Origin of the sequence: Acidovorax sp. BLS4 (assembly GCF_032929295.1) — a bacterium.
Lineage (GTDB): Bacteria > Pseudomonadota > Gammaproteobacteria > Burkholderiales > Burkholderiaceae_C > Paracidovorax.
On record NZ_CP136797.1, the window covers coordinates 2,968,700 to 3,022,217 of the forward strand.

56 protein-coding genes, 1 tRNA gene and 1 pseudogene (1 of these 58 only partly in view) are annotated in these 53,518 nt (G+C 69.1%); 34 read left to right on the plus strand and 24 right to left on the minus strand.

Annotated features, from left to right (window positions below; translation table 11 throughout):
- The 8 genes from pbpC to R1Z03_RS13780 form a co-directional block, all read left to right on the plus strand.
- Positions 1–655 carry the 3' end of a penicillin-binding protein 1C gene (gene pbpC / locus R1Z03_RS13745; protein ID WP_317360369.1) on the plus strand. The gene continues 1,655 nt to the left of window position 1, outside the view, so only the last 655 of its 2,310 coding nucleotides appear in the window; its start codon lies off the left edge, out of view; its stop codon occupies positions 653–655.
- Between the two features lie 94 nt (positions 656–749).
- On the plus strand, positions 750–1,610 hold the full coding sequence (locus R1Z03_RS13750; protein WP_317360370.1) for a DMT family transporter: 861 nt from the start codon (positions 750–752) through the stop codon (positions 1,608–1,610).
- 190 nt (positions 1,611–1,800) lie between these two features.
- Complete coding sequence (locus R1Z03_RS13755) at positions 1,801–2,961, plus strand: alpha-hydroxy acid oxidase (RefSeq protein WP_284405867.1); 1,161 nt, start codon at positions 1,801–1,803, stop codon at positions 2,959–2,961.
- 256 nt (positions 2,962–3,217) lie between these two features.
- On the plus strand, positions 3,218–4,051 hold the full coding sequence (locus R1Z03_RS13760; protein ID WP_317351768.1) for a MipA/OmpV family protein: 834 nt from the start codon (positions 3,218–3,220) through the stop codon (positions 4,049–4,051).
- Between the two features lies 1 nt (position 4,052).
- Positions 4,053–4,562, plus strand: coding sequence for a hypothetical protein (locus R1Z03_RS13765; protein ID WP_317351771.1), 510 nt, complete (start codon positions 4,053–4,055; stop codon positions 4,560–4,562).
- Between the two features lie 55 nt (positions 4,563–4,617).
- Entirely contained in the window at positions 4,618–5,304 is a 687-nt protein-coding gene (locus R1Z03_RS13770) for a response regulator transcription factor (protein ID WP_317351774.1), read from the plus strand.
- Entirely contained in the window at positions 5,273–6,679 is a 1,407-nt protein-coding gene (locus tag R1Z03_RS13775; protein WP_317351776.1) for an ATP-binding protein, read from the plus strand. Before R1Z03_RS13770 ends, R1Z03_RS13775 begins: the two co-directional genes overlap by 32 nt.
- 97 nt (positions 6,680–6,776) lie before the next feature.
- Entirely contained in the window at positions 6,777–7,553 is a 777-nt protein-coding gene (locus tag R1Z03_RS13780) for a VacJ family lipoprotein (protein ID WP_317351779.1), read from the plus strand.
- Positions 7,554–7,581: 28 nt separating this feature from the next.
- Here the strand turns inward: R1Z03_RS13780 and R1Z03_RS13785 are convergent, their stop codons facing one another.
- The gene (locus R1Z03_RS13785; RefSeq protein ID WP_284426043.1) at positions 7,582–7,758 is read right to left on the minus strand and encodes a hypothetical protein; all 177 of its coding nucleotides are present in this window, start codon (positions 7,756–7,758) and stop codon (positions 7,582–7,584) included.
- A gap of 176 nt (positions 7,759–7,934) precedes the next feature.
- Between R1Z03_RS13785 and R1Z03_RS13790 the strand changes: the two genes are divergently transcribed.
- The 6 genes from R1Z03_RS13790 to R1Z03_RS13815 all read left to right on the plus strand — a co-directional run bounded on the left by R1Z03_RS13790 (position 7,935) and on the right by R1Z03_RS13815 (position 14,486).
- A complete protein-coding gene (locus tag R1Z03_RS13790; protein WP_272564487.1) occupies positions 7,935–8,510 on the plus strand; it encodes an RNA polymerase sigma factor in 576 nt (191 codons plus the stop codon).
- Positions 8,511–8,519: 9 nt separating this feature from the next.
- Entirely contained in the window at positions 8,520–9,338 is an 819-nt protein-coding gene (locus R1Z03_RS13795; protein WP_317351786.1) for an anti-sigma factor domain-containing protein, read from the plus strand.
- Between the two features lie 106 nt (positions 9,339–9,444).
- Positions 9,445–10,395 (plus strand): DUF3034 family protein, encoded by a 951-nt coding sequence (locus R1Z03_RS13800; RefSeq protein WP_284429011.1) that lies wholly within the window; start codon positions 9,445–9,447, stop codon positions 10,393–10,395.
- A gap of 30 nt (positions 10,396–10,425) precedes the next feature.
- Positions 10,426–10,968: a group 1 truncated hemoglobin gene (locus R1Z03_RS13805; protein WP_317351789.1), complete on the plus strand. Its 543-nt coding sequence runs from the start codon at positions 10,426–10,428 to the stop codon at positions 10,966–10,968.
- Positions 10,969–11,230: 262 nt separating this feature from the next.
- Entirely contained in the window at positions 11,231–13,183 is a 1,953-nt protein-coding gene (locus R1Z03_RS13810; protein ID WP_317351791.1) for a methyl-accepting chemotaxis protein, read from the plus strand.
- Positions 13,184–13,253: 70 nt separating this feature from the next.
- Complete coding sequence (locus R1Z03_RS13815; protein ID WP_317351795.1) at positions 13,254–14,486, plus strand: DNA polymerase IV; 1,233 nt, start codon at positions 13,254–13,256, stop codon at positions 14,484–14,486.
- A 61-nt stretch (positions 14,487–14,547) separates the two neighbouring features.
- On the opposite strand, the gene R1Z03_RS13820 is transcribed toward R1Z03_RS13815, so the two are convergent.
- Together R1Z03_RS13820 and R1Z03_RS13825 are read right to left on the minus strand one after the other, a co-directional pair.
- The gene (locus R1Z03_RS13820; protein ID WP_317351798.1) at positions 14,548–14,994 is read right to left on the minus strand and encodes a DUF2809 domain-containing protein; all 447 of its coding nucleotides are present in this window, start codon (positions 14,992–14,994) and stop codon (positions 14,548–14,550) included.
- A 161-nt stretch (positions 14,995–15,155) separates the two neighbouring features.
- Positions 15,156–16,046 (minus strand): LysR family transcriptional regulator, encoded by an 891-nt coding sequence (locus tag R1Z03_RS13825; RefSeq protein ID WP_284429006.1) that lies wholly within the window; start codon positions 16,044–16,046, stop codon positions 15,156–15,158.
- Positions 16,047–16,128: 82 nt separating this feature from the next.
- On the opposite strand from R1Z03_RS13825, the gene argC reads away from it, so the two are divergent.
- Complete coding sequence (gene argC / locus R1Z03_RS13830) at positions 16,129–17,049, plus strand: N-acetyl-gamma-glutamyl-phosphate reductase (protein ID WP_317351803.1); 921 nt, start codon at positions 16,129–16,131, stop codon at positions 17,047–17,049.
- Between the two features lie 230 nt (positions 17,050–17,279).
- Here the strand turns inward: argC and R1Z03_RS13835 are convergent, their stop codons facing one another.
- From R1Z03_RS13835 to R1Z03_RS13855, 5 genes are all read right to left on the minus strand, one after another.
- A complete protein-coding gene (locus R1Z03_RS13835; protein ID WP_317351806.1) occupies positions 17,280–17,666 on the minus strand; it encodes a hypothetical protein in 387 nt (128 codons plus the stop codon).
- On the minus strand, positions 17,663–18,616 hold the full coding sequence (locus tag R1Z03_RS13840; protein ID WP_317351808.1) for an ADP-ribosylglycohydrolase family protein: 954 nt from the start codon (positions 18,614–18,616) through the stop codon (positions 17,663–17,665). Before R1Z03_RS13840 ends, R1Z03_RS13835 begins: the two co-directional genes overlap by 4 nt.
- A 192-nt stretch (positions 18,617–18,808) precedes the next feature.
- Positions 18,809–19,825, minus strand: a complete 1,017-nt coding sequence (locus R1Z03_RS13845; protein WP_317351810.1) for a helix-turn-helix domain-containing protein — start codon at positions 19,823–19,825, stop codon at positions 18,809–18,811.
- On the minus strand, positions 19,822–20,130 hold the full coding sequence (locus tag R1Z03_RS13850; RefSeq protein WP_284405881.1) for a DUF1272 domain-containing protein: 309 nt from the start codon (positions 20,128–20,130) through the stop codon (positions 19,822–19,824). The genes R1Z03_RS13845 and R1Z03_RS13850 overlap by 4 nt, the downstream gene beginning before the upstream one ends.
- A gap of 67 nt (positions 20,131–20,197) precedes the next feature.
- Positions 20,198–20,764, minus strand: coding sequence for an isochorismatase family protein (locus R1Z03_RS13855; RefSeq protein ID WP_317351815.1), 567 nt, complete (start codon positions 20,762–20,764; stop codon positions 20,198–20,200).
- Positions 20,765–20,996: 232 nt separating this feature from the next.
- On the opposite strand from R1Z03_RS13855, the gene R1Z03_RS13860 reads away from it, so the two are divergent.
- Positions 20,997–22,076, plus strand: a complete 1,080-nt coding sequence (locus R1Z03_RS13860; RefSeq protein ID WP_272548580.1) for a PHB depolymerase family esterase — start codon at positions 20,997–20,999, stop codon at positions 22,074–22,076.
- 125 nt (positions 22,077–22,201) lie between these two features.
- Here R1Z03_RS13860 and R1Z03_RS13865 read toward each other — a convergent pair whose 3' ends face one another.
- The 4 genes and pseudogenes from R1Z03_RS13865 to purM all read right to left on the minus strand — a co-directional run bounded on the left by R1Z03_RS13865 (position 22,202) and on the right by purM (position 26,772).
- A complete protein-coding gene (locus R1Z03_RS13865) occupies positions 22,202–23,827 on the minus strand; it encodes a methyl-accepting chemotaxis protein (protein ID WP_317351820.1) in 1,626 nt (541 codons plus the stop codon).
- 296 nt (positions 23,828–24,123) lie between these two features.
- A pseudogene (locus tag R1Z03_RS13870) lies at positions 24,124–24,447 on the minus strand (transposase); the annotation flags it as partial.
- Between the two features lie 53 nt (positions 24,448–24,500).
- Complete coding sequence (locus tag R1Z03_RS13875) at positions 24,501–25,487, minus strand: AI-2E family transporter (protein WP_372588278.1); 987 nt, start codon at positions 25,485–25,487, stop codon at positions 24,501–24,503.
- A gap of 211 nt (positions 25,488–25,698) precedes the next feature.
- A complete protein-coding gene (gene purM / locus R1Z03_RS13880; protein ID WP_317351825.1) occupies positions 25,699–26,772 on the minus strand; it encodes a phosphoribosylformylglycinamidine cyclo-ligase in 1,074 nt (357 codons plus the stop codon).
- A gap of 322 nt (positions 26,773–27,094) precedes the next feature.
- Between purM and hda the strand changes: the two genes are divergently transcribed.
- Genes hda through folK form a run of 4 tightly spaced genes read left to right on the plus strand, consistent with a single transcriptional unit; the run spans position 27,095 to position 30,743 of the window.
- Complete coding sequence (hda, locus tag R1Z03_RS13885) at positions 27,095–27,793, plus strand: DnaA regulatory inactivator Hda (RefSeq protein ID WP_272548576.1); 699 nt, start codon at positions 27,095–27,097, stop codon at positions 27,791–27,793.
- Positions 27,794–27,853: 60 nt separating this feature from the next.
- Positions 27,854–28,555 (plus strand): HAD family phosphatase, encoded by a 702-nt coding sequence (locus R1Z03_RS13890; RefSeq protein WP_272564467.1) that lies wholly within the window; start codon positions 27,854–27,856, stop codon positions 28,553–28,555.
- Entirely contained in the window at positions 28,552–30,216 is a 1,665-nt protein-coding gene (gene pcnB / locus R1Z03_RS13895; protein ID WP_317351830.1) for a polynucleotide adenylyltransferase PcnB, read from the plus strand. The genes R1Z03_RS13890 and pcnB overlap by 4 nt, the downstream gene beginning before the upstream one ends.
- A 17-nt stretch (positions 30,217–30,233) precedes the next feature.
- Positions 30,234–30,743 carry a 2-amino-4-hydroxy-6-hydroxymethyldihydropteridine diphosphokinase gene (folK, locus tag R1Z03_RS13900; RefSeq protein ID WP_317351833.1) on the plus strand — a complete coding sequence of 170 codons (510 nt, stop codon included), beginning with the start codon at positions 30,234–30,236 and terminating at the stop codon, positions 30,741–30,743.
- 64 nt (positions 30,744–30,807) lie between these two features.
- Here folK and R1Z03_RS13905 read toward each other — a convergent pair whose 3' ends face one another.
- Positions 30,808–31,446 (minus strand): cysteine hydrolase family protein, encoded by a 639-nt coding sequence (locus tag R1Z03_RS13905; RefSeq protein ID WP_317351836.1) that lies wholly within the window; start codon positions 31,444–31,446, stop codon positions 30,808–30,810.
- A 122-nt stretch (positions 31,447–31,568) separates the two neighbouring features.
- On the opposite strand from R1Z03_RS13905, the gene R1Z03_RS13910 reads away from it, so the two are divergent.
- Positions 31,569–32,546 carry a helix-turn-helix domain-containing protein gene (locus tag R1Z03_RS13910; protein WP_317351839.1) on the plus strand — a complete coding sequence of 326 codons (978 nt, stop codon included), beginning with the start codon at positions 31,569–31,571 and terminating at the stop codon, positions 32,544–32,546.
- 93 nt (positions 32,547–32,639) lie between these two features.
- On the opposite strand, the gene R1Z03_RS13915 is transcribed toward R1Z03_RS13910, so the two are convergent.
- Positions 32,640–33,611, minus strand: coding sequence for a tripartite tricarboxylate transporter substrate binding protein (locus tag R1Z03_RS13915; protein ID WP_272564462.1), 972 nt, complete (start codon positions 33,609–33,611; stop codon positions 32,640–32,642).
- 156 nt (positions 33,612–33,767) lie between these two features.
- Between R1Z03_RS13915 and R1Z03_RS13920 the strand changes: the two genes are divergently transcribed.
- Positions 33,768–34,124: a four-helix bundle copper-binding protein gene (locus tag R1Z03_RS13920; protein WP_317351843.1), complete on the plus strand. Its 357-nt coding sequence runs from the start codon at positions 33,768–33,770 to the stop codon at positions 34,122–34,124.
- Between the two features lie 124 nt (positions 34,125–34,248).
- Entirely contained in the window at positions 34,249–34,503 is a 255-nt protein-coding gene (locus R1Z03_RS13925) for a hypothetical protein (RefSeq protein WP_317351846.1), read from the plus strand.
- A 52-nt stretch (positions 34,504–34,555) separates the two neighbouring features.
- Here the strand turns inward: R1Z03_RS13925 and R1Z03_RS13930 are convergent, their stop codons facing one another.
- Complete coding sequence (locus R1Z03_RS13930; protein WP_317351849.1) at positions 34,556–35,656, minus strand: CDP-6-deoxy-delta-3,4-glucoseen reductase; 1,101 nt, start codon at positions 35,654–35,656, stop codon at positions 34,556–34,558.
- A 45-nt stretch (positions 35,657–35,701) separates the two neighbouring features.
- Between R1Z03_RS13930 and R1Z03_RS13935 the strand changes: the two genes are divergently transcribed.
- Complete coding sequence (locus R1Z03_RS13935) at positions 35,702–36,649, plus strand: NAD-dependent epimerase/dehydratase family protein (protein ID WP_317351853.1); 948 nt, start codon at positions 35,702–35,704, stop codon at positions 36,647–36,649.
- 18 nt (positions 36,650–36,667) lie between these two features.
- On the opposite strand, the gene R1Z03_RS13940 is transcribed toward R1Z03_RS13935, so the two are convergent.
- Together R1Z03_RS13940 and R1Z03_RS13945 are read right to left on the minus strand one after the other, a co-directional pair.
- Positions 36,668–37,351, minus strand: coding sequence for a DUF4124 domain-containing protein (locus tag R1Z03_RS13940; RefSeq protein WP_317351856.1), 684 nt, complete (start codon positions 37,349–37,351; stop codon positions 36,668–36,670).
- A gap of 50 nt (positions 37,352–37,401) precedes the next feature.
- On the minus strand, positions 37,402–37,968 hold the full coding sequence (locus R1Z03_RS13945; RefSeq protein WP_284428990.1) for a hypothetical protein: 567 nt from the start codon (positions 37,966–37,968) through the stop codon (positions 37,402–37,404).
- Positions 37,969–38,268: 300 nt separating this feature from the next.
- Here R1Z03_RS13945 and R1Z03_RS13950 point away from each other — a divergent pair, with 300 nt between their 5' ends.
- On the plus strand, positions 38,269–38,751 hold the full coding sequence (locus R1Z03_RS13950; protein WP_317351863.1) for a hypothetical protein: 483 nt from the start codon (positions 38,269–38,271) through the stop codon (positions 38,749–38,751).
- A gap of 51 nt (positions 38,752–38,802) precedes the next feature.
- On the opposite strand, the gene R1Z03_RS13955 is transcribed toward R1Z03_RS13950, so the two are convergent.
- From R1Z03_RS13955 to R1Z03_RS13970, 4 genes are all read right to left on the minus strand, one after another.
- Entirely contained in the window at positions 38,803–39,762 is a 960-nt protein-coding gene (locus tag R1Z03_RS13955; protein ID WP_284428988.1) for a chemotaxis protein, read from the minus strand.
- 194 nt (positions 39,763–39,956) lie between these two features.
- Positions 39,957–41,531: a methyl-accepting chemotaxis protein gene (locus R1Z03_RS13960; protein WP_317351865.1), complete on the minus strand. Its 1,575-nt coding sequence runs from the start codon at positions 41,529–41,531 to the stop codon at positions 39,957–39,959.
- A 201-nt stretch (positions 41,532–41,732) separates the two neighbouring features.
- Complete coding sequence (locus R1Z03_RS13965) at positions 41,733–42,995, minus strand: CaiB/BaiF CoA-transferase family protein (RefSeq protein WP_284426016.1); 1,263 nt, start codon at positions 42,993–42,995, stop codon at positions 41,733–41,735.
- A 136-nt stretch (positions 42,996–43,131) separates the two neighbouring features.
- On the minus strand, positions 43,132–44,328 hold the full coding sequence (locus tag R1Z03_RS13970) for an acyl-CoA dehydrogenase (RefSeq protein ID WP_317351870.1): 1,197 nt from the start codon (positions 44,326–44,328) through the stop codon (positions 43,132–43,134).
- A 184-nt stretch (positions 44,329–44,512) separates the two neighbouring features.
- Here R1Z03_RS13970 and R1Z03_RS13975 point away from each other — a divergent pair, with 184 nt between their 5' ends.
- From R1Z03_RS13975 to R1Z03_RS14000, 6 genes are all read left to right on the plus strand, one after another.
- Positions 44,513–45,409, plus strand: coding sequence for a LysR substrate-binding domain-containing protein (locus R1Z03_RS13975; protein WP_284405899.1), 897 nt, complete (start codon positions 44,513–44,515; stop codon positions 45,407–45,409).
- A gap of 139 nt (positions 45,410–45,548) precedes the next feature.
- Positions 45,549–45,767: a hypothetical protein gene (locus tag R1Z03_RS13980; protein ID WP_272548552.1), complete on the plus strand. Its 219-nt coding sequence runs from the start codon at positions 45,549–45,551 to the stop codon at positions 45,765–45,767.
- Between the two features lie 239 nt (positions 45,768–46,006).
- Entirely contained in the window at positions 46,007–46,192 is a 186-nt protein-coding gene (locus R1Z03_RS13985; protein ID WP_317351876.1) for a hypothetical protein, read from the plus strand.
- A 288-nt stretch (positions 46,193–46,480) separates the two neighbouring features.
- A complete protein-coding gene (locus tag R1Z03_RS13990; RefSeq protein ID WP_272564448.1) occupies positions 46,481–46,618 on the plus strand; it encodes a hypothetical protein in 138 nt (45 codons plus the stop codon).
- The gene (locus R1Z03_RS13995; protein ID WP_317351879.1) at positions 46,615–46,827 is read left to right on the plus strand and encodes a hypothetical protein; all 213 of its coding nucleotides are present in this window, start codon (positions 46,615–46,617) and stop codon (positions 46,825–46,827) included. The genes R1Z03_RS13990 and R1Z03_RS13995 overlap by 4 nt, the downstream gene beginning before the upstream one ends.
- 244 nt (positions 46,828–47,071) lie before the next feature.
- The gene (locus R1Z03_RS14000) at positions 47,072–47,251 is read left to right on the plus strand and encodes a CsbD family protein (RefSeq protein WP_284405902.1); all 180 of its coding nucleotides are present in this window, start codon (positions 47,072–47,074) and stop codon (positions 47,249–47,251) included.
- A 237-nt stretch (positions 47,252–47,488) separates the two neighbouring features.
- Here R1Z03_RS14000 and R1Z03_RS14005 read toward each other — a convergent pair.
- Positions 47,489–47,573 (minus strand) — tRNA-Leu (locus R1Z03_RS14005).
- A gap of 43 nt (positions 47,574–47,616) precedes the next feature.
- On the opposite strand from R1Z03_RS14005, the gene cysM reads away from it, so the two are divergent.
- The 3 genes from cysM (at position 47,617) to R1Z03_RS14020 (ending at position 49,434) form a co-directional block, all read left to right on the plus strand.
- Positions 47,617–48,522 carry a cysteine synthase CysM gene (gene cysM / locus R1Z03_RS14010; protein WP_284428975.1) on the plus strand — a complete coding sequence of 302 codons (906 nt, stop codon included), beginning with the start codon at positions 47,617–47,619 and terminating at the stop codon, positions 48,520–48,522.
- Positions 48,523–48,630: 108 nt separating this feature from the next.
- The gene (locus R1Z03_RS14015; protein WP_284405904.1) at positions 48,631–49,176 is read left to right on the plus strand and encodes an NUDIX hydrolase; all 546 of its coding nucleotides are present in this window, start codon (positions 48,631–48,633) and stop codon (positions 49,174–49,176) included.
- A 30-nt stretch (positions 49,177–49,206) separates the two neighbouring features.
- The gene (locus R1Z03_RS14020; protein ID WP_272548545.1) at positions 49,207–49,434 is read left to right on the plus strand and encodes a sulfurtransferase TusA family protein; all 228 of its coding nucleotides are present in this window, start codon (positions 49,207–49,209) and stop codon (positions 49,432–49,434) included.
- A 129-nt stretch (positions 49,435–49,563) separates the two neighbouring features.
- Here the strand turns inward: R1Z03_RS14020 and galU are convergent, their stop codons facing one another.
- Both galU and R1Z03_RS14030 read right to left on the minus strand, forming a co-directional pair.
- On the minus strand, positions 49,564–50,454 hold the full coding sequence (galU, locus tag R1Z03_RS14025) for a UTP--glucose-1-phosphate uridylyltransferase GalU (RefSeq protein WP_284425092.1): 891 nt from the start codon (positions 50,452–50,454) through the stop codon (positions 49,564–49,566).
- A 68-nt stretch (positions 50,455–50,522) separates the two neighbouring features.
- Positions 50,523–53,417: a valine--tRNA ligase gene (locus R1Z03_RS14030; RefSeq protein ID WP_317351887.1), complete on the minus strand. Its 2,895-nt coding sequence runs from the start codon at positions 53,415–53,417 to the stop codon at positions 50,523–50,525.
- Positions 53,418–53,518: the final 101 nt, after the last annotated feature.

Genomic DNA, 53,518 nt, shown 5'->3' on the forward strand with positions numbered 1-53,518 from the left:
GGGCTGGTCGCGCCGCTACACGGTGGGCGTGTGGGTGGGCAACGCGAGCGGCGCGCCCATGCACGACGTGAGCGGCACCAGCGGCGCCGCGCCCGTGTGGGCCGAGATCATGGGCTGGCTGCACCGCGCCGGCGCGGGCGTGCGCAGCCGCCCGCCCGCACCGCCCGAGGGGCTGGTGCAGGCGGCCGTGCGCTTCGGCCCCGAGCCCGGCGGCGCGCGCCTGATCGAAAGCGCGCGGCAGGAGTGGTTCATCGCCGGCACGCAGCAGCCCCTTTTTGCTATCGATAACGTAGCAGAACAGCCAATGAAAACCCTGGCGTCCGGCCCAAATCGCTCCAACCCGGCCGCCAGCGCACCCGAAGACGGCTTGCAGGCGCCGTCGCCGCGCATCCTCTCGCCCGCGCCCGGCACCATCGTGGCGCTGGACCCGGACATTCCGCCCGACCGCCAGCGGCTGCAGTTCGCGGCGACCCCGGCGCAGCCCCAGGCGCACGCCGGCCTGCGCTGGCGCATCGACGGCCGGGTGCAGGGCCGGGGCGCGCAGTGGGCGTGGCTCCCGTGGCCCGGGCGGCACCGGGTGGAGCTGCTGGACGGCGGCGGGCAGGTGCTGGACACGATCAGCCTCGAAGTGCGGGGCGCAGGACTCAAGAAATGACACCATGCTTTGCGTTCGGCGCCTGTGCGGCGCTCCCCGGCGGCCGGTGCGCGCGGCGCTGCCGGGCGCCGGCCGCGGCGTGCGGGAGGGCGGCATGACCGCCATCGCGCCGCTGCTCTTCGTCGTCATCTGGTCCACGGGCTTCCTGGTGGGGCGGGGCGTGTCGGCGCATGCCGATCCGTTCTGGTTCCTGGCCGTGCGCTTCATCGGCGTGGCCGTGCTCTTCGGCGCGGCCGCCCTGTGGGCGCGCGTGCCGTGGCCGCGCGGGCCGCGCCGCATCGCGCTGCACCTGGTGGCCGGGGCGCTCATGAGCGGCCTGTACGTGGGGCCGAGCTGGTGGGCCATGGCGCAGGGCCTGCCCTCGGGCGTGATGGCGCTGATCGGTGCGCTGCAGCCGCTGTTCACCGCGCTCATCGCCGTCACCTTGCTGGGTGGGCGCCTGCGGGCCGCCACCTGGGCGGGCCTCGCGCTGGGCTTCAGCGGCGTGGCGATGGTGCTGTGGCCGCGGCTGGCGGTCAGTGCCGGGGCGGCCGGGCTGACGCTGCCGGTGCTGCTCGCGGCGGCCGGGAGCATCCTGGCGCTCACGGTGGGATCGATGGTGCAGAAGTCGCCGCTGGCCGCTGGCGACCTGCGCAGTGCCAGCGCGGTGCAGAACGTGGGGGCCGTCACGGTGCTGGTGTTCATGGCGCTGGTCTTTGGCGAGCCGCGCTGGGACGGCTCGCTGCTGCTGTGGGGCTACCTGGCCTATGCCGTGCTGGTGCTGTCCATCGGCGGCGCAACGCTGCTGATCTGGCTCATGCGCCACGGCGAGGCCACGCGCACCGCGGCGCTGGTGCTGGCCGTGCCGCCGCTGTCGGCGCTGCAGGCGTGGTGGATCTTCGGCGAGACGCTCACCGGCCTGCAGGTCGTGGGCTTCGTTGTCGCCATTCTGGGCGTGGCGCTGGCGCGCCGTTAGGCCACCCGGCGGGGCAGGGGCCGGGCAGGGCCCGCGCGTGCGGCCCGTCAAAAAATCTCAGGGGCCGGGGAAAAGTCTTCAGCACCCGTCCGGCGGGGCCGCCGCTACGATGCCCGTGCGCCGCGCTATCCCTTCGCCGTGGAGGGGCGTGGCTTTCCCCATCCCATAAAAACACCCAGGAGCGTTTCCCTTGGCCGACCTGTCCAAAATCACCTGCATCGAAGACCTGCGCGTTGTCGCCAAGCGCCGCGTGCCGCGCATGTTCTACGACTACGCCGATTCGGGTTCCTACACCGAGAGCACCTACCGCGCCAACAGCGAAGACTTCCAGCGCATCAAGCTGCGCCAGCGCGTGGCGGTCAACATGGAAGGCCGCACCACGCGCACGCGGATGGTCGGGCAGGAGACGGCCATGCCCGTGGCGATCGCGCCCACGGGGCTCACGGGCATGCAGCATGCCGACGGCGAGATCCTGGGCGCGCGAGCAGCCAAGGCGTTCGGCGTGCCGTTCACGCTGTCCACCATGAGCATCTGCTCGCTGGAGGACGTCTCCACGCACGCCGGGCCGGGATTCTGGTTCCAGGTGTACGTGATGCGCGACCGCGATTTCATCGAGCGCCTGATCGACCGCGCCAAGGCGGCGGGCGTGTCGGCGCTGCAGCTCACGCTGGACCTGCAGATCCTCGGCCAGCGGCACAAGGACATCAAGAACGGCCTGTCCACGCCGCCCAAGCCCACGGTGGCGAACCTGCTCAACCTGGCGACCAAGCCGCGCTGGTGCCTGGGCATGCTGGGCACGCAGCGGCGCAGCTTCGGCAACATCGTGGGCCATGCCAAGGGCGTGGGCGATCTGTCGTCGCTGTCGTCGTGGACGGCCGAGCAGTTCGATCCGCAGCTCAACTGGCGCGACGTGGAGTGGATCAAGAAGCGCTGGGGCGGCAAGCTCATCCTCAAAGGAATCATGGACGCCGAGGACGCCCGCCTGGCCGTCGCCAGCGGTGCCGATGCGCTGATCGTCAGCAACCACGGCGGCCGCCAGCTCGACGGCGCGCCCTCGTCGATCCACGCGCTGCCGGCCATCGTCGAGGCGGTGGGCCAGGAGATCGAGGTGTGGATGGACGGCGGCATCCGCGGCGGGCAGGACGTGCTGAAAGCCTGGGCGCTGGGCGCGCGCGGCACGCTCATCGGTCGCAGCTTCCTGTACGGGCTGGGTGCGTTCGGCGAGGCCGGGGTGACCCGCGCGCTGCAGATCATCCAGAAGGAACTGGACGTGACCATGGCCTTTTGCGGCCACACGGACATCCACCGCGTGGACCGCTCGATCCTGCTGCCGGGCACCTATCCGGTGTGAGGCGCGCGGCGGGCCGCTGCCTGCCGCTGGGGCTCGCCAGTGGCGTTTGGAGCGAAAAAGGGCTCCAGCGCATGTTTCACTAGGGCATATTGCTATAAAAAATATAGCTGTATGCCCCCTGCGCCGGCGGGCGCTCGCCGGCCTCTCTGGTTTTGTGCCGGCACACCGGCGTTTTCGCGGCGGGAAGGGCGCCCAGTAAGTCGCCGGTAATGCGGGCGCGCCGAACATCGGTTTTTCAGCAACCCTGTTCCCGCCCATGACCCTCGCCCTCACGCCCCTCAAGAAATGCCCGCGCGCCTGCCTGGGCGCCGCCACCGCCACCCTGTGCCTCCTGGCCGCGGCGCAAGCCGCCGCACAGGAGCGGTCCACCGACGCCGCATCCGCCGCCGGTGCGCCGGGCGCTGCGTCCAGCTGGGGCATCGGCATCGGTGCCTCGGCCGTGCGGCGCCCCTACGCGGGGGCGGAGAGCAAGAACATCGCCGTGCCGCTGCTGTTCTACGAGAGCCGCTGGCTTCGCGTCAGCGGCGCCACGGCCGACGTCAAGCTGCTGCAAAAGGAGTTCGGCCCCCAGAGCAGCATTGGCCTGACGGGGCGTCTCAAGTACGAGGATGGCGGTTACGAGGCCGGCGATTCGCCCCGGCTCGCCGGCATGGCCGACCGCGATGGCAGTGTGTGGGGCGGCGCGGCCGTCACCTGGAACACCGGTTTCGCCCGCGTTTCGGGCGAATGGCTGTCCGACCTGTCCAGCAAAAGCAAGGGCCAGAAACTGCAGCTGCAGGTGGACCGGCGGTTCGGATTCGGCAGCTTCGGGCTGACGCCCCGGGTGCAGGCGCAGTGGCTCGACGAAAAATACGTGGACTACTACTTCGGCGTGCGGGCCAACGAGGCGCAGCCCGGCCGCGCGCAGTACACCGGCAAGGCAGCCACCACGATGGAGGTGGGGCTGCGGCTGGACTACGCGATCCGGCCCCGGCAGACGGTGTTCCTGGACGTCAGCGCGACGAGCCTGCCCGACGAGATCAAGAACAGTCCCATCGTGGGGCGCTCGAGCATGTCGCGCGCCACCGTCGGCTACATCCACCGGTTCTGAGATGCGTGGCGCTGCGCGCATTCCCGGCGGGCCTGTGCCGGGCGGGCCGGCCTTCGGGCCGGGCAGCGGCCTGCCCTGGGGGCGATCCCCTGGCCGGGCGTGCGCGCGTCGGGGCCGGCGCGGCGGGCCGAAGGGCTTTTCCGAGGAGGTCTTCGACGACTACGTGGCAGACTTTCGCCGCTTCCTGGACGACGCCCTGGCCGCCGAGCCCTGTGGCCCGGCGCGGCATCTGCGGGCCTACCTGCGCGCCATGGGGGCGAGCCTGGCGGCCCTGCGAAGCCACCAGCGCCGGGCGGTGGCCGCCGTGCTCGGCGATCCGCGGTATCCGGCGATCTGGTCGGATTTCGTCGAGGAGATGTGCGCCACGGATTCGGTGGACCTCGCCACGCACAGGGTGTGCCGGTATGCCATCGAAGGCCTGCGGCTCGATCTCGTGCAGGGGCGGGGGTCCGGCGATGGCAGCAGCATCGGGACCCTGGTGGACCGGCTGCTGTCGCTGACGGTCCGCTGATTTTCGAGGCCTGCGCCGCGCGCAGGCCGCCAGGCTTTTTTGGATGGACCCGAGGATGAACCGCATCGCACTGGTAGAAGACCACGAACGGCTGGCCGATCTCATCCGCCAGGCCATGGCGGGGGCCGGCATCGCCGTGGATGCCTTCACCGACATCGAATCGGCCTGGCTCGCAATGCGCGACATTCCCTACGGCGCCTTGGTGATCGACCGGGGGCTGCCGGACGGCGACGGCCTGCAGCTGGTGCGGCGGCTGCGCGCACGCGACCAGGCCGTGCCCTGCCTGATGCTGACGGCCAGGGACGCGCTGCACGACCGGGTCAACGGCCTCGAATCCGGCGCGGACGACTACCTGACCAAGCCGTTTCCCATGGAGGAGCTGATCGCCCGGGTGCGGGCGCTGCTGCGGCGGCCCACCCACCTGAAGGCGCTGGACCCGGTGTACGGCGACCTGCGCCTGGACGCGGGCCGGGGATGCCTGGTGTGCGGCGGGGAAACCGTGGCGCTGCCGCTCACCGAAGTGCAGATCATGCTGTGCCTGCTGCGCAAGGCTGGCCAGGTGGTGCGCCGGTCGGAGCTGGAGGCCGCCGCCTGGGGTATCGCCGAGGCCGTCACGCCGAACGCGCTGGACGTGGCGCTGCACCGGCTGCGACGCAAGCTCGTGGCCGTGGGGTCGAGCGTTCAGATCGCCAACATCAGGACCCATGGATATGCCGTCCGCGAAAAGCCACTGGCCCCGTAGCTTTCGCGGGCGCCTGCTGCTGGTGTACGTGGCCGGCATGCTGCTGAGCGGCGGGCTGGTCATGGCCGTCGTCATGGTGCTGCTCGAACCGCTGGAGCGGTACATGCTGCAGCACAGCGTGATCGAGCGGGCCGAGTCGATCGCCAGGATCATCCGCTTCGACGGCGCCGGCCTGCCCCTGGGACCCGACCGGTCCCACATCGACGAATGGCCCTTCGCCAGCCTGAGCGAAGAGGTGGTGCTGCGCATCGTCGATCCGCACGGCGCGGTGTTCTACACCACCGACGGAAAGACATTTCCGCTGGCGCCCGAGGGTGTGGGGTTCGATCCGCAGCGAAAGGGCTTCGCGCTGCAGCGCGATGGCGTGGCGATGCATGCCGCCACGGTGCCCCTGCAGCGGCCCGACCGGCTGTGGTATGTGCAGTTCGCCATCAGCGACCGCATCGTTTTGCTGCTGCAGCACAGCATCGGGTTGCCTGCGCTGCGCAAGGGCATCGTGGCCACCTGCCTCACGTTCCTCGTGATTTTCGTGATCGCCATGCACCTGACGCTGCGCCGGGTGCTCAAGCCGCTGCGCATCGCATCGCTGCAGGCGCAGCGCATCACGCCGCAGTCCCTGGGCGACCGGCTGGCGCTGGGCGATCTGCCCAGCGAACTGGTGCCGCTGGTCGACGCCTTCAACCGGGCGCTGGACCGCGTGCAGCTGGGGTTTCAGACGCAGCAGGAGTTCCTGGCGAATGCCGCGCATGAATTGAAGACCCCGCTTTCGCTGATCCGCGCGCAGGTGGAACTGGGCGGCCACAGCGGTGGCAAGGACGGCGGCAGCGGGCACAGCCGCTACCTGCTCCAGGACATCGACCGCATGGCGCGCCAGGTGCAGCAGCTGCTCCACCTGGCCGAGGCCAGCGAGCAGCGCAACTACCGGATCGAGCGGTGCGACCCGCGCTCCGCGATCCTGGAGGCCAGCGATTTCATGGACCGCGTGGCCGAGCGCAGCCAGGTGCAGATCGCGCTGCTCTTTGACGAGGGCGTGGGGCCCTGGGATGCCGACCGGGGCGCGCTGTTCACCCTGCTCAAGAACCTGCTGGAAAACGCCATCCAGCACAGCCCGCCGCACCGCGTGGTGCGGCTGCAGGTGCATGGCCGCGGATTTGTGGTGTCCGACGAAGGACCGGGGGTGGCGCCGGAGCACCTGGGCAAACTCTTCGAGCGCTTTTGGCGGGGTGCGTCCCGGCGCGACGAAGGGGCCGGGCTGGGCCTGTCGATCTGCCAGGAGATCGTCGCCGCCCATGGCTGGACCATCGAAGCGCGCAACGGCGCGGTGGGGCTGGAAGTGCGCGTGACGCACGCATCGGCGCCCGGCCCCGGCGAGTAAGGATTCAGCAATGCAGGCGCGGTGACGATGGCGGCCCGTGGGATGCGATGCATTCCATCCCTTGGGTCCCCATCACCCACTCTCACCGGAGGTACGAATGCCCTCTCGCCTGCACCCCGCAGCACCTTGGAACCACCGCATGCCGAATGTCCGGTATGCCCTCTGCGCCTTGGCCATTCTCAGCACCGGATGCGCCTCCCTCGCGCAGCCGGATCCGCTGGAGCCCGTCAACCGCAAGATCTTTTCCTTGAACGAAGGCGTGGACCAGGTCGTCCTGCAGCCGGCCGCCAAGGCCTACAAAACCGTGGTTCCTGAAGTGGCCCAGACGGGCGTGAGCAACTTCTTTTCCAATTGGCAGAACCCGTGGTCGTCGGTCAACCTCATGCTGCAGGGGCGGGTGGGCGAGGGCATGACGACCCTGGCGCGCTTCGGCACCAACACCACGGTGGGCGCCCTCGGCTTCGTGGACGTGGCCAGCGGATGGGGCATGCCCCACCGCAAGGAGGATTTCGGGCTGACCCTGGACACCTGGGGCGTGGGCACGGGGCCGTATCTGGTGATGCCGCTGTTCGGTCCGTCCAATGCGAGGGACGTGTTCGCGTCGCAGGTGGATGGCCTGGGCAACCCGAAGAACCAGATCTCCAGCGTCTCTGTGAAGAACAGCCTGACTGCCGTCCAGGTGGTCAGCCAGCGCGCCCACCATCTGGGGGCCAGCGAACTGGTGGACCAGGCGGCCCTGGACAAGTATCTGCTGATGCGAGACGCCCATCTGAAAAAGCGCAACCGCGCCGCCCAGGCGAAGGATGCCGTCACCCAGGTGGCGATGGAAGAGTCCAGCGACTCCTGGCAGGGCGGGGCTGCGGCTGACCGCTAGCGAGGCAACCCCTGCGGGCGCCGGGCGATCAGCCGGTCACCGCCTGCACGGCCGCGCCCGCGGCCGGCAGTTCCTGCGCCACCGCGCTCTTGCCGGCGTAGAACGCGCCGGCCGCCAGCAGCAGCACGCCGGCAGCGAAGGTGGCGCGGCGCTTCATGGAACGCAGGTCGCCGAGGGGAAGGGCCTTGGATCGGTTGTCTCGCATGCTGTCTCCTGGTGGGTAGGGAAAGAGGGCTGCGCGCCGCAGGTGTCCTTCATACGCCGGCCGTGGCCGATCGGATTCAGAGTCCTTGTCCGAAAGAGGGCTTTGTATCCGCCAACCCACACCCACCGTATTCCGCTGCATGGCTGAGACCGCACTTTTTCTCACACAATGCGTGCATGAGCACCTCCCTCACGGACACCCAGCTGATGGCCCTCATTGACCAGGTCGCGGGACGCGACGATGCCGCCCTCAAGCGCTTGTACGACCACACGTCGTCGCGCCTGTTCGGCGTGGCCCTGCGCGTGCTGCGCAACCGCGAGTGGGCGGAGGACGTGCTGCAGGAGGCCTACCTCACCATCTGGCGCGTGGCGGGCAGCTACCGCGAAACCCTGAGCCCGCCGATGGCGTGGATGGGCCTGATCGTGCGCAGCCGGGCGCTGGACTTTCTGCGCCGGCGCACGGCCGACCGGGCGCAGCTCACGCAGGAGTTCGATGACGAGCTGGCGCAGACATTGCAGGCGGATCAGCCCTCCCCAGCGGACATCGCGCAGGCCAGCGAACAGGCGACCGCGCTGCACCAATGCCTGGGCCGCCTGGAGCACCGCCACCGCGAAGTGGTCAGCCTGGCGTACCTGCGCGACCTGAGCCACGGCGAGCTGGCCGAGCAGCTGAAGCTGCCGCTGGGCACGGTCAAGACGTGGATCCGCCGGGGGCTGGGCCAGCTGCGTGACTGCCTGTCGCGCTATGCGTGAGGTGCTGCCATGAATCTTTCGCAATCCCCTGAACTGCTGGACCGCCTGGCGGCCGCCTATGCGCTGGGCACGCTGCGCGGCGGTGCGCGGCGCCGCTTCGAGACCCTGGCGCGCGAGCATGCCGGCGTGCGGGCGGCGGCGCTGGTGTGGCAATCGCGCTGGTCCGGCCTGACCGAGCTGCAGGCCGAGCAGGCCCCGCCGCCCGAGGTGTGGCTGCGCATCCACAACCTGGTGCAGGCCGAAAAGGAACGCGAGGCCATGCGGGCGGCGCGGCAAGGGGCCGTGCCAGCGCGGGCCGAGGGCGACGGCCACCATTCGGGCCCTGGCGGGTGGCTGCGCAGCGTGCGGCTGTGGCGCGGCGCTGCGGCGCTGGGCGCGCTGGCCACGGTGGCTGCCGTGGTCGTCGGGCTGCAGATGCACCAGCGGCTCCAGCAGGACAGCGGGGCGCAGATCGCCCAGCTGCGCCAGCAACTGGCGGCCACGCCGCAGGTGCGCTACGTGGCAGTGCTGGCCGATGCGAAGGCCGCGCCGTCCATGCTCGTCACATTCGATGCGCAAAAGAACGCGCTGGTGCTGCAGCGCGTGGGCGGTTTCCAGGAAGGCAGCGACCATTCGCTGCAGCTGTGGGCGCTGCCACCCGGCAGTGGCCCGCGCTCGCTCGGCGTGCTGGGGCCGCAGGCGCTGCTCACGCTGGCCACGCCGGAGAGCGCGGTGAAGAACGTGCCCACGCTGGCCATCAGCCTGGAGCCGCAGGGCGGCGTGCCGGGCGACAAGGGGCCGACGGGACCGGTGCTGTTCACGGGCGCGCTGATCGAACGCATGCTGTAGGAGACGGTTTCACATTCTGCTTTGTGGAATGGGGGTTTCGTCGGTCGTCGATTTGGGTAACACTCTGCTACAGCGCAGGTTGGCGCTCCTTTGCGGACGAACCCCCATGCACCCCATTCACTGGATCTCCACGGTGGCCTGCACCACCGGACTTTGCGCACTGCTGGCCGCCGCCGGCACCGCGCGGGCTGAAACCGGCAAGCTGCTGCTGACGGGCGGCGTGAGCAGCATCTCCGGCTCGGCCGGCGGCGGGCTCACCCCCTGGGCGGTGGTGGGCTCGAATGCCACCGAGGGCGAGATCGGCATGAGCGCCTTCACCACCCGCACCCGCACGCGCGATTACGGCCTCACGAGCTACGGCGCGGCGATGGGCTGGAACGAGCGGGTGGAGGTGTCGGTGGCGAAGCAGGATTTTGATGCCGCCCCCGCCGTCGCGCTGAACGGCATCGCGGCATTCGGCGTCGAGCCCGATCTGCACCTCAAGATGGACATCGTCGGGGTCAAGGTCCGCCTGCTCGGCGATGCGGTGCTCGAGGCCGACAGCGCCATGCCGCAGGTGGCGGTGGGCGTGGAGCACAAGCGGCTGCACCCTGCTTCGGCCAGCAGGGTCATCGAGTTCCTGGGGGCCGATACGAGCGGCACCGATGTCTACGTGACCGCCACCAAGCTGCTGCTGGACCGCAACCTGGTGCTGAGCGCCACGCTGCGCTCCACCAACGCCAATCAGAACGGCCTGCTGGGCTTCGGCGGCTCGGCCCCGGGGCGCAGCCGCCGCAGCCTGCAGCCCGAATTTTCCGTGGCCTACCTGCTGCGCCGCGACCTGGCGATCGGCGCCGAATACCGCTTCAAGCCCAACAACCTGCAGGCGATCGGCGCTTCGGCGGGCCTGGGCGCCGCGCTGCGCGAGGACGACTGGCGCGACCTTTTCATCGCCTGGGCGCCCAACAAGCACATGTCGATCACCCTGGCCTACGTCAACCTGGGCCTTATCGTGCCGGGCGTGACGGCCTACCGCCGGCAAAACGGCTTGTACCTGTCGGTGCAGGCCGCGTACTGAACCGCGGGCAACAAGACGAGAGGAGGCCCCATGCCCATCCCTGCCACCCCCCGCTTCGCGGTGCCGCCATGCCGCGCGCCGCGCGCCGCCGCCCTGGCGCTCGCGCTGGCCGCGGCCCTCGCCACGGCCCTGCCCGCTGCGGCGCAGCAGCCTGCCGCTGTTGCCACGCCACCCGGGTCCGCTGCGTCCGGTGCGGTGCCGGCCACCGCTGCGCCGGAAGGCCTCTACGACGCGCTGGGCGGCAAGCCCGGCATCGCCCGCATCATGAATGGCCTGGTGGACCGGGCATTCAAGGACGAGCGCATCGGCCCTCTGTTCAAGGAGACCAAGCCCCAGGCGCTCAAGGACAGCCTGACGGACCAGATCTGCGTGCTATCCGGCGGCCCGTGCCGCTACGAAGGGGCCGACATGAAGTCGGCGCATGCCGATTTGCCCATCCGAAAGCGCGACTTCAACGTCCTGGTGGAGCTGCTTCAGGACGCCATGGACGAACAGGGCGTTGCGTTCACCCAGCAAAGCCGTTTGCTGGCGCTCCTCGCTCCCATGCACCGGGACATCATCACCGTGCGCTGAAAGCACCAAGGCGGTGCGACCAATCCGGCGCACCGATCTGGTGAAAAGTCAAATTTTTTAGTATCTCTGTGTATCTGTGCGCCCAATTCGCCAGAGGTCGCTGGTCGTCCGGCCGAGTCAATAAAATGATGGAATCGCTATACTTGGCCTTGAATTGGCGAAATAAGGCGTTCTCCTACGGCCCGGCGCTGGATATTTCTATCAAATCCGTGGTGTTTTAATTTTTACAACTGGTGACGTCGATTGCCAGTGAGATGGACCTATGACCCACTGGATCAACAACCTTCGGATTTCGCGCAAGTTCCTGCTCATCGGCGCTCTGGCGTTCTTCATGTTCGCCATTCCCACCACCGTCTTGGTGCATCTCAACTGGGATACCCTGCGCACGGTGGAGCGCGAAAACCTGGGCGTCGCCCCCGCCAAGGAACTGCTCAAGCTGGTGCAGCTCACGCAGCAGCACCGGGGCCTGTCGGCGGCCTTCCTGGGCGGCGATGCCGCCTTGAACACGCCACGCCAGGCCAAGCAGTCCGAGGTCGAAGCCGCGATCGTGCGGGCCCAGGCGGCCGCTGCCGGACTGCAGGATCGGGAGCTGTCCGCCAGGCTGGACGCGCTGGCCGGCGAATGGCGCACCCTGGTTGCCGGCGTCGGGAGCAAATCCGTCACTGGTGCCCAAAGCAATGCCCGCCACGCCGCGCTGGTGGCCGGCGAATTGGGATTGATCGACGATGTGGCCAACAGCTCTGGCATCTCGCTGGATTCGGAGCCTGCCAGCTACTTTCTTCAGCGGGCCGCGCTGAACCATCTGCCGCACCTGACCGAATCCCTGGGCCAGATGCGGGCGCGCGGGGCCTTGGTGCTCGCACGCGGCGACGCATCGCCCGAAGAGCGCGCGCGCATCGAAACCCTGGCCGACCGGGCCCGTCAGCATTACGGCGATGCCCGCAAGACGCTGGAACTGGCCTCGGGCGGCAAACTGCCGCCGCAAGTGGAAGCCGCACGCAAGGCCGCGCTGGCGGCGGCGGAAGAGGGCTTCAAGCTCGCGGACGACAACATCGTGCAGGCGGCCACCTTGTCGATGCCTTCCACGCAGTGGGTGGCGCAGATGACCCGCATCATCGACACCCAGTTCGCGCTCGTGGCGGTGTCGTTCGACGTGCTGAGCGACACGCTGGGCACCCGGATCCAGGCGCTGCGCCGCGACATGCTGCTGATGGTGACCGCCGTGGCCCTGCTGGCCGCGCTGGCGGCCTGGGTGATGTGGATCGTCACCCGCGCCACCACGCGCTCGGTGGCCGTGGCCGTGCAACTGGCCGAGGCCGTGGCGCAGGGCGACCTGAGCACCAGCGTGCGCACCGAGGGCCGCGACGAGATCGCGCGCCTGCTGCAGGCCCTGGCCACCATGAACGACCGTCTGAGCGCGGTGGTGGATTCGGTGCGTGGCAATGCCGAAAGCGTGGCCAATGCCAGCGTGCAGATCGCCCAGGGCAATGCCGACCTGAGCCAGCGCACCGAAGAGCAGGCCAGTTCGCTGGAAGAAACCGCCGCGTCGATGGAAGAGCTGGGCTCGACCGTGCAGCACAACGCCGACAGTGCGCAGCAGGCCAACCAGCTGGCACGCAGCGCCTCCGGCGTGGCGGTGCGCGGCGGCGAGGTGGTGGGGCAGGTCGTGCAGACCATGAAGGGCATCAACGACAGCTCGCGCCGCATCGCCGACATCATCAGCGTGATCGACTCCATCGCCTTCCAGACCAACATCCTGGCGCTGAACGCCGCGGTGGAAGCGGCCCGCGCCGGCGAGCAGGGGCGCGGCTTCGCCGTGGTGGCCAGCGAAGTGCGCAGCCTGGCCGGACGCTCGGCCGACGCCGCCAAGGAGATCAAGGCCCTCATCACCGACAGCGTGGAGCGCGTCGAGCGCGGCACGGCGCTGGTGGACGAAGCCGGCACCACGATGAGCGAGATCGTGTCGTCGATCCAGCGCGTGAGCGACATCGTGAGCGAGATCAGCGCCGCCACCGCCGAACAGAGTTCGGGCGTGTCCCAGGTCGGCGAAGCCGTGAGCCAGATGGACCAGGTCACGCAGCAGAATGCAGCGCTGGTGGAGGAAAGCGCCGCCGCGGCCGAAAGCCTCAAGGCACAGGCGCAGCAACTGGTGGACACGGTGGCCGTGTTCCGCCTGGCCGGCCACGGCCAGCCGGGCGCGCTGCGCGTGCGCTGATCGCCCATCGCGCAGGTGCTTGCGGGGGCATCCCGCCGGGCCTGCGCAGCTGGCGGGGAGCGCGTGGACAATGGCGGACGTGACCGCCCCCGAAGAGCCCGCCGCACCCCTGCCACGCCGCATCGCCCACCTGGACATGGACGCGTTCTATGCCTCGGTGGAGTTGCTGCGCTACCCGCAGCTCAAAGGGTTGCCCGCCGTCATCGGCGGTGGCCGGCGGGCGCAGGACGAGGCCCTGGTGGCTGAGTACGCCGGCCGCGAGTCGGAGATTCCGGTCGCGGCCTTCCCGCGGCTCAAGGACTATGTGGGGCGGGGCGTCATCACCACCGCCACCTACCCTGCGCGGCAGTTCGGCGTGGGCTCGGCCATGGGGCTCATGAAGGCCGCGCGCCTGTGTCCCCAGGCCATCCTGCTGCCGGTGGACTTTCCCTCGTACCGGCGCTTTTCGCGGATGTTCAAGGAAGTGATCGTGTCCATCGCACCCGTCATGGAAGACCGCGGCGTGGACGAGGTGTACATCGACTTCACGCACGTGCCGGGCGGCCAGCGTGACGGCGGCCGGTCGCTCGCGCGGCTCATCCAGAAAAGCATCCTCGACGCCACCGGCCTGACCTGCTCGATCGGCGTGGCACCCAACAAGCTCCTGGCCAAGATGGCCAGCGAGTTCAACAAGCCCAACGGCATTTCCATCGTGCAAGAGGGCGACCTGGAAACCCGGGTCTGGCCGCTGGCCTGCCGCAAGATCAACGGCATCGGCCCCAAGGCCGACGCCAAGCTGCAGTCCCATGGCATCCACACGGTGGGCGAACTGGCCGCGCGCCCGCGCGACTGGCTGGTGCGCCACTTCGGCAAGGCCAGCGGTGCCTGGCTGCACGAGGCCGCCTGGGGCCGCGACGACCGCCCCGTGGTCACCGAAAGCGAGCCCGTTTCCATGAGCCGCGAAACCACCTTCGACCGCGACCTGCACGCCGTGCGCGACCGCGCCGAGCTGGGCCGCATCTTTACCGACCTGTGCGAACGCGTGGCCGGCGACCTGCAGCGCAAGGGCTACGTGGGCAAGACCATCGGCATCAAGCTGCGCTACGACGACTTCAAGATCGCCACGCGCGACCTCACCATCGACCACCCCACGCAGGACGCGGCCACCATCCGCCGGGCGGCCGGGCAGTGCCTCAAGCGCGTGCCGCTGGACAAGCGGCTGCGGCTGCTGGGCGTGCGCGTGGGCAACCTGCTGACCGAGCAGGCCGCGCGCGAGGCGCCGGTGGCACGCCAGGGGCCGATGACGCCGGGGCTGTTCGACTGAATGAGCCAGGCTTGCGGGCATCCGGACGGATAGGGACCTTCGCGAAGGGCCTCCCGGCCGCTCAATCGGGGCGTGCCGCCTGGCTTCCAGTCCTTCGGCGCAGCCAGGCCTGGTAAAGCCCGTCGAGCCCCAGGCCGACCGCCACGCCCACGGCATAGGCCACCAGATCCATCGCGTTGAACCGCGACCCCAGTACCAGGTGGCCCGGCGTGGTGCTGCGGATCGCGTTGATCCACGGCGCCTGGTACCACTGCGAGAACTCCACCGCGAACGAAGTCGCCAGCGCCAGCAGGGCCAGCCGGCCCGGGGCCATGCGCGGCCAGAGGCAGGCCCAGCCGAACATCACCATCAGCGCCCACAGCGCATCGCCGGGGTACTTGCCCAGCGCTTCGGGAAACAGCACGCCGGGCCACCGGCGCGAGGCCAGTCCCAGGGCGATGCAGAGGGCGATGCCTGCCACCAGCACGGCGCGATGGCGTGGGGTGGGCGATGTGAGCGAATGGTCCATGAGAAGGCTGGAAAAGCAGGGGGCAGGAAAGCGGGTCGAGGAGGGCTGCTGAAAAGGCGGCGGTGCGCAGTATCCACCGGCCACGCCGTGCTGGCGCCCGGCAGCTGTCCGGTGTTTCGCCCCGTTGCCATCGCCGCCTGGCGAATGGCAGTCGGTGCGGCTCACGCCGCCGGGTCCTTCTCCGGCAGCAACGCCTCCAGCACGAAACGCGTCGGCCCGCTGGCGCCCCGGTCGCTCACCGCGAGGCCGAGCTGTCGCCACAGCGCCGGGCGGAGCGGGCGGATGGCGATGCGCGGGTCGCGCGTGACCTCGTACGACTCCTGCGGCAGCAGCGCCGCTCCGTAGCCGGCGGCGACCAGCGTGCGAATCGCATCGTTGTAGTTGAGCTCGATCCGGGGCCGGCAATGGACGCCTGCTGCCGAGAACCATTCCGCGGTCTGCCGGTACAGGCGGGTGGAGGCGTCGTTCATGATGAGTGGCCGCTCCGCCAGCCATTGCGCAGTCAGCCGCTGCGGCGCCTTCCAGGCCGATGGCAGGAAGGCGACCACCGCCTCGCGCCGCAGGGGCGTGACCTGCACGCCGCGCACGGCCGGCTGCGGCAGCGCCACCACCGCCAGGTCCAGGCTGCCGGCCGCGAGCCGGGCCATGCTTTCGTTGGAGGTCAGCACCTGCACGTTCACATCGACCCCGGGGTGTTGCCGCGCCAGGCGCTCGAGCGCGGGCGGCAGCAGGTGCGCGATGGCACCGGTCGAGGCCCCCACGCGCACCCGGCCCGTCTGGCCGGCGAGCTGGCGTCGAACGTCCTCGACGGCATCGTCCGCGTCTGCCAGCAGCCGGCGCGCCCGCGCGATGAACCGCTCGCCCAGGGCCGTCGGTTGCGCGGGCCCTCGCCCGCGAACGAGCAGCTGGCCGCCCAGGCGCGACTCCAGCTCCGCGATCTGCACGGTCACGGTGGGGGCCGCCAGGTGAAGGGCGCGCGCCGCATTGGCCAGGGAGCCGAGATCGGCGATGGCAACCAGGGTGCGCAAATGGTCCAGGCTCAGTTCTCGCATGTCGGCAGTTTAATTTTTCTTAACTTGGGGTTGCCGATATTTCGCTGGAGCCATCGAGGCGGTCTCCCTACGATCGCGTTCCATGAACCACCAAATCTTCATCGACGGCGACCAGGGCACCACCGGCCTGGACCTGCAGAACCGGCTCCGGGGCTCGGAATTTCGCATCCACACCTTGCCTGCGGGCTTGCGCAAGGACCCGGCCGCGCGAAAGGCGGCGATCAACGATTGCGACATCGCCATCCTGTGCCTGCCCGATGCCGCGGCGCGCGAGGCGGTCGCGATGATCGACAACCCCGGCGTGCGCGTCATCGACGCCAGCTCCGCCCACCGCACCAGCCCTGGCTGGGTGTACGGCCTGCCGGAACTGGATGCGCATCAAGGCGAACGCATCGCCAAGGCGTCGCGGGTCACCAACCCGGGGTGCTACCCCACCGCCGCAGTCGCCCTGCTGCGGCCCTTGACGGATGCGGGCCTGCTGCCCGCCGACTATCCGCTCACCATCCATGCCGTTTCCGGCTATTCCGGCATGGGGCGGGCCGGGGCCGAAGCGCACGAGGCGGGAGTGGGCGCGCATTCGCTCACGGTCTACGGCCTGGCCCTGGAGCACAAGCACGTGCCGGAGATCCAGGCCTATGCGGGCCTCACGGAGCCGCCCCTCTTCGTGCCGGCCTATGGCAGCTACCGGCAGGGCATCGTGCTCACCATCGGGTTGCATGTGCGAATGCTGCCCGCGGAGGCTACAGGCGCACGCATCCACGAATGCCTGGCGCAGCGGTACCGCGATGCGGCGCATGTGCACGTGCTGCCGATGCCGTCGGCCGAGCCGATGACCGAACGGGACCCTCAGGTCCACAACGGTTCGAACGACATGGGCCTGGCCGTGTCGTGGAATGGCCGCACGGGCCAGATCGTCTTGAGCGCGGTGCTGGACAACCTGGGCAAAGGCGCGGCGGGCGCGGCCGTGCAGAACCTGAGGCTGATGGTGGACGGTCCGAACTAAGTGGAGTCCGAAGCGCCCACGGTCGGTGGGGAAGGGCTGGCACCCCATTCGTTTTCGAGCCTCGCGTTGCAGCGCCATTTGGGCGGCGATGGCTGCGGGTCAAAAAACCTTTGGGCGCGGATCGTTCTTATCGGACCGAATTTGCAACAACGCCCCTTGCGGGCGATGCCGTTGGACCCACCGGGGGCGTCAAGGGTGCGTTTCGTGGGTGTCCTCCAACCCGGCCGGCATTATTTTTTCTTCTTCTTGCCTTGATCGTGGTGCCACTTGATGGCTAAAAACATGCCTGTTCCGAGCACGATGACCTTGAACGCAATGAAGACGATAGGGAACCAATCCATTTTCTGAGCACTTCCTGGCGATTGCGTGAAAAGACCAATCGTGAGGTGCATGGCCTCCAAATGCTTTTCCGGTGGTTTCGTCGGCGCCGAGACCAGTGCCGAATCCGGCCCCGATTGTTGCATTCGGCACGGCATTTCAGGGCCGGGCGGGGTGGGGCATTTTGCCTCACCGATCAGGCGCCCGGCGTGGTGAAGGGGGGGGCTGAAGCGCCGGATGTTTCCGCGAGCCACCGCCTTGGCGCCTTCCCTTTCCTTGCCGGTTCTGGCAGGAATCACTCCCAGGCGGCGATCAGGCGGTCGAGCAAGGGCTCGACGAGGGGCTTTCCTTGCAACTGCTCGCGCCATCGCAGCGGAATGCCTTGCTCGCCATAGAGCAGTCCCGCCCATCCCCCCGCGACGCAGGCGGTGGTATCGGTGTCGTTGCCAAAACCGATCGCGCACAGCACGCAGTCTTCGAAGTTGCGCGTGCGAAGGACGGCTGCAACGGACGACCAAAGGCAGTCCACCACGTACCCGCTTCCGCCCGGTGGATCAAACCGCCCGTTCAACAGGATGCGAAGTTCAAATCGCTCGGATTCGGATGTGGTCTCTTCGAGGTGCGCCTGGGCCCCGTCGAGCGCCTCCACGAACGAGAGGCCCCTGAGAAGGCGGGCGGATACCAAGGTCGCCAGCGCGCACGCGAGCAGCGACCTCGTGTGCCCATGGGTGGGCAGGCTTTGCCTTCTCGCGCGGTCGATCAGGACCCGGTCGTCGGCAGCGGGAAGCAAGGCCGTGGGAAGCACCCGCATGAGCGACCCATTCCCATTGTTCCTCTCTTCGCAAGGGCCGCTCTGGCTGGGCGGCACACCTCGCCGGAGGTTCGCCAAGGCTTCCTGCGTCTGGATGCCGATATCGAACACGCGGCCATCGGGTGTCAGTTCACCGGAGGAATGCCAGGACTGCAAGCCATCGGCGAACCTGCTTTCCAGTGCGTGGTCCCCATCGAGAAGAACCCTCAGCAGATGCAGTGCTTGCGCGCCGTCATCGCTCCAGGTGCCTGCCGGCACGCCCGGATGGGCGCGGCGAAATCCATCGGGCGGTGCCATCTCGATCAAGCGGAGTTCCGGCAGCTCTGCGGCATCCGAGAACTCGTAGGGCACCCCCAGCGCATCGCCAACGAGCAGGCCGTAGACTGCGCCCCGCAGGCGCGATCGGATGGAGAGGGGTGTGGGTTGGGTCGGTGGCATGGTGGATGACAGCAGTGAGCGGCCGGGCCGTTGGCAAAGTATGCCCTTCACAAGGCCCGAGTCAGCAGCGGCCCCCGCTTGGCGGTACCACGCCCTTTGCGAACAGCCTTTCGCCAACGACCGGGTGGCGCTGCCCTGCACCCCTCGCCAGCAACCCGCCGAAAGCGGCCGCCCTGGACGCAGGCGCGCGCTTTAGAGGCCCGGCAGCCCTGCCCCGCCACCCGTTCCCCCGAGCTGCGAAGGCGTCCCACCCCGCCCGAACTGCTTCCACGCCCGGCGCAGCTGCGTATCCGAACTGAACCCCGCCATCGCCGCCGCCTCGGTCACGTTGCGCCCCGCCCGCAACGCGGCCTCGGCGGTGGCCAAGCGGATGCGGCGCAGGTACTGCAGCGGCGCGATGCCGGCGTGGTCCAGGAACAGGCGGGTCAGGTGGCGCGGCGAGGCGTGCGCCACCTCGGCCATGGCGGGCACGCTCCAGTCGGCCTGGGGCTGCTGGGCGACCGCGTCCTGCACGCGGTGCAGCGCGCCGTGCAGGTGGTTGCGGTGGTGCAGGAAGGGCGACATTTCCGGGTCGTGCGGGCCGCGCCGCAGCGCCACCACCATGGTCTGCGCCACCTCGGCGGCGATGGCCGGGCCGCAGGCATCGGCGATGCGGTGCAGTACCAGGTCGATGCCGGTGGTCACGCCCGCGCTGGTGTGCAGGGCGCCATCGGCCACGAAGACGCGGTTGGCCACCACGTCGCAGCGGGGCTCCACCTCGGCCAGTTCGGCCAGGTGGTGGTGGTGCGTGGTGGCGCGCCGGCCGGCCAGCAGCCCCGCGTGCGCGGCCAGCACGGCGCCGGCGCACACCGTCACCAGCTCCAGGCGGCCCGTGGCCAGCCGCAGGCCGCGCAGCCAGTGCAGCAGTTCGCGCGCCTCGCTGCGCTGCACGTCGATGCGTTGCCCGGGCAGGCCCACCAGCACCACCCAGGCGGGCTGCGGCAGCGTGGCCGGCAGCGGCGCCAGCCCGGTCAGCGACACGCCGACCGAGGTGACCGATTCGGGCGCCGGGTTGACGAAGTGCAGCACGAAGCCCGGCGGCCCGCCCCGCGCCTGCAGCACCTGGTTGGCGATGCGCAGCGCCTCGGCGGGCCCGGCCCAGTCCAGCACCAGGCTGCCGGGCAGCAGCGCGAAGAAGACGTGGATGGGGGCGCCGGGGCCGCTGCTCATCGCTGTGCGGGCGGAATCTGCCGCAGGGCGGCGGCGAAGGCCGCGTGGGCGGCCGGGTCCACGGGCCGGTGGCGCACCACGGTGCTGGCGGGGTCGTTGCCCAGGAAGTTGTTGCCCTTGTGGTTGTGCGCGGGCCGGATCGGGCGCGGGGCGAAGCCGCCGCCGCAGTTGGGGCACACGTTGCCGAGCACGTGGTCCACGCAGTCGGCGCAGAAGGTGCACTCGAAGCTGCAGATGCGCGCATCGGGCGAGGCGGGCGGCAGGGCGGTGTTGCAGTGTTCGCAGGTGGGGCGCAGTTCCAGCATGGCGCGTCTTCTTTCGTCGTGATGGCGGAGGGGGGGGTGGACGGGGTGGGGGCGGAAAGGGCGGGGATCAGGCTGCCGCGGCCACGCGCTCCAGCGCCTGGGCGGCGGTGCACACGTTGGCGAAGCGGTCCTGCAGCACGGTGGCCGTGCGGTCCCGGATGTCGGTGGCGGTGAGTGTGCGGCCGTCGGGCTGCACCATGTCCCAGGTGAGCGTGGCATCGAGGGCGTAGTCCACCTGCCAGCCCAGGTCGGAGGCATGGCGGGTGGTGGTCTCGCAGCACTGCTCGGTGCGGATGCCGCTCACGATCAGGCGCTGGATGCCGTGCTGCGTCAGCCAGACGGCCAAGCCTGTGTCCACCAGTGCGCTGTGGCGCGATTTGGTGAAGGTGGCGGTGGCGTCGAACGGCGCCAGGCCCTCCAGCGGGCGCACGTGGCCGGACTCGATGGCGAACGGGTTGCCGGCCTCGGCGGGGCCGTCGCTGTGGAAGATGCGCACCACCGGCACGCCCCGGGCCACGCAGCCCTCGATGAGTGCGTTCTGCGCGGCGAGGTACGGCGGCAGGCTCTGCGCGGTGAAATAGGGCCGCTGGCGGAACGATTCCTGCGCGTCGATCACTATGAGACAGGTTTTCATGGGGGCGCTTCGATGGGTGGTGGAGTATGGCGCTGATTTTGAGAGCAGCGGCGGCCGGCGTCCGGCCCGGGGCGGCCAGGGATCGATCATTTCAGGACATGTTTCGATGGCGCGCGGCCTGCGGGTTTGTAGGCCATGGCGCCCAATTCCAGTTCCGGCGGGCCCAAAAAATGCTGCACTGCAACAAAACTGGTATGGTGAACCCGCTACCCCGCCGATTGGACGACCGCCCATGCCCCGCAGCTCCCGCCTGTTTTCCCTGTCCGTTTTCACCCGGGCCTACCAGCGCAACCTGAAGGCGCTGGCCCGCGCCACGCGCCCCGCGCGGGTGAAGGCGGCCGCCAAGCCCCTGCTGTCGCTGGTGAATGCCGCCACCCCCAAGGCCCGGGCGCCGCGCAAGGTGCCGCCCGGGGCGGGCGAATGGATCGGCGGCATCGCCCCCGGCCCGGCCGGCGCGCGGCGTTTTCACCTGCACATTCCCCCGGGCCTGGCCCTGGGCGCGGGCGAAAAGCTCCCCATGATGGTGATGTTGCACGGCTGCGGGCAGACGGGGGCCGATCTGGCCGCCAGTTCGCGCATGAACCGGCTCGCCGCCCGCGAGCGTTTTCTGGTGCTGTACCCCGAGCAGGAGCGCATCGCCAACGCGCAGGGCTGCTGGAACTGGTTCTCGCACCGCAACGGCAAGGCCCACGCGGAAGCGGCCACGCTCATGGCGGCGGTGGACCAGGTGGCGCGGCGCCATCCGGTCGATCTCACGCGCGTGGCGGTGGCCGGCTTGTCAGCCGGCGCATGCATGGCGGTGCTGCTGGCGGCGCGCTATCCGGAACGGTTCTGCGCGGTGGCCATGCATTCGGGCGTGGCGCCGGGCACGGCGGAGTCGTCCGCCCAGGCGCTGGCCGCCATGAGCGGGCGCCGCGAGGCCCTGCTGCCCGAGCCCGCGCCCCCGGTGCTGGGCATGGGCCCGCCCCCGCCCGAAGGCCCGCTGCCCTTGCCTCCGCTGCTGGTGCTGCACGGCGAGGCCGACGGCGTGGTATCGCCCCGCAATGCCTGCGCGACCGCCGAGCTGTGGGCGCAGGCGCTGGGCGCCAAGGCCGGCGCCGCGCGCATGCAGCAGCGCGGCAAGCGGCACGCCACGCGCCTGACCGAGTTCAAGCGGCAGGGCCGCACCGTGGTGGCGCTGCGCGAAATCCTGGGCCTGGGGCATGCCTGGAGCGGCGGCCTGGCCAGCGTGCCCTACAGCGATCCGGACGGCCCGGACGCCTCCGCGCTGATCTGGGCGTTCGTGGTGCGGCAGTTCCCACCGGCGCCATGAGGGATTGATGGTAAAAAGAGGCTGATGCCCTAGATCTATATGCGCTGAGTGCTATTAAAAAAATAGCAAATAACGTTTCTTGGACACCCTGGTGTGGGCCGGTGCCACCGCAGCGAGCGCTGGCGTCAGTTCAACTGCCGACGGGCCGGCCCCGGCCGACGCAGCGCAGCCTGCGCCGTGCCTTGCCCTGAACCTTCCGAGCCTTCCGCGGCCCGGTGCAGGTGAAAGGCCGCTACCACCTGCTTGAGTTCGTTGGCCTGCTGCTGCAGCGAGGCGGCAGCGGCGGTGGCCTGCTCGACGAGGGCGGCGTTTTGCTGCGTGCCCTGGTCCATTTGCGAGATGGCTTCGTTGATCTGCTCGATGCCGTCGGTCTGCTCGCGGCTGGCCTGGCTGATGTCTTCGATCACGGCGGACACGCGCAGCACGCTGTCCACAAGGTTCTGCATGGTCGTGCCGGCCTCCTGCGCCAGCTGGGTGCCGGCCTTCACCTGCTCGGCGGAGTGGCTGATCAGCGCCTTGATCTCCTTGGCCGCCTCGGACGAGCGCTGCGCCAGGCTGCGCACTTCGGTGGCCACCACCGCGAAGCCACGCCCTTGTTCGCCGGCCCGCGCCGCCTCGACCGCTGCGTTCAGGGCGAGGATGTTGGTCTGGAACGCGATGCCTTCGATGACCCCGGTGATTTCGGACACCTTGCGCGACGACGCATCGATGGAGCCCATGGTCTGCACGACCTTGTCCACCACCGTGCCGCCCTGGCGCGCCACGTCGGACGCCGATTGCGCCAGCACGCTGGCCTGCCGGGCGTTGTCCGCGTTCTGCTTCACGTTGGAGGTCATCTCCTCCATGGAGGCGGCGGTCTGCTCCAGCGCGCTGGCCTGCGATTCGGTGCGGGCCGACAGGTCGTGGTTGCCGGCGGCGATCTGCTGCGACGCGCCTGCGATGTGCTCGGTGCCGTCGCGCACGCGCTGCACGATGCGGTGCAGGCTATCGCGCATGGTCTGCATGTCCAGCAGCAGGCTGGAGTGGTCGCCCTGGCGCGTGTCCACCGCCACCGACAGATCGCCCTCCGAAATGCTGCGGGCAATGGTGCGTGCGTACCCGGGCTCGCCGCCCAATTGGCGCAGCAGGTTGCGCGATATCAAGGTGCCTATCACCAGCAGCGCAGCCCCCAGCAGCGCCGCCACCAAGCCGAACCCCAGGGCGCGTTGCCAGATGGCGGCGTTCACCGTGTCGATGTACACGCCCGATCCGATCACCCAGCCCCAGGGCGCGAAACCCTTGACGTACGACGTCTTCTCGACCGGCGCTTCGCTGCCGGGCTTGGGCCACAGGTAAGGCACGAAGCCTGCGCCGCTGGCCTGTACGGTGCGCACGAATTCCATGAACAGCGGCTTGCCGTTGGGGTCCTTGTTCTCGGTCAGGTCCTTGCCGTTCAACTCGGGGCGCACCGGGTGCATCACCATGCGCGGGTGCATGTCATTGATCCAGACGTATTCGTTGCCGCTGTAGCGCAGTGCCTGGATGGCAGCGGCCGCGCGCTTGCGGGCCTCGTCGTCGGAGAGTCCGCCCTGGGTGCTCAGGTCATGGAAGTGCGTAGCGATGCCGTGCGCCGCCTCGACCACCTGGCGCACGCCGGTCTGGCGCTCTTGCAGGATGAGCTGTCGCTCGGAGATCAGGAACCACGCCGTCATCACCGCGATGCCGAGAATGGCGCTCAGCAGGAGGAGGGCCAGTTTTCTTGCGATGGTCATGGGAACCCTTGGAGGCAAGCAATTGGGGCCGTGGGACGCTGCACGCCGTCCCACGGGCTGCGTGGCGCGCCAGACAAGCGTAATGCTGGAGTGGAAGGCGCTGGCTCGGCACAAACCCGTGGGGCGGTTCTGTGACATGGGCTTTGCGCGGGGGGGGCGGGCCGCGATGAAGGCGCGGGTGGCAGGGCGGGGCTCCGCTGCCAGGCGCAAGTCCGCGCTGCCTGGAAGATCTGCCTGAACGCGCGGCCTGGCGCGTGTCCGAGGCCATGTGGGCCTTGCTGCCGCGCTCATCTGCACGTGCGCCCATCCATCACCACGGCGCTGGGCTTGCCTTGGCGACCCCGCGCTACGCGAATGATGGAGCGCAGGTCGAGACCATCGCCTCGAAACAACCCGCGTCCAACCAGCGCCGGCGCTGATAGATCACCTCCCAGGGCGGCGGGACCATGGGGCTGCATCCACCAGGGCGGTCCCGCGCGTCACAGCCAGCGCAGGGCATTGAAGACTTCCCGCAGATCGTGCTCTCGCTGGGGAGTGTGCCGGTCCATCAGGGGCAGATAGGGCGCCGCGAAGCTCCATTCTTCATCGCTGGCGTCCGTTGGGTACGGCTCGCGGGGCATCCGCAAACGCTACTCACGGCTTTGCTCTCACTGAGAAAAGTGCATGACACGCACTAGACGAGCTGCGCTGCCTGCAGTTCCTTCTTGAGGTACGCGTAGAACAGCGGCGCTGCCACCAGCCCGGCCGGGCCGAACACCGCCTCGGCCACGAACATCACCGCCAGCAGTTCCCACACACCCATGTGGGTGCGCTGGCCGACCACCTTGGCGTTGATGACGTATTCGGCCTTGTGGATCAGGATCAGGAACGCCAGGCAGGCGATGGCCGCGGCCGGCGACACCGACAGCCCCACGATGGTGATGACCGCGTTGCACAGCAGGTTGCCGACGATCGGCACCAGCCCCGCCAGGAAGGTGAGCGTGATCAGCGCGGGCGTATAGGGCAGCTGCAGGTCCCACAGCGGCAGCACGCCCAGCAGGAAGATCGCCGTCAGCAGCGTGTTGAACGCCGCGATCCAGAACTGCGCCGCCACGATCTGGCGGAAGGCCTCACCGAACCAGGTGATGCGCGCCGACAGCGCCTCGGCCAGCGGTCCGCGGGCCCCGTCCAGCGTGCGCACGGCGGCCAGGGCCCCGATCAGCAGGCCCACGTAGGCATGCAGCAGGCCGCTGAGCCACGCGCGGCCGGCCATGGCCAGCGCGCCCGCCTTGGCGCCCAGGTAGCCGGCGATGGTGCGCTGGATCTCCACCGCGCCCTCGGGCAGGTGCGAGGCGATGTCGGGCGGCAGCTTGAGGCGCAGCTCCAGCACGGTGCGGGCCAGAAAGTCGAGCAGTTCGCGGTACTGCTGCGGCGCCTCGACGATGTAGCTGCGCGAATGCGAGGCCGCCAGCACGATGAGCGACAGCGGCGCCAGCATGACCACGGCCGCCGCGATCACCTGGCCCGCCGTGGCGCCACTGCCGGACGGGCGGTGCACGCTGCGCCCCGGCGGCCAGGCGAGGCGCGGCGCCAGCCAGCGCGTGAGCAGAAACCCCAGGCAGGCGCACAGCAGGCCGGGCAGCAGACCCTGCCACATCACCAGCAGCAGGGCCGCAGCCATGAGCACGTAGCTGGCCGTGACCACGCCGCGGGGCCGGGCGGGGGGCGTGGCCAAGGCCTGGGAAGGGGCCGCCGCTGCGGTGCCCGCAGGCACGCCGGCACGGGCCGTGCCGGGTGCCGTGGGGGCCGCCCGCACGGGGCCGGCGGCAGAGGGCGGAACGTCGTGCGGTGCGAGCGGCTCCATCATGGGCGGCGGGGTGCGGCTGAGGGGGTCAGCCCACCACCACGGGCGCGCCGTCGCCGCGGTCGGCGATGGTGCCGATCGTGTAGACCGTCTCGCCCAGCGAGCGCAGCGTGGCGGCCGTGGCTTCGGCTTCGGACGCCGAGACCACCACCACCATGCCGATGCCGTTGTTGAAGGTGCGGTTCATCTCGATGTCGTCGATGCCGGCCGTCTTCTGCAGCCAGGCGAACAGCTCGGTCTGCGGCCAGCTGCCGGCTCTCAGGTGCGCGGCCAGGCCCTCAGGCAGCACGCGCGGAATGTTCTCCAGCAGGCCGCCGCCCGTGATGTGGGCCAGGGCCTTGATGCCGCCGGCCGATGCCGCATCCTGCGGCGCAGGGTGCTTGGCCAGCGCGGCCAGCACGTTCTTCACATACAGGCGCGTGGGTTCCATGACCGCTTGCTTGAACGGCTTGCCGTCCAGCGTGGCGGGGGCTGAATCGCCGGCCCGCTCGATGCACTTGCGCACCAGGCTGAATCCGTTGGAGTGCACGCCGGCCGAGGCCAGGCCCAGCACCACGTCGCCGGCCGCCACGGCCCTGCCGGTGAGGATCTTGGACTTTTCGACCGCGCCGACCGCAAAGCCGGCCAGGTCGTACTCGCCGGCGGGGTACATGCCCGGCATTTCGGCCGTCTCGCCGCCGATCAGGGCGCAGCCCGACAGCTCGCAGCCCCGGGCGATGCCGCCTACCACGGCCGCGGCCGTGTCCACGTCCAGCTTGCCGCAGGCGAAGTAGTCGAGGAAGAACAGCGGCTCGGCACCCTGCACCAGCACGTCGTTCACGCTCATGGCGACCAGGTCGATGCCCACGGTGTCGTGCATGTTCCATTCGAATGCCAGCTTGAGCTTGGTGCCCACGCCGTCCGTGCCGCTCACCAGCACCGGCTCCTGGTAGCGCTTGGGCACCTCGAACAGGGCGCCGAAACCGCCGATGCCGGCCAGCACGCCCTCGCGCATGGTCTTCTTGGCGAGCGGCTTGATGCGCTCGACCAGCGCGTCGCCGGCATCGATGTCGACGCCAGCGTCTTTGTAGGAGATGGGGGTGGAGGAGTCGGAGGAGCTCATGGAAGGGTTCGTGAGTGCTGGTGGGCCCGCGCGGCGGGCTGGAGCGGCGGATTTTAAAGGCCCCGCCCGCCTGGCCCGCCAATGCCCCCGCAGGGCCGGCGGATGGCGTGGCCGCGGGTGGCCCGTGGCGCCGTGGCCGGAGGGGTCGCCGCGGCAGACTAAAATTCGCGCCGGCGTGTCCCGCGCGCCCTGCCATCCGGCCCTTTGCCATTCCCACTTCCATGCCGCCTCGTCCCCCACTGCCGCCCTTCGTCCCGCACCGCGCCTGCCGCTGCGGCCCGGGTGCGCGGCGCGTGCGGGCCGCCGTGCCGGGGCGCGGCGCATGAAGCAGCTCGCGCTCGACATCGGCTTGGCCACCGGGCCCACGCTGTCCCGGTTCTTCGCTGGCACCAACGAGGCGGCCCTGCAGCACCTGCGGCTGGCCGTGGGCGACGGCGCCGTCGAGGTGCTGCGCTCGCCGGTGCCCACCTACCTCTGGGGCGAGTCGGGCAGCGGCAAGACCCACCTGCTGGAGGCCGTGCGCGAGGCCCTGCGCGAGCAGGGCGCCTCGGTCGGCTGGCTCGATGCCTCGGTGGCCGAGCCCACGGCGTTCGACGACCGCTGGTCCGCCGTGCTGCTGGACGAGGTGCACCTGTACAACACGGCCCAGCAGGCCGCCGCCTTCAACTGGTTCGTCAATGCCATCAGCCCCGCCGTGGGCGAGCCCCGCTGGGTGCTGGCCGCCGGCCAGACGCCGCCGGCCGACCTGCCGCTGCGCGACGACCTGCGCAGCCGCCTGGGCTGGGGCCACATCTTCCAGCTGCACCTGCTGGGCGAGGCCGAGCGCCGCGCCGTGCTGCGCCAGGAGGCCGACGCGCGCGGCATCTTCCTGGGCGACGATGTGATGGACTACATGCTCAAGCGCTTCTCGCGCGATCTGGGCAGCCTCATGCAGTTGCTGGACCAGTTGGACAGCTTCGCCCTGCGCACCCAGCGCGCCATCACCATTCCCCTGCTGCGGGCCATGCTGGAGTCCGAATAGCGGCGCACGCCGCCGGCTTTCCTCCCCTTCGCCCGCCCCTTTTCCCATACACCACACCGCATGAACCCTGAACCCCCGGCGCAACGCCCTCGGCTGGCCCTGTTCGACCTCGACCACACGCTGCTGCCGCTCGACTCCGACTACGAGTGGGGCGAGTTCACCATCCGCATCGGCTGGAACGACCCGGTCGAGTTCGGCCGCCGCAACGACGAGTTCTACGCCCATTACCAGGCCGGCACGCTGAACGTGCACGACTACGTGCGCTTTGCCATCGAGGCCGTGCGCCAGCGCGGGCCCGAGGCCGCCGCGGCGGCGCATGCGCAGTTCATGCGCGAGGTGATCGGGCCCGCCATCCATCCGCAGGCGCTGGAGTTGGTGCGCCAGCACCAGGCGGCGGGTGACCAGGTGGTCATCATCACGGCCACCAACGAGTTCGTGACCGGCCCCATCGCCCAGGCGCTGGGTGTGGACGAGCTGCTCTCCATGGGCCTTGCGCGCGACGCGCAGGGCTGGTACACCGGCGCCATCGAGGGCACGCCGACCATGCGCGAAGGCAAGGTGCGGCGCATGGAAGAATGGCTGGCGGCGCGCGGCCTGGCCTGGAGCGGCGTGGAGAGCACGTTCTACAGCGACTCCATGAACGATGTGCCGCTGCTCGAAACCGTCGATCACCCGGTGGCCACCAACCCCGACCCCCGCCTGCGGGCGCTCGCGCAGCAGCGTGGCTGGCGCATATTGGATCTCTTTCCCACCCAACCATGATCAAGAAGTTCATCGACAAACTGCTGGGCAAGGGCGCCCCCGGCGCCGGCCGCGGAAAGAACCGCTTCGGCAAGCGCGAGGAAGTGCCCGCCTCGGTGCACGGCATCAACCCCGAACTGGTGGACCGCCGCGCGGCCGACGTGGTGCGCACGCTCAAGGCGGCGGGCTACGAGGCCTACATCGTGGGCGGCGCCGTGCGCGACCTGCTGCTGGGCCTGCGGCCCAAGGACTTCGACGTGGCCACCAACGCCACGCCCGAGCAGGTCAAGGGCCTGTTCCGCCGCGCCTTCATCATCGGCAAGCGCTTTCGCATCGTGCACGTGGTGCACGGCCGCGGCCGTGAGCACGAGGTCATCGAGGTCTCCACCTTCCGCGCCTACCTGGACAACACCGCCATCGAGCAGCAGGTGAGCGGCAACGAAAAGACCAGCAAGCAGCAGCTGGTGGGCATGCAGCACGCCGTGGACGCCAGCGGCCGCGTGCTGCGCGACAACGTCTGGGGCCCGCAGGACGAAGACGCCACGCGGCGCGACTTCACCGTCAACGCGATGTACTACGACCCCGAAACGCAGGTCGTGGTGGACTACCACAAGGGCATCCAGGACGCGAAGAAAAAGCTGCTGCGCATGATCGGCGACCCGGCCACGCGCTACCGCGAAGACCCGGTGCGCATCATCCGGGCCGTGCGTTTCGCGGCCAAGCTCGCGGGCCTGGGCTTCACCATCGAGCCCAAGACGGCCGGCCCGCTGATCGAGTCGCAGGCGCTGCTGGCCGACGTGCCGCAAAGCCGCATGTTCGACGAAATGCTCAAGCTGCTGCAGACGGGCCACGCGCTGGCCACGATCGCGCAGCTCAAGAAGCTGGGCATGGCGACCGGCATCTACCCGCTGCTGGACGTGGTGGTCGAGCGCGCTGATTCCTCCTTCGTGAGCGCCGCCCTGGCCGACACCGACCGCCGCGTGGGCGAGGGCAAGCCCGTGGCGCCGAGCTTCCTGCTGGCCTGCGTGCTGTGGCAGGACGTGAAGACCGGCTGGGACCGGCGCATCGCGCAGCGCGAGCAGCCGTTTCCCGCGCTGCAGGACGCCATCGACGACGTGTTCGAGCGGCGCATCGGCGACGTGTCGGGCCGCGGCAAGCTGGCCGCCGACATGCGCGAGATCTGGGTCATGCAGCCGCGCTTCGACAAGCGCGTGGGCTCCACTCCCTACAGCATGGTGGCCCAGGCGCGCTTTCGTGCCGGCTTCGACTTCATGCGCCTGCGCGCCGATGTGGGCGAGGTCGAGGAGGCGCTGGCCGAATGGTGGCAGGAGTTCCAGCACGCCGACGACATGCGCCGCGACGACATGATCGACCAGGCCCGCGAAGAGCAGAAGTCCCGCCAGCGCAAGGCCCAGCCCGTCGTGCGCCGCGTGCCCCGGCCTGCGGCGGATGCGGACGGCGCTGCAGCCTCCCCTGGCGAGGCCCGCCCGGCCGCTGCCCCCTCCCGGGGCGATCAGGAAGGGCAGGACGGCCAGGACCATGAACACGATGGCGGCGAAGACCCGGCCGGCGACGGCCAGGCCGCCCCCAAGAAGCGCCGCCGGCGCCGCCGCAAGCCTTCGGGCGGTGGTGGCGGCGAGGGCGCTGCCCCCGCGGCCTCGTCCGGCCCTTCGGGCGATTGAACGGGGCAGGGCACGGCATGGCGGCGGTGTCCTTTCCGGCGGGCGGCCCAGGCACCCCGGTCTCCGCCTGGATCGGCCTGGGCGCCAACCTGGGCGATGCGCGGGCAGCGCTGCTCGGCGCGCTCGATGCCATGGCGCGGTGGCCCGGCAGCCGCCTGTTGCGGGTGTCGTCGCTGTACCGCAGCGCACCGGTGGATGCCGGTGGCCCGGACTACTGGAATGCCGTGGCCGAACTGGCCACCCCGCTGGCCGCCATTGACCTGCTGCATGCCCTGCAAGCCGTCGAGCAGGCGGCCGGCCGCGAGCGCCCCTACCGCAACGCGCCGCGCACGCTGGACCTGGACATGCTTTTGTACGGCGAAGAGCGCATCGACACCCCGGAACTCACCGTGCCCCACCCGCGCATGAGCGAGCGCGCCTTCGTGCTGCAGCCCCTGGCCGAGATCGCACCCGGGCGCGTCGAGCCCGCCCGCCTGGCCGCCGTGCAGTCGCAGCGCATCGAGCGGCTCGGGCCCTTCTGGCCCTGAGCGGCCCCCTCGCGCTCCGCAGGGAGCGCCGGCGGGTCGGTGTTCGCCGCTACTGCACTACTGTTCAGGCGGCCTCGCGCCCGCGCTGGTTCGACGAATACACATCGCCCTTCGGCAGGGCCTGGCCGGCCTGCACGGCCGCCAGCCAGTCCCGGGTGGTCGCCACCGCCGCGAAGTTGCTGTGGAACACCACGCTGAACACGCGGTGGATTTCCTCGGCGCTCACGCGGCCGGCCGCATTGGCATAGGGCAGGGCGCCGCTGGCATCGCTCAGGAACTCCACGGCCAAACCCCGGTGCGCGGCCTCGAACACCGTGCTGGCGTCGCAGTTGTGCGTCATGTAGCCCACCACGGTCAGCGTGTCGATGCCGCGGGCAGCCAGCCAGTCGGCCAGGTCGGTGTTCGCAAAGACGCTGGCGAGCTGCTTTTCGATGCGGTGGTCGGCAGGCCGGCGCGCCACTTCCGGATGCAGTTGCCAGCGGTCCGTGGCCTTGTCGAATACAGGCGCGCCCGTGGGCGCGGTGTGCTGCACCACCACCACCGGCACGCCGGCGGCCTGAGCGGCGTCCATGGCGCGGGCGATGTTGGGCAGTGTGTCGGCCACCGGCGGGTATTCGATGGGCAGGTTGCCGCCTGCGAAGTACTCGTTCTGCACGTCGATGACGACCAGGGCGCGGCGGGGAGGGGTGGGGGTGGAGGGCATTCTCGAAGTCCTTTCGAAGGGGGGGTTGCCTGAAGCGGCGGAAGGGTCGGAGGTGATTGTTCGCTTTCCGCGCCACCGCTGAAAGTGGCTGGATCGACACCGATCGATAGAATCGGGCCATCATGCGCACCATCTCCCAGCCCGCGCCCGACACCGTGGCCGTCGTGGCCTTCGACGGCATCAGCCCCTTTCATCTTTCGGTGCCCTGCCTGGTGTTCGGCGAGGACCGCACGGCGCAAGGCGCACCGCGCTACCGGCTGCGCGTGTGCGGCGTGGCGCCCGGCCCGATGCGCACGTCCGCCGGGTTCGGCATCGACGTGGCGCACAGCCTTGCGGTGCTGCGGCGCGCGCAGATCGTCGTGGTGCCGTCCTGGCACGAGAACCTGGCTCCCGCGCCTCCCGAACTGCTCGCGGCGCTGCGGGCCGCGCACCGCCGGGGCGCGCGCATCGTGGGCCTGTGCCTGGGGGCGTTCGTGCTGGCCGAGGCGGGGCTGCTCGACGGCCGCGCCGCCACGACCCACTGGGCGCTGGCGCAGGCGTTCGCGCAGCGTTACCCGCAGGTGGCGCTTCGGCCCGAGGTGCTGTATGTGGAAGATGGCACGGTGCTGACCTCGGCCGGCACCGCCGCGGGCATCGACTGCTGCCTGCACCTGCTGCGCCAGCAGCACGGTGCCGAGGCCGCCAACTGCGCCGCACGCCGCATGGTGGTGGCCCCGCACCGGCAGGGCGGCCAGGCGCAGTACATCCAGCAGCCGGTGGCGCCCTCGGTGCGGGGGGATCGGCTTGCGCCACTGCTGCAGTGGCTGGGCGAACACCTGCACGAGGCGCACACGCTGGAGGCGCTGGCCGAGCGTGCCGTGATGAGCCCGCGCACCTTCACGCGACGCTTTCGCCTGTCCACTGGGACCACGGTGGGGCAATGGCTGCAGAACCAGCGCATCGCGCTGGCGCAGCGCCTGCTGGAAGGGGGCGACCAGTCGATCGATGCCGTGGCCGTGGCGTCGGGCTTCGGCTCCGCCGTCTCGCTGCGGCAGCACTTCTCGGCGGCGGTGGGCATTGCGCCCTCGGCCTACCGGCGGCAGTTCCGCGCTGCCGCCTGAAACGAGTTGCTATTGAAAATATAGCTGCCAGCGCACGATGGGTATGCGCCGGCAACCGTTTCGATCCGAGGGTGGCTGCGGGCCCTGGCCTGGTCAGTCGACCTTCGCGCCGGAAGCCTTCACCACCTGCTGGTACTTGGCACGCTCCGACGCCATGAAGGCATCGAACTGCTCGGGCGTGGTGCCCACGGGCTCGGCCATGAGGGCCGCGAAGCGCGTCTTGGTCTCCGGCGCATTGAGCGCGGCGACGAAGGCCTTGTTCAGCTTGGCGATGACGGGCTTGGGCGTGCCGGCCGGTGCGACCAGGCCCCACCACGTCTCGATCGCAAAGCCCTTGAACGTGGCCGACAGCGGGGGCACGCCCGGCAGCATGGCGCTGGCCTGCGGCGAGGTCACTGCGAGCGCCTTGAGCTTGCCCGAGCGGATGTTGGGCGCGGCGGCGGCCAGGTTGTCGATGTTGAAATCCACTTCGCCGGCCAGCAGCGCCAGTTGCGCGGGACTGGCACCGCGGTAGGGAATGTGCAGGGCGTAGATGCCGGCGCGTTGCTTGAACATTTCACCCGCCAGGTGGCCTGCGCTGCCGTTGCCGCCGCTGCCGTAGTTCAGCTTGGCGGGGTTGGCCTTGGCGTAGGCGATCAAATCGGCCACGGTGTTGATCTTGAGTTCCGCCGCCTTGGCCGCATTGATGACGAGCACGTTGGGCACGCTCACCATCTGTGTGATGCCGGCGAAGTCCTTGGCCGCGTCGTAGGGCATGCGGCTGTAGAGCCAGGGGTTGACGGCATGTGTCGCCGTGGCGGCCAGGCCGATGGTGAGGCCATCGGGCGCGGCCTTGGCGACGGCATCGGCGCCGATGTTGCCGCCCGCGCCCGCCTTGTTGTCGATGATCACCGTGCCCAGCGTGTCGCGCACCCGCTCGGCCAGCGCGCGAGACGTGACGTCCAGCGGCCCCCCGGGTGCGTAGGGCACGATCAGCCGGATCGGCGCATCCTGCGCGTAGCCCAGCGGGGATGCAAACGCCGTGGCGAGGGCGGCGGCCGAGAGAAGGAGGTTTCTGCGATTCATGCTGCCATTGTGCAAAAAATTGAAAGGGGGTCCGGCGGTGCGAGGTCGCAGCGCCGTCCTACAGGGCCCGCGAGGGGGCATTTCTATAAACGTCGAAGCCGTTTCCCAGTTTGCACCCCATCACGCGCCGCCGCACCGGCGGAAAAAGGACATTCCATGCCGCAGGCCGCCCCGCACGACACCGTGACCGCATCGCGCTATGCCGAGTGCATTCGTGCCTGCAGCGAATGTGCCGATGCCTGCGACTACTGCGCAGCCGCGTGCCTTCGCGAGCCCGAGCCCCGCTGCATGGTGCAGTGCATCGCCCTGGACATGGACTGCGCCGCGCTTTGCCGTGTGGCCGCCGCCGCCATGGCCCGCGAAAGCGCCCACGCGCCGGAGATCTGCGCCCTGTGCGCCCGACTGTGCGACAGCTGCGCCAACGAATGCGCCCGGCACGGCATGGCCCATTGCCAAGCCTGCGCCGAAGCTTGCCGCCGGTGTGCGGAGGCCTGCCGTGCGCTGTCGCGCTGAAGCCCATCCACCAAAGCCGGCGGATGGCTATTACCGGTTGTTACTTCTGAGATACCGTGTGGAAGTGACCGCTTAAGGTTCGGGGCGTTGAATGGCATCTCGGACCCCGCACCAAGGAGCCACCATGTCCATCCGCCTCATCACCCTTGCCGCCGCTTCGGTGGCCGCCAGCCTGCTCACCGGCTGCGTCGTGGCCCCGGTCGGCCCGGGCTACTACGCAGGGTCCGGCTATTACGGCGGGCCGGGCTACTACCAGACCGAATCCGTGTACGTGGCGCCGCCGCCTGTGGTGGTGGCGCCGACCATCGGGTTCTTCGGCGTCTATGGCCGGGGCGGCTATGGGCGCGGCTATTACGGCCGGCCGGGCTGGCGCCGCTAAAGGCCGCGCAACGGGAGCGCGCTCCTTGCCGCAAGCTGGCGCCCGGACCGCGTCAGCCTGAGGTGGCTCCAGAGGGTTGGGCGGAAGGTTCGCTCGCCCCGTGCTTGTCGGCCTCGGATGTGAAGGCGTCTGCATAGAACTCATCAGGGGGGAGCTGGCGTTCCGCGCTGTACACCACCCGTGCCGTGTCGACCACGATGGGGGCGCCGCAGGCATAGACCTGATGGCCCGACAGGTCGGCATGGTCGTCCATCACGGCCTGGTGCACGAAGCCCGTGCGGCCCGCCCAGGCGTCTTCCGGCAAGGCATGGGACACCACGGGCACATAGGCCAGCTGGGGCATCGTGGCCATGCGCTCTCGCACCCAGCCATCCATGTACAGATCGCCGGGACGGCGGCCGCCCCAGTACAGCGTGACCGGGCGCTCGATGCGCTTGGCCTGAATGTGTTCGAGCAGCGCCTTGATCGGGGCGAAGCCCGTGCCCGAGGCCAGCAGGATGATGGGCTTGGGGCTGTCCTCGCGCAGGAAGAAGCTGCCGAAGGGGCCTTCCACACGCAGGATTTCCTTTTCCTTCATCGCGCCGAACACGTGGTCGGTGAAGCGCCCGCCCGCCATGTGGCGGATGTGCAGTTCCAGCCCCGGCGCGTCGGCCTGGGTGTGGGGCGCGTTGGCCATGGAGTACGCGCGGCGCGCACCGTCGCGCAGGATGAATTCGATGTACTGGCCGGCGTGGTAGCGGAACGTGTCCGCCGCGGGCAACTGCAGGCGCACCTGCATGAGGTCGTGCGACACCCGCGTGAGCGTGGACACGCGCACCGGCAGCTTCTTGATGGGGTAGGCGCTTTCATCGGTCACCTGGCGCGATTCGAGCACCACGTCGGTCAGCGGCTGGGCGCAGCAGGTGAGCACAAAGCCCGCGTCGGCCTCGGCCGCGCTCAGGGCCTTGGACTGGTGTTCGCCATGGGCCACGGAGCCGCTGAGCTTCTTGCACTTGCACGAGCCGCAGGCCCCATCCTTGCAGCCGTAGGGAAGGCCCACGCCGCTGCGGATGGCCGCGGCCAGAATGGATTCGCCGGGCTGTGCGGCAAAGGCCCGGCCGCTGGGCTGTACGGTGATCTGGTGGGCGGCTGCGGCCGTCTCTGCGGGGGTCATGGAGTGGGTATCCTTGGAGGTTCTTCTCGCCAAACGGATCCGATTTTGCCCTCAAACCAAAGCCCCCTCGGTGCCCTGCCGGCGCGCTTTCGCCGCCAACGCGTGCTCATCATCGGCTGTGGCGACGTGGGGCTGCGGGCGGCCCGGGTGCTGGGTGCATCGGCCGGCGGGCCCCGGCCCCGGGTGCTGGCCCTGACTTCCAGTCCTGAACGCAGGGCGCCACTGCGCGCCGCCGGCATCACCCCCCTGCTAGGCAACCTGGACGATGCGCCCAGCCTGCGCCGCCTGTCCGGCCTGGCAACCCGCGTCCTGCACCTGGCGCCCCCGCCGGGCGATGCGGTGCCGGGTGCTGCCAAAGGGTATGACGGCCGCACGGTCGCCCTGGCGCGGGTGCTGCGCCTGCGCACCTTGCCGCACGCGCTGGTGTACGGCTCGACCAGCGGGGTGTATGGCGATTGCGGCGGCGTGTGGGTGACCGAGGCGCGCCCGGTCGCGCCCGCCACGCCCCGCGCGCAACGCCGGGTGAATGCCGAGCGCGCCGTGCGCCACCTGGGCCGCAGCACCGTGCGCGCCAGCATCCTGCGCATTCCCGGTATCTATGCGCCCGACCGCGAAGGCGGCACGCCCGAAGCCCGCCTGCGCCGTGGCACCCCGGTGCTGCTGCCCGAGGACGACGTCTACACCAACCACATCCATGCCGACGACCTGGCCCGCGCCTGCGTGGCGGCCCTGTGGCGCGGCCAGCCGCAGCGCGTGTACCACGTGAGCGATGCGAGCGACCTGAAGATGGGCGACTACTTCGATCTGGCCGCAGACCTGTACGGGTTGCCGCGCCCGCCGCGCATCGCGCGCAGCGATGCGAAGGCGCAGTTGCCCGCGCCGCAACTGAGCTTCATGGGCGAGTCGCGCCGGCTGGATGCCACGCGGCTGCGCAAGGAACTGCGCGTGGTGCTGCGCTACCCGACCGTGGCCCAGGGCCTGCGCGCGACCTGACACGCCCACCCGCACGCATCAGCGCGGGTGGACGTTTCCTTGCTGGTCGTAGCAGCGGAACACGTTGCAGTGCGAAATCGGCGCGGAGGGCACCGGGAGCGCCGGCTGGACCACCACCGGGCGCCGGGGCGGCAGCACCACGACGGCGGGGGGCGTGTAGTAGTCGCCACTGCCGCCGCTGTAATTGCGTGACCGTTCGACTTCCGCATAGCCCTGCGGGCCGAGGCAGTCGAGGTCCATCTGGCGCTGTGCGGCCGTCAGGCGGGCCTGGCCGTCGTAATTGCCCCCGCCCGATTCGCTGGCCACCCGGTCGAGGTTGCGGCGCGAGCGGGCGCATTCGGGCGAGCGGGACGGATCGGCCGGGGCCCGGGCGGCGGCGCGCTCGCGTTCCTGGCGTGCCTCCTGCTGGGCTTCCTGGCGCTCGATCTGCTGGCGCTGCTGCTTGAGCTGCAACGCCTGCAGGGCCTGGGCCCGCTCCTCCTCGATTTCCTCGCGGCTCTTGCGGGCCTCGACCTCGCGTGCGGCCGTGCCTTTGTCGCAGGCTCCGTCGGTGTAGGTGACCTTGCCGGAGGCGGGGTCGGTGCAGCGCATCACCTGGGCATGGGTGGCCAAGGGGGCCGCAGCGCACGCCGCCACCGCCAGCGCGGCGCCGAGGCGCCATGCGGCAGAGCGAGGGGCTAGGAAGACAGGGCGCTGGATCATGGCCGTTTCCTGTGGGCGATCGGTCAGTTCAGGTCGGTGGAGCCGGGCGGTCAAGGCCGGTTCTGGGGATTTTGCTCCAGGCGCCAACCCGGTGCCGGCCGCTGGTCTTGCGCGCCCGGCGGGCGGCGGTCCTCACCGCGCTGGCGGTCGGCCTGTTCGCGGCGCTGCCGGTCCAGCTCGGCGCGCTGGCGGTCCATCTCGGCGCGGCGCCGGTCGGCATCCGCACGCTGGCCGTCCCGGTCCCTGTCGCGGCGGCGGTCGGCGTCGCGCGCTTCCCGGGCCTCGCGGTCCCGGCGGTCGCGCCAGGCGCGCTCGCGGTCTTCGCGCATCTGCCGTTCACGCCAGTCGTCCCGGCGATCGTCACGGCGGTCCCAGCCATACGCCGGCACGGGCGTGGGTACATAGACGGGGTAGGCGGGCCGGCTGTAGCCATAGGCCGGCTGTTCGTACACGGTGATCGACGTCGAGCCATTGGCCGGGTAGGGATAGGACGGCGTTGCCGGATAGTTGGCGGACGGATAGGCGGGCTCGTAGTAGGGGTCGCCGGGCACCGCGCAGCCCGTGGCCAGCACGGCCAGGGTGCCGGCGGCAAGGATTCGGAGGGCGGGGTGGAACATGGAAAGGCCTCGCTGGCTGGTGGCCGCGCTGCAGGGAGCGTCTGGCGGCCGATGGGTGACGGCGGCGGTCAGGCGACACGCCGCGCCCGTGTGTGACGCGCTGATGACCATTTTGGTTGACCTTGCGCGGGCGCCATTGTCAGGCTTTGCCCCGTCTTCACACAGAGGGCGGATCGACGATCTGGCCGGCGAATGGATCTGGGCCGCGCCGCCGGCCGTGTGCCATGCGCAGCCCGTTCTACACTGTGCAGCTTTGCCTTCGGACGACCTTGGTGCGGCCGAAGGCCCCATCTGGCCGACATGACCGAAGATTCAGAACTTACCCCCGTGCAGGAACCCCGCCTGTGGAGCGACGAGCGCTGGACTGCGCGCGTCGTCAAGAACGAAGACGACGATGGCTGGGCCGTCGAGATGACGCTGCGGGGAGAGTCCGAGCCCGCGCTGGTCGGCCCCTGGACCATGGGGCGCGACAAGAAGAATCCCAAACCGCTGGATGTCTCGGCCTTCCACACGCTGGTCAAGACCGCGTCGGAGGTGCTGCGCCGCCACGAGCAGCAACTGCATGCCCAGTTGAACAAGAGCGTCACGGTCACCGTGCGGGACCAGCGCGTGCGCGTGTCGCTGGCGATCGAGCCGGACGATGAACACCCGACCGCGACGCTGAGCGCGCATTCGGCGCTGGACGACGAACTGCTCGCCCGCGTGGGCGTGTCGCCCGGCTTCGTGCTCACCAGCGCCAGCGCAGCGGCCTGGGTGGAGAACGGCTACCCGAGGCCGCGCTGAGCGGCGGCGAGGCCGCCGTGGCCCCAGCGCCGCCGTGTTGGCTGGCAGGATTTACTTGGGCAGCACGCGGCGCATGGTCTCGGCCAGGTCTTCCGCGACGAACTTCGCCACGTAGCCGTCGGCCCCCACGCTGCGCACATGGTCCTCGTTGGCCGAGCCCGACAGCGAGGAGTGGATGACCACCGGAATCTTGTTCAGGCGCGCATCCTGCTTGATGTTGCGGGTGAGCGTGAAGCCGTCCATCTCGGGCATTTCCAGATCGGTCAGCACCAGCGCGACGCGATCGGCGGCGGTCTTGCCCTCGGCCTCGGCGGCGCGGGCGATGGCGTTCAGCCGGTCCCAGGCCTCCTTGCCCGACTTGGTCATTTCGTAAGGCGCGTGCAGGGCCTGCAGTTCCTTCTCGATGAGCGAGCGGGCCACGAACGAATCGTCGGCGGCCAGGATCATGGTGCCGGGCTTGAGCTTCAGGCGCGGGCCGACCTTCTCGGGATCGACCTTGTGCTCGTCGGAAGGCGAGACCATCTGCAGGATGGCCTCCACGTCCAACACCTGCGCGAGGCGGGAGCCATCGGTGTTGCCATCCAGCCGGGCGATGCTGGTCACCAGCTGGCCGCCGGTGCCGCTGGCTTCGGCGGAAAGCACCTGCTTCCAATCCAGGCGCACGATGTCTTCCACCGATTCCACGGCGAAGGCTTGCGTGGTGCGCGCGTATTCGGTCACCAGCATGATGTTCAGGCCGGTCTGCGGCTTGCAGCCGACGATGGAGGGCAGGTCGAGCACCGGGATGATCTGGCCGCGCAGATTGACCACGCCCAGCGAATGCGGCGTGGCGCCGGCGATGGGCGTGATGCTGGGCATCGCCACGATCTCGCGGATCTTGAAGACGTTGATGCCGAACAGCTCGGATTTGCCCAGGTTGTCGTCAATGCCCAACCGAAAGAGCAGCAACTCGAATTTATTGGTTCCGGTGAGGTTGGTCCGCTCGTCAATTTCCTGCTGCACTGCCTTCATCGCTGCCCCCTTCGCATTGGATACGCGTGTTTACAAATTTTAGAGCGGGATGGGAAAGGCCCGGTCCTAATATTTTCCCTTGTTGCGCCCGCGCTCCGATTGGCAGGAGCGCAGTGCAATCTTCTTGCCAGCGAGAGCGGCAATGGGTATCAGGCGGGGAATTCCAATCCCAGGAGTCATCCCGGGCCTGCCGCTCACGCGGCCTTCAAGGTTCCCCCCGGCCAGGATTCGGGATCGCCGTGGGGGCGCAAGCGGAAGACCGCCACGGCCTGCACCAGTTGCTGCGCCTGCAGCTTCAGGCTGTCCGCCGCCGCGGCGCTTTGTTCCACCAGCGCGACGTTCTGCTGGGTGGCCTGATCCATCTGCATGACGGCCTCGCCCACCTGGGACACGCCGGCGCTTTGTTCGCTGCTGGCGGCGCTGATCTCGGCCACGATGTCGGTGACGCGCCGGATCGAGGCGACCACCTCGCCCATCGTGGTGCCTGCCTGGTCGGCCAGCACCGATCCCTGCTGCATGCGCATGACGCTGGCATGGATCAGGGTCTTGATTTCCTTGGCGGCCTCGGCGCTGCGCTGGGCCAATTGGCGCACCTCGCTGGCCACGACCGCGAAGCCGCGCCCTTGTTCGCCGGCCCGCGCCGCTTCCACGGCGGCGTTCAATGCCAGGATGTTCGTCTGGAAGGCGATGCCGTCGATGACACCCACGATGTCGGCGATCTTGCGGCTGCTGTCGTTGATGCCGCGCATGGTGCTCACCACCTCCGACACCACATCGCCGCCCTTGGAGGCCACGGTCGATGCGTTCAGGGCCAACTGGTTGGCCTGCCGGGCGTTTTCCGCGTTGGCCTGCACGGTGGAGCTGAGTTCCTCCATGGAGGCCGAGGTTTCTTCCAGCGCACTGGCCTGCCGTTCGGTGCGGGCCGAAAGGTCGTTGTTGCCTCGCGCGATCTCGCCGCTGGCGCTCGCCACGCTGTCGGCGTTGTCGCGCACTTTGCCCACCACCTGAGACAGGCTGGTCTGCATCGCATGGAGTGCGTTCAGCAACTGGGCGATTTCATCCTGCCCGCGGGCGTGGGTGGCCTGGGTCAGGTCGCCGGAGGCCACGGCTTCCGAAATGCGCACCGCATTGCCCAGCGGTTGCGTGACGGTGCGGCTGAACAGCACCGCGCCGAAAACGCTGGCCCCGCACACGACCAGCATCACGGTCAGGCTGATCCAGTTGGCCTGGCGCGCTGCCGTCGCAGCCTCCAGGGACACGGCCGCGCTGGCTTTGCTGATCAGGTCGCCGGTCTGCTCCAGCAGTTGCGCCGGCTCCCGGTCCATGCCCTGCACGGCTTGATCGCCTGCGGCCGGGTCACGGCCCGATGCCTTGAATGTTTCGAACCCTTTGCGGTAGGCCACTCCCATGCGTTCGTGTGCGATCAGGAACTGGCCCACCCGCTCACGCGCATCGCCTGCGGCCAAATCGTCCATCAGCTTGCGCGCCTGGGCTTGCACGGCCCCTTCGCTTTTCGCGAAGGCGGCCCAATAGCGCGACAGTTGCGCATCGTCCTTGCCCCGCAGCAGCGTGTTCTTCCATTCCTGTACCTGCACCCGGAAGTCGCCCAGCACGTCGGCGGCCATCCGCTCTTGCTGGGTATGGGTGGCGACCGTGGTCTGGTACGTGGTCAGGGCCGAGTTCAACCGGCCAAGGCCGAACAGCGCAGCGGCGAAAAGCAGCAAGAGGGCGAATGTAAAGACGAGCGGGAGTTTTCGGCTGAGCTTCATCGGAAGATCCCTGAGGGAGTGGGAGGGCGCCCCTTCGTGAGGAGCGTCCCGGACTGTCGGATGGATGAAGTGTATTGAAATATCATTTCTATCATAAAAATCATTTTTAACTTTCCATGCAGCGGATCGCGCCATGAAAAAAGCCTTGCGCGAAGGCAAGGCTTTTCTCGGGCGGGGCCGATGCCATCGGCCTGGGACGGGTTAAACCACGTTCGCCGCGCGAAGCAGCGCAATGCGTTCGGCGTCCAGCCCCAGCCCCGCCAGCACCTCGTCGGTGTGCTGCCCCAGGGCCGGCGGCGCCCGGTGCAGCACCGGCGGCGTGGCTGACAGGCGCAGGGGGCTGGCCACCCCGGCGATTCGGTCGATGCCGTCGCCGGGCTCGCCCTGTGGCCACCGGGCTTGCTCCACGCGCAGGCCCCGGGCCTGCACCTGCGGGTCGTCGAACGCCTCGGCCAGCGTGTTGACCGGGCCGCAGGGGACGGCCTTGTCCTGCAGCAAGGTGATCCAGTCGGCCGTGGTGCGGGTGCGGGTGACCTCCTGCAGGGCGGGGACCAGCTCGGCCCGGTGCCTGACCCGCAGCGGGTTGGTGGCGAACCGGGCGTCCTGCGCCCATTCCGGCCGGCCGGCGGCGGCGCAGAACCGCGCGAACTGCCCGTCGTTGCCGATGGCCAGCAGCATGGCGCCGTCGGCGGTGGGAAAGTCTTGGTAGGGCACGAGGCTGGGGTGCGTATTGCCCTGGCGGGTCGGCGCCTGCCCGGTGGCCAGGAAGCCCGAGGCCTGGTTGGCGAGCACGGCCATGCCCACGTCCAGCAGCGCCATGTCGATGTGCTGGCCTTCGCCGGTGCGCTCGCGCACGTGCAGCGCGGCCAGGATGGCGTTGCTCGCGTACAGCCCGGTGAACAGGTCGATCACGGCCACCCCCACGCGCAGCGGGCCGGCGCCCGGCTCGCCGTCGGCCCGGCCGGTGATGCTCATCAGGCCCGTCATGGCCTGGATCATGAGGTCGTAGCCGGCGCGCTCGGCATAGGGCCCGTCTTGCCCGAAGCCGGTCACCGAACAGTAGATGAGCCGCGGGTTGGCCGCGCGCAGGCTGGCGTGGTCCAGTCCGTACTGGCGCAGGCCGCCGACCTTGAAGTTCTCCACCACCACGTCGGCCTGCTGCGCCATCTGGCGGATCAGCGCCTGCCCCTCGGGCGTGGCCATGTCGATGGTGACCGAGCGCTTGTTGCGGTTGCAGGCCGTGAAGTAGGCGGCCTGCGCCGTGTCGTTGCCCGCATCGTCCTTCAGGAACGGCGGGCCCCAGTGGCGCGTGTCGTCACCTACGCCGGGGCGCTCCACCTTGACCACGTCCGCCCCCAGATCGGCCAGCACCTGGGTGCACCAGGGGCCGGCGAGCACGCGGGACAGGTCGAGCACGCGGATGCCGGCGAGGGCACCCGCCGGGGCTTGGGGGGTCGTGGTCATGCAGAAATCACTTTGCTATTAAAAAAGTAGCAATATGCCCTAGTACTGATTGCGCTGGAGGCCTGAAAGGCCATGAACTGCCCGTCAGCGCCCGCCCTGGCGGTCCAGGCGGGGGCGCGTGGGTCGGTCCGCCGGTTCAGTTGGCAAAGGCCGCGATGCCGGTCTGGGCCCGGCCCAGGATCAGCGCGTGCACATCGTGCGTGCCTTCGTAGGTGTTGACCACCTCCAGGTTCACCAGGTGGCGCGCTACGCCGAACTCGTCGCTGATGCCGTTGCCGCCCATCATGTCGCGCGCCATGCGGGCGATGTCCAGCGCCTTGCCGCAGCTGTTGCGCTTGATGATGGAGGTGGCCTCGACCGAGGCGGTGCCGTCGTCCTTCATGCGGCCCAGGCGCAGGCAGGCCTGCAGGCCGATGGCGATCTCGGTCTGCATGTCGGCCAGCTTCTTCTGGATGAGCTGGTTGGCCGCCAGGGGCCTGCCGAACTGCTTGCGGTCCAGCGTGTACTGGCGCGCGGTGTGCCAGCAGAATTCCGCCGCGCCCAGGGCGCCCCAGGCGATGCCGTAGCGGGCGCTGTTCAGACAGGTGAAGGGGCCTTTGAGGCCCTGCACTTCAGGGAAGGCGTTTTCCTCGGGCACGAACACTTCGTCCATCACGATCTCGCCGGTGATGCTGGCACGCAGGCCCACCTTGCCGTGGATGGCCGGGGCGCTCAGGCCCTTCATGCCCTTTTCGAGCACGAACCCGCGGATCGGGCCGACCGCGCCGGCCTCGGACACTTCCTTGGCCCAGACCACGAACACATCGGCGATGGGGCTGTTGGTGATCCACATCTTGGCGCCCGACAGCGAATAGCCGCCCGGTACCTTCTTGGCGCGCGATGCCATGCTGCCCGGGTCGGAGCCGTGGTCGGGCTCGGTCAGGCCGAAGCAGCCGATCCACTCGCCGCTGGCCAGCTTGGGCAGGTACTTCTGTTTTTGTGCCTCGGTGCCGAACTCGTGGATCGGCACCATCACGAGGGAGCTTTGCACGCTGGCCATCGAGCGGTAGCCCGAGTCCACGCGCTCGACCTCGCGGGCGATGAGGCCGTAGGCCACGTAGTTCAGGCCGGGGCCGCCGTACTGCTCGGGAATGGTGGGGCCCAGCAGGCCCACTTCGCCCATCTCGCGGAAGATGGCGATGTCGGTCTTTTCATGGCGGAACTGCTCCAGCACGCGCGGGGCGAGCTTGTCCTGGCAGAAGGCGGCGGCGGCGTCGCGAATCATGCGCTCGTCGTCGGTCAGTTGCTGGTCGAGCAGGAACGGGTCGCTCCATTGGAAGGCGGCGTGGGCCATGGGGGGGGTCTCCGGGGAAGGTGGGTTCGGATCGGCTCCGGTGTGCGAAAAGCGCATGGGTGGCCGGGTTGGTGCGATGGTAGGCGCATGGATCGTGCGGTGCAAGCGAGGATGCTGCATCCAGACATGCGATCAATTCATATCTGAATAGCCGGTCGGGTGCGGGTTTCGGCACAATCGCGCCATGCGCCGAACCTTGCCCTCCACCCAGTCCCTGGCCTGCTTCGAGGCTGCGGCCCGCCATGAAAGCTACACCCGCGCGGCCCAGGAACTGGCGCTCACCCAGGGCGCCGTGTCGCGGCAGATCATGGCGCTGGAGGATTTCCTGGGCGTGGCGCTGTTTCGCCGCACGCGGCACGGCGTGGCACTCACCCCGGCGGGCACCCATTACGCGCGGCAGGTGGGCCGCTGGCTGCAGGGGCTGGAGCGCGACACGCTGGACGTGATGGCGCACCAGGGGCAGGGCGGGTCGATCGCGCTGGCCGCCGTGCCCACCTTCGCCACGCGCTGGCTGATCCCGCGCCTGCCCCTGCTGGCCCAGGCGCATCCGGACATCGTCGTGCACATCGAGACGCGCACGCGGCCCTTCCTGTTCGCCGACACCGGATTCGACGCCGCGCTGTATGCCGGCACGCCCGAGCAGGTCAGCAACTGGCCGGGCACGCAGGCCCTGCGGCTCTTGCAGGAAGACGTGGTGCCCGTGTGCAGCCCGCGCCTGTTGCCCGGCGGGCAGCCGCTCGAACCCCAGGCGCTGGCGAGCCTGCCGCTGCTGCAGCAGACCACGCGCCCCTACGGATGGCGGCAATGGTTCGAGGCCATGGACGTGCAGGCGCCGCGCGCGCTCGACGGGCCGCGCTACGAGTTGTTCTCCATGCTGGCCGTGGCCGCTTCGCACGGGCTGGGCGTGGCGCTCATGCCTCCGCTGCTGATCGAGGCCGAGCGGGCCCGGGGTGAACTGGTGCTGGCCTGCGAGCGGCCCCTGCGCGGCGAACGCGCCTACTACCTCATCACCCCGGCGCAGCCGCAGCCCCCCGTGCTGGCCGCCTTCGCCGATTGGTTGCAGGACATGGCCGCGAGTTGAGCCCCTGGGTGCCTTCCGTGCCGCCGGCCGATTGCGTGCGGGTGGCGGCGCGGCTACCCTTTGGGTCAGCTGCAGCTCAAGCGCAAGGCCATGGGCCCGAGGACTGCAGCGTCTGTGCAACCAACAAGGAGAAAGCTTCATGGGAACCGTTTATCACGCACCGCATTTCGACCCCACGGTGGATGAGCTCGAAGCGCTCAAGCAACTGGAGCTGGGCCGTGCCATCAGCGTGCCCGAGGCGCTCACGCACCACCTGTCGGGACGGCTCTACGAACGCGGCTACGTGGCCAAGAATCCGGCCGGCGATCTGGCCATCACCGACGCGGGCCGCCAGCTGATCCGCCGCCAGGAAAGCTGACCGCCAGCCCTCGCCCCAACGACCCGACCCGGCCCCATGCCGGTGTCCGCACCCGGCGCCGCCCCTCCAGCCATGGAGGGGCCGCCGGGTTTTTTGATGGGAGGCCGGGTCCCGAGACCCCGCTGCAACCGCCTTCGTCCTACAGACGACCCGCGGGAGGCGGTTTTAAGGTATCGCCTGTGCTGCTTCACGGCGTGTTGAACCCCAAGCGGCACGACAAACCCATCCGAGGAGCAGCCATGCCAAGAGGTGACAAGTCGGCGTACACAGACAAGCAAAAACGCCAAGCCGAACACATCGAAGACAGTTATGAACACCAGGGTCTCAGCAAGCCGGAGGCCGAGCGCCGGGCCTGGGCCACGGTGAACAAGGATTCCGGCGGTGGCAAGCAGTCCGGCAGCGGACGCAACCCATCCAACCGCTGACACGAGGAGATTCTTCTCACCCTTTTTGTGCCCCCAGCGTCGTGGATGCCAGTCATAGCTTGCTTCCGATGGTCTGTTCCTATTGAAGGATTGAACATATGAAAGAAACTCTGACTGTCCTCGCCGGATTCATGCTGTTTTCCAGCCTTGGAATCGCCTATTTGGCCGCTTCGGTCATGAGCGGTCTCTGAGCTGCAGGAAACAGAGCATCTCGGTCCGCATCCCGACGCCGGCACCCGGCACCCCGTACCGCCTTCCATCCCGCCGCCACCCACTTTTCCATCCTCCATGGCCTCCCATCCTCCCGCCCCAGGCAAGGCCGACCTGCCCGTCGAGCCCGATGTGCCCGCGCCCCCGCCCGAACAGGCGGATGAACCACCGCATGTGCAGTACGCGAGCGGCCATGCTGCAGGGAGCCTCCGATGAATCGCGGAGGTACCGAGCGGGAGGTGTCCGACGCGGAAAAGCGTGTGGGTGCCGTGCTGGAAAAGCTGGAAGAACAGACGGACTCCGAGGTGGAGAAGATCGCCCTCGAAGACGTGGTGGACACCGATGCCGAAACCGGCCGCCCCGAAGTGCGCAAGGCCGTGGACATCCGGGTCAAGCCCAAGGTGCAACGCAAGTGGACCAAATGAGGCTTTCAGCCGCTTGAAGCCGGTACTGCATCGAACAATCAGTGTCGCGATCCAGTTTTAATTAAAAACTGCTTTCGAAATCTGCCGACCCGCACGCCACCCGCGCTGCGGGTTCTTTCTTGTGTAGGCAGCTGCTGACGCCAACGGATGGCTTCCGCCCGCGCGGGCTCTGCGGATCGGGTCTTAGCCTTCAGGTCATGCAAAGCCATTTTGTTTTGCACTTACCTCACCGAAAGGAATCACCATGAACACCGATCAAGTCAAAGGCGCATTGAAGGACGTGGCAGGCAAGGTTCAACAAAAGACCGGCGAGCTGATCAACAGCCCCGAGCAGCAAGCCAAGGGCGTTGCCAAGCAGGTCGAGGGCACCACCCAGAAGAACTACGGCGACGCCAAAGAGAACATCAAGGATGCCGTGAAGTAATGCCTGCATGAGGCGTTTCGCCTCTGCGGTTGAAAAGCCCCGGTGCGGCAACGCGCCGGGGCTTTTTGCTGGCCGCTATCCCGGATGAGCGCTGTGAACCTGAAGCGCCACGCGCATTGGCACCATGGGGAGGGCCGGAGCGCAGAAAGCAAAAAGCCCGCGAAGGCGGGCCATTCATTCAGAGTGTGCAAGATGCAGCGAGGAACAAGCTGCTGTGCATTCATGGCCAGAAAGCCATGGTGCCCGGGGCCGGAATCGAACCGGCACGCCTTGCGGCGGGGGATTTTGAGTCCCCTGCGTCTACCAATTCCACCACCCGGGCGACGCGAAGATCGAAGCCGCGAATTATGGCACAGTAGCGCGCTATGAAGACCTATCCCACCATCGAAGACGCGATTGGACACACCCCCTTGGTCGCGCTGCAGCGCATCGGCGCGCAAGAGAACGCAGAGCGCGGCACCGTGGTGCTGGGCAAGCTGGAGGGCAACAATCCGGCCGGGTCGGTCAAGGACCGGCCTGCGCTGTCGATGATCCGCCGGGCGCAGGAGCGCGGAGACATCCAGCCGGGCGACACGCTGATCGAGGCCACCTCGGGCAACACCGGCATCGCGCTGGCCATGGCCGCGGCCATCAAGGGCTACCGCATGGTGCTGGTGATGCCGGAGGATCTGTCGGTGGAGCGCGCGCAGACCATGAAGGCGTTCGGTGCGGAACTGATCCTCACCCCCAAGAGCGGCGGCATGGAATACGCCCGCGATCTGGCCGAGACCATGGTCAAGCAGGGCAAGGGCGTGGTGCTCGACCAGTTCGCCAACCCCGACAACCCGCGCATCCATTACGAGACCACCGGCCCGGAGCTGTGGGAACAGACCGAAGGGCGCATCACCCACTTCGTGAGCGCCATGGGCACCACGGGCACCATCACGGGCGTGTCGCGTTTCCTGAAGGAAAAGAATCCCGCCATCCAGATCATCGGCGCGCAGCCCAAGGATGGCTCGCGCATCCCCGGCATCCGCAAATGGCCGCAGGAATACCTGCCCAAGATCTACGACCCGAGCGCGGTGGACGAGACGATCAACGTGGGCCAGGACGACGCCGAGGACATGTGCCGGCGCATGGCGCGCGAAGAGGGCATCTTTGCCGGCATCTCGGCGGCGGGCGCCTGCTGGGCCGCACAGGAGATCGCGCGGCGCGAATCGAATGCGACCATCGTCTTCGTGGTCTGCGACCGGGGCGACCGCTACCTGTCCACGGGCGTGTTCCCGGCGTGAGCCGGCCGCTGGGATGCCCTGGATGGGGCGCCGCACCGGCTTTCAGGCGCAAAAAGGCCGCATGCCGGGGTATCCATTGCCTTATCTGCTATTGAAAATGTAGCGCCTATGTACGAAACCCGTTTCTGCACCCACTGCGCCACGCCCCTGGCGCGCATCACGGTGGCCGAGGATGGCGGCGATGTGGAGCGCCTGCGCTGTCCGGCCTGCGGCTGGACGCACTGGAACAACCCCACGCCCGTGCTGGCGGCGGTGGTGGTGCGCGACGGGCAGGTGCTGCTGGCGCGCAATGCGGCCTGGGCGGGCAAGCAGTACGCGCTGATCACGGGCTTCATGGAGGCGGGCGAGACGCCCCAGGAGGGCATCACGCGCGAGATCAAGGAAGAGACCAACCTCGATGTGAGCGCGCTGGCGCTCATCGGCGTGTACGACTTCCAGCGCATGAACCAGGTCATCATCGCCTACCACGCGGTGGCGCACGGCGAGGTGCGGCTGTCGCCCGAACTGGTTGACTATCGCCTGCTGGCGCCCGAGGCCGTGAAGTGCTGGCCGGCCGGCACCGGCTACGCCCTGGCGGATTGGCTGCGAACCCAAGGCATCGAACCCGAATTCGTGGATCTGTTCCACAGCGGCGCAGCCCCTTCCGCTGCTTAGAATGGGGCTCATTCGCCCAGGAAGCATGTGATGGACATCCACAAGGAAATCGACACCCGCGGTCTCAATTGCCCGCTGCCCATTCTCAAGGCCAAGAAGGCCCTGGCCGACATGGTGAGCGGCCAGTTGCTCAAGGTGGTCTCCACCGACAACGGTTCGCTGCGCGACTTCCAGGCGTTCGCCAAGCAGACGGGCAACGAGCTGGTCGAGCAGCAGACGGTGGGCGACGAATTCATCCACCTGCTGCGCCGCCGCTGAGCGCCAGCAGGGCGGCCTTTCCGTCTCAGGAGCTGATCCGGCCCGGCACCGCGGCGACGCAGCGGTGACCGGGCCAATTTGTGTTCGCAGTGCCCTCAGTGCAGGGCCGCACCGGGCCCTGCGCCTGTTTCAGATCTCCACGGTCTTGAGGTATTCGCGGAAGGCGGCACCCACCTGAGGGTGCTGCAGCGCCAGTTCCACCGTCGCTTCCAGAAAGCCTTCCTTGCTGCCGCAGTCGTAGCGCTTGCCTTCGTAGCGGAAGGCGTACACGGCCTCGCGCGCCATGAGGCGGGCAATGGCATCGGTCAGCTGGATCTCGCCGCCCACGCCCTGGGGCTGGTTGCGGATCTCGTCGAACACGCCGGGCGTGAGGATGTAGCGGCCGGCCACGCCCATGCGCGAGGGGGCGTCTTCCGGTGCGGGCTTTTCCACGATGCGGTCGATGCGGATCAGCGGGCCGCCGGCGGGCTCGCCGGCCACGATGCCGTAGCGGCGCACCTGGTCGGCGGGCACTTCCTGCACGGCCAGCAGCGAGCGGCCCTGCTTGCGGAACGCGGTGGCCATCTGCGCCAGCACGGGCTGGCCGCCGGGCAGGCCGACCATCAGGTCATCGGCCAGCAGCACGGCGAAGGGCTCGCGGCCGACCAGCGGCTCGGCGCACAGCACGGCGTGGCCCAGGCCCAGCGAGCGGGGCTGGCGCACGAAGGCGCAGTCCATGTCGCTGGGGGCGACCGAGCGCACCAGCTGCAGCAGGTCGTTCTTGCCGGCGGCTTCGAGTTCGTTTTCCAGCTCGTAGGCGGTGTCGTAATGGTCTTCGATGGCGCGCTTGCTGCGGCCGGTCACGAAGATCATGTGGCGGATGCCGGCGGAATAGGCTTCCTCGACCGCGTACTGGATCAGGGGCTTGTCCACCACGGGGAGCATTTCCTTGGGGGATGCCTTGGTGGCGGGCAGGAAGCGGGTGCCCAGGCCTGCCACGGGGAACACGGCTTTGCGGATCGCGGAAGTGTTGTCGGTCATCGATGGTCCTTCTTGGGGTCGGTCAGTCGGTGTCGTAAAGGGTGAACGTGGGGGCGAAGCCCGCGCTATCAAGCCAGCCGGGCCAGCTGGTCGCGCAGGCGGGTCAGCGTGGCGCCGAAATCGGCCACGCGCTTTTTCTCCTGGTCGATCACGGCGGGCGGTGCCTTGGCCACGAAGGCCTCGTTGGACAGCTTGGCCTGCGCCTTGGTGATCTCGCCGTCGATGCGGGCGATCTCCTTGGACAGGCGGGCCTTTTCGGCCGCCACGTCGATCTCCATGTGCAGGCACAGGCGGACGTCGCCCACCACGGCCACGGGCGCGGCCTGCGCGGCAGCGGCCCAGGCGGCATCGTCTTCGAACACCTGCACCTCGCTGAGCTTGGCCAGGGCCTGCAGCGCGGGCGCGGCCGAGCGCATGAAGGCCGCATCGCCCACGGCGTAGAGCGGCAGTCGCGTGGCGGGCGAGACGTTCATCTCGCCGCGCAGCGTGCGGCAGGCGTCCACGAAGGCCTTCAGGCGCGCCACGTGGGCGATGGCGGCTTCGTCGACCTTCTCCAGCTGCGCTTGGGGGTAGGCGGCGATGCTGACCGATTCACCCGCGCGGCCGGCCACGGGCGCGACCTTCTGCCACAGGGCTTCGGTGATGAACGGGATCAGCGGGTGCGCCAGGCGCAGGATGGTTTCCAGGGTGCGGATGAGCGTGCGGCGCGTGGCGCGCTGCTCGGCCGGCGTGCCGGTCTGGATCTGCACCTTGGCGATTTCCAGGTACCAGTCGCAGAACTCGTTCCAGACGAAGTCGTAGATCGTGTTGGCCACGTTGTCCAGGCGGAACTCGGCAAAGCCCTTGGCCACCTCGGCCTCGACCTGCTGCAGCAGCGAGACGATCCAGCGGTCGGGCTGGCTGAAGGCCAGATAGCCGCCGCCTTCGCAATCGGCCGGGGTGTGCTCCTGCAGGCCGCAGTCCTGGCCTTCGCAGTTCATCAGCACGAAGCGGCTGGCGTTCCAGAGCTTGTTGCAGAAGTTGCGGTAGCCCTCGCAGCGCTTGCTGTCGAAGTTGATGCTGCGGCCGAGGCTGGCGAGCGCCGCGAAGGTGAAGCGCAGCGCATCGGCGCCGTAGGCGGGAATGCCCTCGGGGAACTCCTTTTGCGTGTTCTTGCGCACCTGGGGCGCGGTCTCGGGGCGGCGCAGGCCGGTGGAGCGCTTTTCCAGCAGGGGGTCGAGCGCGATGCCGTCGATCAGGTCCACCGGGTCGAGCACGTTGCCCTCGGACTTGCTCATCTTCTTGCCCTGCGCATCGCGCACCAGGCCGTGGATGTACACGTGCTTGAACGGCACGCGGCCGGTGAAGTGCGTGGTCATCATGATCATCCGGGCGACCCAGAAGAAGATGATGTCGTAGCCCGTCACCAGCACGGAGGAGGGCAGGTAGAGGTCGTAGTCCTTGGTGGCGTTCTGATCGTCAAGGGCTTCGGGCCATCCGAGCGAGGAGAAGGGGACGAGCGCGGCGGAATACCACGTGTCCAGCACGTCCTCGTCGCGCGTGAGCACCTTGCCCGCACCGGCCTGCGCCTGCGCCTCGGCCTCGTCGCGCGCCACGTACACGTTGCCCGCTTCGTCGTACCACGCCGGGATCTGGTGGCCCCACCACAGCTGGCGGCTGATGCACCAGTCCTGGATGTTGTTCATCCACTGGTTGTAGGTGTTGACCCAGTTCTCGGGCACGAACTGCACCTCGCCCGAGGCCACGGCGTCGATGGCTTTCTGCGCGATGCTCTTGCCGGTCGGGTCTTTTTCGCTCACTTTGCCCATGGCGACGAACCATTGGTCGGTCAGCATGGGTTCGACCACCTGGCCCGTGCGGGTGCAGATGGGCACCATCAACTTGTGCTTCTTGGTCTCGACCAGGGCGCCCGCGGCCTCCAGATCGGCCACGATGGCCTTGCGGGCCACGAAGCGGTCCAGGCCCTGGTACCTGGCCGGCGCGTTCTCGTTGATGGTGGCCTGCAGGGTCAGCACGATGATCATCGGCAGGTTGTGGCGCTGGCCGACCTGGTAGTCGTTGGGGTCGTGCGCGGGCGTGACCTTGACCACGCCGGTGCCGAATTCCTTGTCCACGTAGGCATCGGCGATGATGGGGATCTCGCGGCCCACCAGCGGCAGCGTCACCGTCTTGCCGATGAGCGCGGTGTAGCGCTCGTCCTCGGGGTGCACCATCAGCGCCACGTCGCCCAGCATGGTCTCGGGGCGGGTGGTGGCCACCGTGAGGCTGCCGCTGCCGTCGGTCAGCGGGTAGGCGATGTGCCAGAGCGAGCCGTCCTTCTCTTCGTTCTCCACTTCGAGGTCGGACACGGCGGACTGCAGTTTCGGGTCCCAGTTCACCAGGCGCTTGCCGCGGTAGATCAGGCCCTGCTGGTACAGGCGAACGAAGGTGTCGGTGACCACCTTGGAGAGCTTGTCGTCCATGGTGAAGTATTCGCGGCTCCAGTCCACGCTGTCGCCCATGCGGCGCATCTGCGTGGTGATGGTGTTGCCGCTGTGTTCCTTCCACTCCCAGACCTTGGCGACGAAGTTCTTGCGCGCCTCGGGCGGCGTGGCACCCATGTCGTGGCGGCTGATGCCCTGCTCCTGCAACTGGCGCTCTACCACGATCTGCGTGGCGATGCCCGCGTGGTCGGTGCCCGGAATCCACGCCGTGTTGAAGCCCTTCATGCGGTGGTAGCGCGTGAGGCTGTCCATGATGGTCTGGTTGAACGCATGGCCCATGTGCAGCGTGCCCGTCACGTTGGGCGGCGGCAGCTGGATGGAGAAGGCGGGCTCGCCCGCCTGGGCCTGGCGCGAGCCACGGTAGCCCGCATCGCCATAGCCCCGGCGTTCCCACTCGGGGCCCCAGTGGGCCTCGATGGCAGCGGGCTCGAAGGATTTGGACAGGCTTTCAAGGCCGGGTTGGTTCAGGGGCGAGCTCATGGGGTCTGGTGGGTGCAAGAAGAGGCCAACGGGCAGGCGGCTGCCTGGGCTTCGGGTCAGGAAGGGGACCGGGTATTTTAAGGCAGCGGCACCAGCGCTCC

Bases quoted from the DNA above. Each gene is read 5' to 3' on its own strand.
- R1Z03_RS13750 (WP_317360370.1), top strand. From the start codon at position 750: ATGACCGCCATCGCGCCGCTGCTCTTCGTCGTCATCTGGTCCACGGGC.
- R1Z03_RS13760 (WP_317351768.1), top strand. From the start codon at position 3,218: ATGACCCTCGCCCTCACGCCCCTCAAGAAATGCCCGCGCGCCTGCCTG.
- R1Z03_RS13765 (WP_317351771.1), top strand. From the start codon at position 4,053: ATGCGTGGCGCTGCGCGCATTCCCGGCGGGCCTGTGCCGGGCGGGCCG.
- R1Z03_RS13770 (WP_317351774.1), top strand. From the start codon at position 4,618: ATGAACCGCATCGCACTGGTAGAAGACCACGAACGGCTGGCCGATCTC.
- R1Z03_RS13775 (WP_317351776.1), top strand. From the start codon at position 5,273: ATGCCGTCCGCGAAAAGCCACTGGCCCCGTAGCTTTCGCGGGCGCCTG.
- R1Z03_RS13780 (WP_317351779.1), top strand. From the start codon at position 6,777: ATGCCCTCTCGCCTGCACCCCGCAGCACCTTGGAACCACCGCATGCCG.
- R1Z03_RS13785 (WP_284426043.1), bottom strand. From the start codon at position 7,758: ATGCGAGACAACCGATCCAAGGCCCTTCCCCTCGGCGACCTGCGTTCC.
- R1Z03_RS13790 (WP_272564487.1), top strand. From the start codon at position 7,935: ATGAGCACCTCCCTCACGGACACCCAGCTGATGGCCCTCATTGACCAG.
- R1Z03_RS13795 (WP_317351786.1), top strand. From the start codon at position 8,520: ATGAATCTTTCGCAATCCCCTGAACTGCTGGACCGCCTGGCGGCCGCC.
- R1Z03_RS13800 (WP_284429011.1), top strand. From the start codon at position 9,445: ATGCACCCCATTCACTGGATCTCCACGGTGGCCTGCACCACCGGACTT.
- R1Z03_RS13805 (WP_317351789.1), top strand. From the start codon at position 10,426: ATGCCCATCCCTGCCACCCCCCGCTTCGCGGTGCCGCCATGCCGCGCG.
- R1Z03_RS13810 (WP_317351791.1), top strand. From the start codon at position 11,231: ATGACCCACTGGATCAACAACCTTCGGATTTCGCGCAAGTTCCTGCTC.
- R1Z03_RS13815 (WP_317351795.1), top strand. From the start codon at position 13,254: ATGGCGGACGTGACCGCCCCCGAAGAGCCCGCCGCACCCCTGCCACGC.
- R1Z03_RS13820 (WP_317351798.1), bottom strand. From the start codon at position 14,994: ATGGACCATTCGCTCACATCGCCCACCCCACGCCATCGCGCCGTGCTG.
- R1Z03_RS13825 (WP_284429006.1), bottom strand. From the start codon at position 16,046: ATGCGAGAACTGAGCCTGGACCATTTGCGCACCCTGGTTGCCATCGCC.
- argC (WP_317351803.1), top strand. From the start codon at position 16,129: ATGAACCACCAAATCTTCATCGACGGCGACCAGGGCACCACCGGCCTG.
- R1Z03_RS13840 (WP_317351808.1), bottom strand. From the start codon at position 18,616: ATGCCACCGACCCAACCCACACCCCTCTCCATCCGATCGCGCCTGCGG.
- R1Z03_RS13845 (WP_317351810.1), bottom strand. From the start codon at position 19,825: ATGAGCAGCGGCCCCGGCGCCCCCATCCACGTCTTCTTCGCGCTGCTG.
- R1Z03_RS13850 (WP_284405881.1), bottom strand. From the start codon at position 20,130: ATGCTGGAACTGCGCCCCACCTGCGAACACTGCAACACCGCCCTGCCG.
- R1Z03_RS13855 (WP_317351815.1), bottom strand. From the start codon at position 20,764: ATGAAAACCTGTCTCATAGTGATCGACGCGCAGGAATCGTTCCGCCAG.
- R1Z03_RS13860 (WP_272548580.1), top strand. From the start codon at position 20,997: ATGCCCCGCAGCTCCCGCCTGTTTTCCCTGTCCGTTTTCACCCGGGCC.
- R1Z03_RS13865 (WP_317351820.1), bottom strand. From the start codon at position 23,827: ATGACCATCGCAAGAAAACTGGCCCTCCTCCTGCTGAGCGCCATTCTC.
- R1Z03_RS13875 (WP_372588278.1), bottom strand. From the start codon at position 25,487: ATGGCTGCGGCCCTGCTGCTGGTGATGTGGCAGGGTCTGCTGCCCGGC.
- purM (WP_317351825.1), bottom strand. From the start codon at position 26,772: ATGAGCTCCTCCGACTCCTCCACCCCCATCTCCTACAAAGACGCTGGC.
- hda (WP_272548576.1), top strand. From the start codon at position 27,095: ATGAAGCAGCTCGCGCTCGACATCGGCTTGGCCACCGGGCCCACGCTG.
- R1Z03_RS13890 (WP_272564467.1), top strand. From the start codon at position 27,854: ATGAACCCTGAACCCCCGGCGCAACGCCCTCGGCTGGCCCTGTTCGAC.
- pcnB (WP_317351830.1), top strand. From the start codon at position 28,552: ATGATCAAGAAGTTCATCGACAAACTGCTGGGCAAGGGCGCCCCCGGC.
- folK (WP_317351833.1), top strand. From the start codon at position 30,234: ATGGCGGCGGTGTCCTTTCCGGCGGGCGGCCCAGGCACCCCGGTCTCC.
- R1Z03_RS13905 (WP_317351836.1), bottom strand. From the start codon at position 31,446: ATGCCCTCCACCCCCACCCCTCCCCGCCGCGCCCTGGTCGTCATCGAC.
- R1Z03_RS13910 (WP_317351839.1), top strand. From the start codon at position 31,569: ATGCGCACCATCTCCCAGCCCGCGCCCGACACCGTGGCCGTCGTGGCC.
- R1Z03_RS13915 (WP_272564462.1), bottom strand. From the start codon at position 33,611: ATGAATCGCAGAAACCTCCTTCTCTCGGCCGCCGCCCTCGCCACGGCG.
- R1Z03_RS13920 (WP_317351843.1), top strand. From the start codon at position 33,768: ATGCCGCAGGCCGCCCCGCACGACACCGTGACCGCATCGCGCTATGCC.
- R1Z03_RS13925 (WP_317351846.1), top strand. From the start codon at position 34,249: ATGTCCATCCGCCTCATCACCCTTGCCGCCGCTTCGGTGGCCGCCAGC.
- R1Z03_RS13930 (WP_317351849.1), bottom strand. From the start codon at position 35,656: ATGACCCCCGCAGAGACGGCCGCAGCCGCCCACCAGATCACCGTACAG.
- R1Z03_RS13940 (WP_317351856.1), bottom strand. From the start codon at position 37,351: ATGATCCAGCGCCCTGTCTTCCTAGCCCCTCGCTCTGCCGCATGGCGC.
- R1Z03_RS13945 (WP_284428990.1), bottom strand. From the start codon at position 37,968: ATGTTCCACCCCGCCCTCCGAATCCTTGCCGCCGGCACCCTGGCCGTG.
- R1Z03_RS13950 (WP_317351863.1), top strand. From the start codon at position 38,269: ATGACCGAAGATTCAGAACTTACCCCCGTGCAGGAACCCCGCCTGTGG.
- R1Z03_RS13955 (WP_284428988.1), bottom strand. From the start codon at position 39,762: ATGAAGGCAGTGCAGCAGGAAATTGACGAGCGGACCAACCTCACCGGA.
- R1Z03_RS13960 (WP_317351865.1), bottom strand. From the start codon at position 41,531: ATGAAGCTCAGCCGAAAACTCCCGCTCGTCTTTACATTCGCCCTCTTG.
- R1Z03_RS13965 (WP_284426016.1), bottom strand. From the start codon at position 42,995: ATGACCACGACCCCCCAAGCCCCGGCGGGTGCCCTCGCCGGCATCCGC.
- R1Z03_RS13970 (WP_317351870.1), bottom strand. From the start codon at position 44,328: ATGGCCCACGCCGCCTTCCAATGGAGCGACCCGTTCCTGCTCGACCAG.
- R1Z03_RS13975 (WP_284405899.1), top strand. From the start codon at position 44,513: ATGCGCCGAACCTTGCCCTCCACCCAGTCCCTGGCCTGCTTCGAGGCT.
- R1Z03_RS13980 (WP_272548552.1), top strand. From the start codon at position 45,549: ATGGGAACCGTTTATCACGCACCGCATTTCGACCCCACGGTGGATGAG.
- R1Z03_RS13985 (WP_317351876.1), top strand. From the start codon at position 46,007: ATGCCAAGAGGTGACAAGTCGGCGTACACAGACAAGCAAAAACGCCAA.
- R1Z03_RS13990 (WP_272564448.1), top strand. From the start codon at position 46,481: ATGGCCTCCCATCCTCCCGCCCCAGGCAAGGCCGACCTGCCCGTCGAG.
- R1Z03_RS13995 (WP_317351879.1), top strand. From the start codon at position 46,615: ATGAATCGCGGAGGTACCGAGCGGGAGGTGTCCGACGCGGAAAAGCGT.
- R1Z03_RS14000 (WP_284405902.1), top strand. From the start codon at position 47,072: ATGAACACCGATCAAGTCAAAGGCGCATTGAAGGACGTGGCAGGCAAG.
- cysM (WP_284428975.1), top strand. From the start codon at position 47,617: ATGAAGACCTATCCCACCATCGAAGACGCGATTGGACACACCCCCTTG.
- R1Z03_RS14015 (WP_284405904.1), top strand. From the start codon at position 48,631: ATGTACGAAACCCGTTTCTGCACCCACTGCGCCACGCCCCTGGCGCGC.
- R1Z03_RS14020 (WP_272548545.1), top strand. From the start codon at position 49,207: ATGGACATCCACAAGGAAATCGACACCCGCGGTCTCAATTGCCCGCTG.
- galU (WP_284425092.1), bottom strand. From the start codon at position 50,454: ATGACCGACAACACTTCCGCGATCCGCAAAGCCGTGTTCCCCGTGGCA.
- R1Z03_RS14030 (WP_317351887.1), bottom strand. From the start codon at position 53,417: ATGAGCTCGCCCCTGAACCAACCCGGCCTTGAAAGCCTGTCCAAATCC.